This is a genomic window from Enterobacter cloacae subsp. cloacae ATCC 13047, from assembly GCF_000025565.1.
GTDB classification, from domain to species: domain Bacteria; phylum Pseudomonadota; class Gammaproteobacteria; order Enterobacterales; family Enterobacteriaceae; genus Enterobacter; species Enterobacter cloacae.
On sequence record NC_014121.1, the window covers coordinates 4,938,687 to 4,994,361 of the forward strand.

Genomic DNA, 55,675 nt, shown 5'->3' on the forward strand with positions numbered 1-55,675 from the left:
TTTACTTTTCAGATCCTGCAACGCGCCGTGGAAGGCGTAGCGTACCTGTTCATTGAACACGTTGGTTTTGCGGGAGTTTGGCTTCGGCGCGGCTTTCGCCCGCTTCGGCGCATTACGGTTACCGTCACCGCCACCCTGCGGCTTACGGAAACGGTCAAACCGGTTCCCGAACTGCCGAATCTGGTTCATTGCATCACGCTTGTTCACCGTGCCCTCCGTGCAAATGCCCGTCGCTCAGGGTCAGCATGCGGTACGAACGGCGGGAAATGAGCCCGATGTCGTGCGTCGCCATCAATACCGTCACCCCAACGCGGTTGAATTCCTCAAACAGACGCAAAATCCCTTCAGAAAGGGCGTCGTCCAGGTTACCGGTCGGTTCATCCGCCAGCAATACCGCAGGCTTGTTCACCACCGCACGGGCAATGCCCACACGCTGCTGTTCACCGCCGGAGAGCTGGATCGGAAAGTTCTTCGCTTTGTCCAGCAGCCCGACCTTATCCAGCGCCGCAGAGACGCGACGGCGGATATCATCATAGCTGGCACCGGCAATAATCAGCGGGATCGCCACGTTATCGAAAACGGTGCGATCCATCAGCAGGTGGTGATCCTGGAAAATCATCCCGATCTGGCGACGCAGGAACGGCACTTCGCGGTTCTTAAGACGGCTAATTTCATGGCCGCTGAACCAGATTTTCCCGGCGCTTGGCCGTTCAATCCCACAGATAAGCTTGAGCAGGGTACTTTTCCCCGCGCCGGAATGGCCGGTCAGGAATGCCATCTCGCCTGGCTGCAGGTGGAAGGTCACCCCCTGCAGCGCTTGTCTCCCACCGAGATAGGCCTTGCTGACGTGTTCAAAGCGAATCATTGTTAGTCCTCTCGGGCAAATAATGCCTCAATAAAGTCGTCCGCCTTAAACGGACGCAAATCCTCAATACGCTCGCCCACACCGATGTAACGAATAGGAATGCCGAACTGATCGGCCACGGAGAAGATCACCCCGCCTTTCGCGGTGCCGTCCAGTTTGGTCAGCGTGATCCCGGTCAGTCCTACCGCTTCATGGAACAGCTTCGCCTGGCTGACGGCGTTCTGTCCGGTGCTGGCATCGATGGTCAGCATAATTTCATGCGGTGCGTCTTCGTCCAGCTTCTTCATGACGCGAACGATTTTCTTCAACTCTTCCATCAGGTGCGATTTGTTCTGCAAACGCCCTGCGGTATCGGCAATCAGGACATCCACATTTCGCGACTTCGCCGCCTGGATGGCGTCAAAGATCACGGACGCGGAATCCGCACCGGTGTGCTGCGCAATCACCGGAATGTTGTTGCGCTGGCCCCACACCTGCAGCTGTTCAACCGCCGCCGCGCGGAAGGTATCACCCGCCGCCAGCATCACCGATTTACCCTGCTGCTCGAACTGACGAGCCAGTTTGCCGATGGTGGTGGTTTTCCCGACACCGTTAACGCCAACCATCAGAATAACAAATGGCGTTTTGCCTTCAATATTAAGCGGTTCGTCAACTTTTGCGAGAATTTCACCCATCTCGTCTTTCAGCAGGCCGTACAGCGCTTCGGCGTCGCGCAGCTGTTTGCGGCTCGCCCCTTCGGTCAAGTTGGCGATGATCTTACGGGTGGTTTCCACCCCAACGTCCGCAATCAGCAACTGCTCTTCCAGCTCTTCAAACAGATCGTCGTCGATCTTTTTGCCGCGGAACAGACTGATAAATCCGGAACCTAAATTTTCTTTGGTTTTTAACAGGCTGCGTTTCAGGCGGGCAAAGAAACCTTCTTTGGTCGGTTTTTCCTGCTCCTGAACGATCTCCTCTTCGGCCTGTTCTTCCACGGGCACGACGATAACCGCTTCTTCAGCCGCCTGAGCGGCCAGCGCCTGGGCTTCCAGCTCTTCGTCGGTCAGCACCGGCTCATGTGCCGCTTCTTCTTCCACCGCGTCGACAATTTCCACGGTTTCCACTTCGGCCTGCCACTCTTCAGGGGAAACGTCCTCCGCTTTTACCTCTTCCGGCAGCGGCAACTCTTCATGTTCGATAACGGCCTGCGGCGCTTCAGTAACCGCTTCAACAACAGGTTCTGGCTTTTCGCTCTCCTGAACCTGTTCGGTGACCTCAACCACCTCTTCAGCAAAGGCTTCAGTCTCTTCTTTGCTGTGCGCATGCTCTTCCGCTTCGACAACCGCGGCGGTTTCTACAGGCGTTTCAGGCTGAGACTGCTCTTCAACGGCTTGTTGTTCTTCGGTTTTCTGTTCTGTTTCTTGCTCTTTTTCACCGAAACCCAGCCAGGAAAAGAAGCCACGTTTTTTTTGTTTTGCCATCTGCGACTACACTCCTCGCGGCGCTATATACATGGAAGCTAAAAAATGATGAAATAGTCTAACACTTTACTTAATTGACATCACCGCCCGCAATCGCAGGCCAATTGTTAACAGAGCTTTCCTGAGATGAAGAAACCCAACCGCGCCCCAGCCGGTCAAATTCGTATTATCGGTGGCCAGTGGCGAGGCCGGAAACTCCCGGTGCCGGACAGCCCCGGTTTACGCCCAACCACCGACCGCGTGCGTGAAACGCTGTTTAACTGGCTGGCCCCGTCAATGGTAGACGCCCACTGCCTCGACTGCTTTGCGGGCAGCGGCGCATTAGGGCTGGAAGCCCTCTCGCGCTACGCCGCCAGCGCCACGCTGCTGGAGATGGAGCGCGGCGTCGCGCAGACGCTGCAGCAAAATCTGGCGACGCTGAAAGCCACCAACGGCAAAGTGGTGAACACCAATACGCTCAGTTTCCTCGCGCAGCCAGGCACGCCGCACAACGTGGTGTTTGTCGATCCGCCGTTCCGTAAGGGACTGCTGGAAGAGACGTTATCCCTGCTGGAAAGCAACGGCTGGCTGGCGGATGACGCGCTGATTTACGTTGAAAGCGAAGTGGAAAACGGGCTACCGCCAGTGCCGGTTCACTGGGATTTACACCGCGAAAAAGTGGCGGGTCAGGTCGCTTATCGTCTGTATCATCGTCAGGCACAAGGAGAATCCAATGCCAGTACTGATTAATCTGGGACGTTTGCTGATGCTGTGCGTCTGGGCGTTTTTACTGCTCAATCTGGTGCATCCGTTCCCGCGCCCGATGAATATCTTTGTGAACGTGGCGTTTATCTTTACCACCTTCATGCATGCCCTGCAGATGGTGATGCTGAAAAACGGCTTGCCAAAAGACGGCCCGCAGATGACCGGCTGGCAGCAGCTGCGCGTGTTTATTTTCGGCGTGTTTGAACTGCTGGTGTGGATGAAGAAGTTTAAGGCGCAGGTGAAGAAGTAAGGTGCGGTCTGATGCCCTCACCCTAACCCTCTCCCACTGGGAGAGGGGATCGTATTATTCAGCCCTGAACCCTTCAAACCGCGACCCTTTGTAACTCAGCATCCCTTTCTCACCTACCGTCAGCTGATGGTACTGCTGCGCCTCCAGGCGGAAGGTCATCTCCAGGCCGCCCGTTTCCGGCTTAAAGCTCGCTTCATAGCGCATGGTCGTTCCCGCAGGGGTAACCTGTTGCTGGCGCGAGCGCCGGTCATTAAGGGGTTTTTCGCGTTTATTGCTCACCACCACGCGCTTTTGCATCAACGGCGCGGCGTCGTTATCCGCTTTCTCGCGGCGCTGCTGCACAAAACGGAACGAGGCGGCAATGACGATAATCGCCACCACGATAATGAAAAACAGCGGCATCTTGCTCATTCAACAATCCCATAAGATTATGCGGAATTCAGGATACCCTGACTCCCCCGGCATTGCCAAACGCCTGCCCGCATCACTACACTGAAGATGAAACTGATTATTCAGCCTTAACAGATACAGGGAGTTAATATGCTTTGGTCATTTATCGCTGTCTGTTTTTCCGCATGGCTTTATGTCGATGCGTCATACCGCGGTCCGGCCTGGCAGCGCTGGTTGTTTAAACCCGTCACGCTGTTGCTGCTCCTGCTGCTTGCCTGGCAAGCGCCGATGTTTAACGCCATCAGCTACCTGGTCCTCGCCGGGCTGTGTGCTTCTCTGATTGGCGATGCCTTAACCCTGTTGCCGCGTCAGCGTCTGCTGTATGCCGTGGGGGCGTTCTTCCTGTCGCATCTGCTTTACACCATCTACTTTGCCAGCCAGATGACGCTATCCTTCTTCTGGCCGCTCCCGCTGGTGCTGCTGGTGATCGGCGCGCTGCTGATCGCGGTGATCTGGTCACGCCTGGAAGAGATGCGTCTGCCCGTCTGCACGTTTATTGCCATGACGCTGGTGATGGTGTGGCTGGCCGGTGAACTGTGGTTCTTCCGCCCAACCTCACAGGCGATGTCCGCTTTCTTTGGCGCGGCGCTGCTGTTAATCGGCAATATCGTCTGGCTGGGCAGCCACTATCGCCGTCGTTTCCGGGCTGATAACGCGATTGCCTCCGCCTGTTACTTTGCGGGGCACTTCCTGATTGTGCGTTCGCTGTATATCTAAATAAGCCTTGACTCTGGAGTCGACTCCAGAGTGTATGCTGCGGTTAATGAGAAAATTATCATTACCGGAGAGTGCCATGTCGACTCCAGAAACACCTAAAAAAGCCCCACAATTTTCAGCATTTAAGCTCAGCCCGGTGCCAGCGAAAGATGACTGCTGCTGTGACGGGGCATGCGAAACGCAAAACGCGCAGCCGCTGCCTGAAAGCGGAAACCATTACAGCTGGGTGGTTGACGGCATGGATTGCGCGGCCTGCGCCCGCAAAGTCGAAAATGCGGTAAAACAGATCCCCGGCGTCAGCCACGTGCAGGTGCGCTTTGCGACCGAAAAACTGCTGGTCAGCGCCGAGAGTGACGTCAGCGAGCAGGTTGTGTCCGCGGTCAGCCAGGCCGGTTATTCCCTGCGTAGCGAAACGGCCCCCGCCGAAAAAACCGCTCCGCTGCGAGAAAATCTGCCCCTTATCGCGCTCGTGATGATGATGGCCCTGAGCTGGGGTCTGGAGCAGATCAACCAGCCGTTTGGCAATCTGGCGTTTATCGCCACCACGCTTGTCGGGTTGTATCCCATTGCCCGTCAGGCGCTGCGGCTGATGAAAAGCGGCAGCTGGTTCGCCATCGAAACGCTGATGAGCGTGGCGGCTATCGGCGCGCTGTTCATTGGTGCCACAGCGGAAGCGGCCATGGTGCTGCTGCTGTTCTTAATTGGCGAACGTCTTGAAGGCTGGGCGGCAAGCCGGGCGCGTAAAGGGGTCAGCGCCCTGATGGCGCTTAAGCCTGAAACCGCCACACGAGTAGCCGGAAACGAACGCCAGACGGTGGCCATTAACGCGCTGCGTCCGGGCGATGTGATTGAAGTCGCTGCCGGAGGACGCCTGCCTGCGGACGGTACCCTGCTCACCGCCACCGCGAGCTTCGACGAAAGCGCCCTCACCGGGGAGTCAATTCCGGTTGAACGCACGGCCGGTGAAAAAGTACCTGCGGGCGCCACCAGTGTCGACCGTCTGGTCCAGCTCACGGTACTTTCCGAACCCGGTGACAGCGCCATCGACCGTATCCTGAAGCTGATCGAAGAGGCCGAGGAGCGTCGCGCCCCCGTCGAGCGATTTATTGACCGCTTCAGCCGGATTTACACCCCCGCCATCATGCTGGTTGCCCTGCTGGTCACTATCGTTCCGCCGCTGTTCTTTGGCGCGCCGTGGGAAGGCTGGATTTATAAAGGTCTGACCCTGCTGCTGATTGGCTGTCCGTGTGCGCTAGTGATCTCCACCCCGGCGGCCATTACCTCCGGTCTGGCGGCAGCGGCACGTCGTGGCGCCCTGATAAAAGGCGGCGCGGCGCTGGAACAGTTAAGCCAGGTGCAGCAGGTGGCGTTCGATAAAACCGGCACGCTGACCGTCGGCAAGCCGCAGGTCACCGGCGTGTATCCGCAGGATATCGGTGAAGATGAACTGCTTACGCTGGCCGCCGCCGTAGAGCAGGGTTCCACTCACCCGCTGGCGCAGGCGATTGTGCGTGAAGCGCAGTCGCGCGGGCTGGCCATTCCGGCGGCAACGGCGCAGCGGGCGCTGGTCGGGTCCGGGATTGAGGCCGACATCGACGGTAAAAAGGTGCTGATTGTCGCGGCGGGTAAATCTTCTAACTCAGAGGTTGAGGCGTTAGAACAGACCGGACAAACTGTAGTAACCGTCATGCAGGACGGCATCGCCAAAGGCATGCTGGCACTGCGCGATACCCTGCGTGATGATGCGAAAGAGGCCGTCGCGGCGCTCCATCAGTTGGGCGTCCAGGGTGTGATCCTCACCGGCGATAACCCGCGCGCCGCCGCCGCGATTGCCGGAGAGCTGGGGCTGGACTTTAAGGCCGGATTACTGCCTGCGGACAAGGTCAGTGCCGTGACGGAGCTGAACAGCCATGCTCCGCTGGCGATGATCGGCGACGGAATCAACGATGCGCCAGCGATGAAAGCATCCACCATCGGGATTGCCATGGGCAGTGGTACCGACGTGGCGCTGGAAACCGCCGATGCCGCGCTCACCCATAACCGCCTGACCGGGCTGGCGCAGATGATTTCCCTGGCACGCGCCACGCGCGCCAATATTCGCCAGAACATCAGTATCGCCCTGGGGCTGAAAGGGATTTTCCTCGTCACCACCCTGCTCGGCATCACCGGGCTGTGGCTGGCGGTGCTGGCGGATACCGGCGCGACGGTGCTGGTGACGGCCAACGCGCTCCGCTTACTGCGACGCAAATAACACGCAATGCACGCCTGGCCGGGTAAAGCGTAACGGCAACCCGGCCTTCCCTTCTCAAAAATCTAAACCAGCGTTTCAGAAATTCACGCTTTTGTGAGGCGCTTCACCTCCGTTTTCCAGTCCATAGTGTAATTTTTAAACGTACAAAACTAAAACACCGTTTTAACACTTACCTCACTACCCTGGAGTTGACTTGATGAAAACGACCCTCAAGCCGTTACTGGCCGCTCTGTGTCTGTCTGCTTTTGCCTGCTCCGTTTCTGCGCAAACCATTAAAGCCGCCGATGTGCATCCTGAAGGCTACCCGAACGTGGTAGCCGTACAGCACATGGGGGAGAAACTCAAACAACAAACCGACGGCAAGCTGGAGATCAAGGTCTTTCCCGGCGGCGTGCTCGGGGATGAAAAGCAGATGATTGAACAGGCGCAGATGGGGGCGATCGACATGATCCGTGTCTCCATGGCTCCGGTGGCGGCGATCCTGCCCGATATTGAAGTCTTTACCCTGCCCTATGTGTTCCGCGATGAAGACCACATGCACAAAGTCATCGACGGCGATATCGGCAAGCAGATTGGCGACAAACTGACCGCCAACCCCAAATCGCGGCTGGTGTTTCTCGGCTGGATGGATTCCGGCACCCGTAACCTGATCACCAAAACGCCGATCGTCAAACCGGAGGATCTGAAAGGCAAAAAAATCCGCGTTCAGGGAAGCCCGGTGGCGCTGGCGACACTGAAAGACATGGGGGCTAACTCGGTGGCGATGGGGGTCAGTGAGGTCTACAGCGGCATGCAGACCGGCGTAATCGACGGCGCTGAGAATAATCCGCCGACCTTCATCGCCCATAACTATATGCCGATCGCCAAAAACTATACCCTCAGCGGCCACTTCATTACCCCGGAAATGCTGCTCTACTCAAAAGTGAAATGGGACAAGCTCAGCGCAGACGAACAGCAGAAAATCCTGACCCTGGCGCGCGAAGCGCAGTTCGAACAGCGCAAGCTGTGGCAGGCCTATAACGCCGAGGCGCTGGCGAAGATGAAAGCCGGTGGCGTGCAGTTCCACGAGATCGACAAATCGGTATTTATCAAAGCCACAGAGCCGGTGCGCGCGCAGTATGGCGAAAAGCATCAGGACCTGATGAAAGCCATTGCTGACGTTCAGTAAACGGAGAACGTATGTCCGAACTCTACCTGAAGTGGATGGACCGGCTGTATCTGCTCGCCATGGGCGTAGCGGGATGCGCGCTGCTGGTCATGACGGTGGTGATCCCGATTGGCATCTTCTCGCGCTATGTGCTGAATCGCGGTGAATCCTGGCCGGAGCCGATTGCCATCATCTGCATGGTGACCTTTACGTTTATCGGCGCGGCGGTGAGCTACCGTGCCGGGTCACACATCGCGGTGAACATGCTGACCGACCGACTGCCGGACATGCTGAAAACAGCGTGTGCGCGCGTGGTGGATCTGCTGATGCTGCTGATCTCGCTGATTATGTTCTGGTACAGCTACTGGCTGTGTGTCGAGCTCTGGGAGCAGCCGGTCGCCGAGTTTCCGATCCTGACGTCAGGGGAGAGTTATCTGCCGCTGCCGATTGGTTCTGCGGTGCTGATCCTGTTTGTCATTGAACGTCTGCTGTTTGGCTCACAGGAAAACCGTCCTGTGGTGCTGATCGGCAACCACAGTTAAGGGGTGAACAATGGATGCATTCGTTTTGTTATTCACCCTCGCCATTTTGCTGGCGCTGGGTATGCCGGTGGCGTTTGCCGTCGGCTTAAGCGCCGTCGCGGGCGCGTTGTGGATCGAGTTACCGCTCGAAGCGCTGATGATCCAGATCACCAGCGGGGTTAACAAATTTACCCTGCTGGCGATCCCGTTTTTCATCCTGGCGGGGGCGATCATGGCGGAAGGCGGCATCGCCCGACGGCTGGTGAATTTCGCGTATGTCTTTGTCGGTTTTATTCGCGGCGGGCTGTCGCTGGTGAATATCGTGGCCTCCACCTTTTTCGGCGCGATTTCCGGTTCATCGGTGGCGGATACGGCCTCCATCGGCAGCGTGATGATCCCGGAGATGGAGAGAAAGGGGTATCCCCGCGAGTATGCGGCGGCGGTCACCGCCAGCGGGTCGGTGCAGGCGATTTTAATCCCGCCTAGCCACAACTCGGTGATCTACTCGCTGGCCGCAGGCGGTACGGTCTCCATTGCCACGCTGTTTATCGCAGGCGTGCTGCCGGGGCTGCTGCTGGGACTGTGCCTGATGACGCTGTGTCTGTGCTTTGCCCATAAGCGCGGCTATCCAAAAGGCGAAAAGATCCCCTTTAAACAGGCGCTGAAGATTTTGCTGGACGCTCTCTGGGGGCTGATGACGGTGGTAATTATCCTCGGCGGGATCATGTCCGGGATATTTACCGCCACCCAATCCGCGGCGGTCGCCTGTCTGTGGGCATTCTTTGTCACCATGTTTATCTACCGCGACTACACGTGGAGCGAACTGCCGAAGTTGATGTGCCGGACGGTCAAAACGGTCACTATCGTGATGATCTTGATTGGCTTTGCGGCGGCGTTTGGCGCGGTGATGACCTACATGCAGTTGCCTATGCGCATTACGGCGTTCTTCACCTCGCTCTCGGATAACAAGTACGTGATCCTGATGTACCTCAACATCATGCTGCTGCTGATTGGCACCCTGATGGATATGGCGCCGATTATTCTGATCCTGACGCCGGTGCTGTTGCCGGTGACCCAGTCGCTTGGGATCGACCCGGTCCATTTCGGGATGATCATGATGGTGAATCTGGGGATCGGGCTTATCACGCCGCCGGTAGGATCGGTGCTGTTTGTGGCCAGTGCGGTAAGCAAGCAGAAAATCGAACATGTGGTACGCGCGATGCTACCGTTTTACGGCATGCTGCTGCTGGTGCTGGGAATGGTAACGTACATCCCGGCGATTTCGCTGTGGCTGCCGGGATTGTTAGGCATGCAGTAAGGGGGTTACCCCTTGCGGATCAAATACCGGTACGGCAGCGCTTCGGTCTGCTGTGCCACCAGTTCATGCTCCATAAAGGTACAAAAACCGGGGATATCGCGGGTGGTTGCCGGATCGTCAGCGATGATCAGCAGCGTTTCGCCGGTTTGCATATTGCGCACGGTTTTGCGCACCATCATTACCGGCTCAGGGCAGCGGAGGCCCTGCGCATCAAGGGTGTGGTCTGGAGTGGAAAACAGATCGGTCATGGTGTTCTCGGTCAGATAAAAACGGCTGTAGTTTACGCCCCGTAGCCAGCAATGCAAACCAGGTTAACGGTTGCGTAAAAACTAACCATTGCATTGTCCTGCCAAAGCAGTATCATGCTGCGGTTTTTATTGGGTTCCCTCACCCCAACGTATAAAAAGGTCACAATATGACGCCGTTTTCTGAATCGCAGCGCGTAAAAGCGTTGTTCTGGCTTTCGCTTTTTCATCTGCTGGTGATCACCTCCAGTAACTATCTGGTGCAGCTGCCGATCGCCATCTTTGGTTTCCATACCACCTGGGGCGCGTTCAGCTTCCCGTTTATTTTTCTCGCCACCGATCTGACCGTGCGTATTTTTGGCGCACCGCTGGCTCGCCGCATTATTTTTGCGGTCATGCTGCCGGCGCTGTTCGTGTCGTACGTTATTTCCTCCCTGTTTTACATGGGAAGCTGGCAGGGCTTTGAGGCGTTAACCCACTTCAACCTGTTTGTTGCCCGAATCGCTACTGCAAGCTTTATGGCCTATGCGCTGGGGCAGATCCTCGACGTGCACGTATTTAACCGCCTGCGTCAGAATCACCGCTGGTGGATGGCCCCCACCGCCTCGACGCTGTTCGGCAACGTCAGCGATACGCTGGCCTTCTTCTTCATTGCCTTCTGGCACAGCCCGGATGCGTTTATGGCCGAACACTGGATGGAAATTGCGCTGGTGGACTACTGCTTCAAGGTGCTTATCAGCATTGTCTTCTTCCTGCCGATGTACGGCGTGCTGCTGAATATGCTGCTGAAAAGACTGGCAGATAAATCTGAAATCACAGCATTGCAGGCTGGTTAAGGGTTCGCTTTATCAGTTGTGATAAGATGGACAAATGAGCCGTTATGGCCGTTTATCGAAAGGAAGAAGTCAATGCGCAATCTGGTTAAATATGTCGGGATTGGCCTGCTGGTTGTCGGCCTTGCAGCCTGTGATAACAGCGACACGAAAACGCCTGCTCAGGGCGCGTCTGCAGAGAGCAACGCAACCGGTCAGCCGGTGAACCTGCTGGACGGTAAACTCAGCTTCTCTCTGCCAGCGGATATGACTGACCAGAGCGGCAAGCTGGGTACCCAGGCGAACAACATGCACGTCTATTCCGATGCAACCGGGCAGAAAGCGGTGATTGTGATTGTGGGCGACGATACCAGCGAAGACCTGGCCGTGCTGTCCAAACGTCTGGAAGATCAGCAGCGCAGCCGCGACCCGCAGCTGCAGGTGGTGACGAACAAGTCCATCGAACTGAAAGGCCACACGCTGCAGCAGCTGGACAGCATTATCTCTGCAAAAGGTCAGACAGCTTACTCTTCCGTGGTGCTGGGTAAGGTTGATAACAAACTGCTGACCCTGCAGATCACCCTGCCAGCGGAAGATCAGCAGAAAGCGCAGACTGCCGCTGAAAACATCATCAACACCATCGTGATTCAGTAACACGTCAGGATGATGACGTGGCCTCCGGTGCCTGCACCGGAGGCCATTTTTTTAGCCGCCACGTGAGCATCAGGGCCATCACCACCAGACCCGCAGCCGCAAGATAGATAACCGGCACGCCTGCCCAGGCCATGACCAGCCCAGCCAGCGGCCCGGTAATGCCCAACGACATATCCATAAACACCGTGTAGGTTGCCAGCGCCGCCCCCTGATTCTGCGGCGGCACGGCTTTCACCGCCACCACACCCAGCGCCGGGAAGACCAGCGAAAAACCGGCTCCGGCGAATAACACGCCAACTTTTGCCATCCACGGCGCGGTCGCTATACCGGTCAGCAGCAGCCCGACAATCTCAACCGCAAAGCAGATCATCGCCACATTCAGCCCGCCCAGGCGGTTAATACCGTTCGGGAAGAGCAAACGGGCACCCACAAACGCACAGCTGAACAGGGTTAACGCAAAGGCCGCCCCATCCCAGCCTTTGGCGTCATAAAACAGCGTGATAAAGGTGGCGATCACCCCAAAGCCGGTGGTTGCCAGCGCCAGTGCCATACCATACGGCCAGACGCGCCCCAGCACTGCCCGGAACGGCAGCGGTTTACCTTTGCTGGCCTTCACTTTCGGGCGCGGCAGGGCAAACAGGATCGCCACCAGCGCGACCACCATAATGGTGCCCGCCAGCCCGTACAGTCCGCCATACGCATAGCACATCACCCCAAGCGGGGCGCCAAGCGCCATTGCCCCGTAGGTGACAATGCCGTTCCAGGAGATCACCCGGCCAATGTGCGGTGCCCCGACCACGCCTACGCCCCACAGCGTCGAGCCGGTTCCTGCCAGGCTTTGCCCAATACCGAGGATCACCCGGCCCAGGCACAGCAGCACCAGGCTGACCAACGGCCAGTGGCTGGTCGTTGCCGCCAGCAGGTAACTCAGGCCACTGAGAAAACAGCCGCATAATCCTGTGATCACAATGCTCTTCGGCCCGAACAGATCCGCGTAGCGACCCGCATGCGGGCGACTCAACAGCGTGGCGAAGTACTGCAGGCTAATCACCAGCCCCGCCCAGAATGCGCTAAACCCCATCACGTCATGCACATAGCCCGGCAACACCGCCAGCGGCAGGCCAATCGTCAGATAACTGGCAAAGTTAAAAATCACAACGGAGACAATGCGCAGATTAAGGCGTAATCCGCTTAATGCCGGTTCGGCGGCGGGTTCGGGCATGAGGTTTTACCTGGATTTTTGCAACAGTGTTTCACTATTACCACGACGCCAGCAGAAAATCAGCAGCGACTTTCAGATTAACGGTGCCAGACGAAGCGAAACCCGCGCACTACACTTAACGGGCAATCACATTAAGGAACACGAATGACCCCTAACCCGCCCGACAAAGCAGGACTCCACATCCTGTTAAAACTCGCCTCCCTGGTGGTGATCCTCGCCGGTATCCATGCTGCCGCCGATATTATTGTCCAGCTTCTGCTGGCGCTCTTTTTTGCCATTGTGCTTAACCCGCTGGTGACCTGGTTTTTGCGCCGGGGTATCAGCCGCCCGGTGGCCATAACCATTGTGGTTATCGTGATGCTGATTGCCCTCACTGCCCTTTTCGGCGTGCTGGCCGCCTCGCTGAGCGAATTCTCCACGATGCTGCCGCAATACAACAAAGAGCTGACGCGCAAGATCGTGGCGCTTCAGGAGATGATGCCGTTTCTGAATCTGCATATTTCGCCGGAACGGATGTTGCGCCGGATGGATTCCGAAAAAATCATGACCTACGCCACCACGCTGATGACCGGCCTGTCCGGCGCCATGGCCAGCATTTTGCTGCTGGTCATGACGGTGGTGTTTATGCTGTTCGAAGTGCGCCACGTGCCCTATAAGCTGCGTTTCGCGCTGAATAATCCGCAAATTCACATCGCCGGTTTACACCGCGCGTTAAAGGGCGTCTCCAAATATCTGGCCTTAAAAACCCTGTTGAGCGTCTGGACCGGCGTGATTGTCTGGCTGGGGCTGATGCTGATGGGCGTGCAGTTCGCGCTGATGTGGGGAGTGCTGGCGTTTTTGCTGAACTACGTGCCCAACATTGGCGCGGTACTCTCCGCCGTGCCGCCCATGATTCAGGCGTTTCTGTTTAATGGCTTCTATGAGTGCATGCTGGTGGGGGCGCTGTTCCTCGTGGTGCATATGGTGCTGGGGAATATTCTTGAACCACGGATGATGGGCCACCGGCTGGGCATGTCGACGCTGGTGGTGTTCTTATCCTTACTGATTTGGGGATGGCTGCTGGGCCCGGTTGGGATGCTGCTGTCGGTACCGCTCACCAGCGTCTGTAAAATCTGGATGGAGACCACCAAAGGCGGCAGCAAACTGGCGATACTGCTGGGGCCGGGCCGACCCAAGAGTCGGCTTCCCGGTTAATCGTCTGGGGTGAGACGGAACATGACTCTACGGGAAATTTTTAGGAGAAACGTTATTCGCAAGCCTGCGACAACACTGTACGATGTACGCTGTAACATCGCGCTTGCGAAGTAAAAATCACAGAAACAGGTTTATCGCGGACGCGCGTAGATGAAATTTACCCTCACCATTATCGACTGGCAGGCCAGAGCGCCAGGACTCAGCGATGCCGGCGCATGGCAGGCATGGTCGCGCCAGTCTGACGCCATCGATCCCGCCGCGCCGCTTGCAAAACTGACCGATCTGCCGATGATGACCGCCCGCCGCCTCAATTCGGGCAGTAAGCTGGCGGTGGATATTGGTCTTGCGATGCTGCGCAAACATCGTATCGATGCCGTGGTCTACAGCAGCCGCCATGGCGAGCTGGAACGCAACTACCGTATTCTGCAAGCGCTGGCGACGGAGCAACCCGTCTCCCCCACCGATTTTGCAATGTCTGTTCATAACGCCGCGGTCGGCAATCTTACGATCACCGCAGGTCAGCCGATTGTCTCATCCTCGGTCTCCGCCGGGATGGACACCTTCCAGCAAAGTTTGTGCGAAGTGTTGAGTCTGCTTCACGCGGGCTACTCCCGCGTTTTGCTGGTGGATTTTGACGGCGTCCTGCCCGAGTTTTATCACGCCGGGCTCCCGCCGCAGATGCCCGTCTGGCCTTACGCCCTTGCGCTGGTGATTGAAGCCGGGGACGCGCTCTGCTGTGAAACCCATCGCGAAAGCACATGGGAAGAGCCCGCGCTGCCGCAAAGCCTTCAGTTCCTGCGACATTACCTGAGCGACGCGCGGCAATTTGCCCTGGCGGGCGAGCGTTTGCAGTGGCAGTGGACGCGCCAATGAGCCAGATCCTCTCCCGCCTCGATCGGTTATGGCGCATGCTGATGACCGGGTTTTGCTTCGCCCTGTTTGGCCTTGGCGGGCTGCTGCTGTCGCTGGTCTGGTTTAACCTGCTGCTGATTTTTCAGCGCGATCGCACGGCACGCCGCCGACTGGCGCGACGCAGCATCTCCGCCAGTTTTCGGCTGTTCCTGGCGGTCGTTCGCGGAACCGGCGTGCTGGATTACCGCTTTAACAATCTGGACGTTCTGCGCGCCGAGCGCGGCTGCCTGGTGATAGCCAACCATCCTTCGCTGCTGGACTATGTGATCCTCGCCTCGGTGATGAACGAAACCGACTGTCTGGTGAAAAGCGCGCTGCTGCGTAACCCCTTTGTCAGCGGCGTGATCCGTGCAGCCGATTACCTGATCAACAGCGAAGCAGAAACGCTGCTTCGTGCCAGCCAGCAGCGTCTGGCGCAGGGTGACACCCTGCTGATTTTCCCGGAAGGCACCCGCACCCGCGTGGGCGAAGCCATTACCCTGCAGCGGGGAGCGGCGAATATTGCCGTTCGTTGCAACAGCTCTCTGCGCGTGGTGGTGATCCACTGTAGCGAACGCATGCTGGATAAACAGAGTCGCTGGTACAATGTGCCGCCCAAAAAACCCATTTTTACCGTGGATGTTCGCGAACGCATCAACATTCATGATTTTTACGATGCGAGCCAGCACGAACCTGCGCTGGCGGCAAGGCAGTTAAACCGGCATATGCAGCAGCAATTAACATCCGGTCTTCAATCTTTGTCAGGAATGAAAGATGCAAGCGCTCTATCTTGAAATTAAGAATCTCATTATCTCTACGCTGAATCTGGAAGAACTTACCCCAGAGGATATCGACACCGACGCTCCGCTGTTTGGTGACGGACTGGGTCTGGACTCTATTGATGCCCTGGAGCTGGGGCTGGCTGTGAAAAATCAGTACGGCGTAGTGCTTTCTGCCGAGAGCGACGAGATGCGTCAGCACTTCTATTCCGTTGCCACGCTCGCCGCTTTTATTCATCAACAACGCGCCTGAGAATGACCCGCTATGACAGAACAAGAAACCCTTTATCAGGAAGTCTCTGCGCTTCTTATTAAACTTTTTGAACTCGACCCTGAGCTCATTACGCCGCAGGCCCGGCTTTACGAAGACCTGGATCTCGACAGCATTGATGCCGTAGATATGGTGGTTAACCTGCAGAAGAAGACGGGGCATAAAATTAAGCCTGAAACCTTCAAAGCGGTGCGTACCGTTCAGGACATCGTCGAGGTTGTGGAACAACTCCAGCGCGACGCCTGACGTGCCTGCCATTCCGCTCATCCCGATACTGACAGGTCTGATGCTGCTGGCCTGGCCGTTTTTGATTGGCTATGGCCTTGCAAGCCACCATTTGCAATGGATATTGCCCCTGATGGCGCTGGTGTTGCTGCTGCGTGTCTGGCAGACGCGCCAGCAGCGCGGCCCCTTGCGCTACGTTTTCCTGAGCGTGGCGCTGGCCGGGGCAGTGCTGTGCGTGGCGAGCCTTTTTCACGCTCACCTGTGGGTGCTGTTTTATCCGGTGGTCGTTAATCTGGTGATGCTGGTGGTCTTTGGGGGCTCGCTGTGGACATCCATGCCGATGGTGGAACGGCTGGCGCGGATACGGGAGCCCCAGCTGTCTCCTGCCGGGGTTCGTTACACGCGTAAAGTGACGAAAGTCTGGTGCGGCTTTTTTATCGGCAATGGCGCAGTCGCGCTGTTTACCGTGCTGTACGCCGACCTGCGCCTGTGGACGCTGTGGAACGGGATGCTTTCCTACATCCTGATGGGAACGTTAATGGCGGGTGAATGGCTGGTGCGACAACGGGTAATAAAAAACGATGGATAAACCGCTTCCTCTGAGCCAGTGGCTAAACGCCCCGCGTCCTGATGAGACGCCTGTCGCTTGGCTTGACGATCGTATCTGGACGCTGGGCGATCTGCGCCACGATGTTACGCAGCTGGTCGACGCGCTGCGTCAGGAAGAGGGCGAGCGCTGGGCGCTCTGTTTTGAAAACGGCTATCTTTTTATCGTCGCCCTGCTGGCGGCGCTTCATGCGGGTAAAACCCCCGTGCTCCCCGGGCACAGCCGGGGGGCGCAGCTTAACGAACAGCGGGCTATGTTCAGCGGCGTCCTGAGCGACACCACGCTCGAGTTTTCAGGGCGACTGCGGTTGGTCATCGCCACTGCGCCGACAAACACCCCCTTTTCCCCCTTGCCTGCCATTGACGAGACGCGCGTTATCGAGCTCTTTACCTCTGGCTCCACCGGCACGCCGCAGCGGGTGATTAAGCCGGTGATCGGCCTGGATCGGGAAGCCCGTCTGCTCGCCGATCGGTTTGGCGAACGGCTGACAGGCTGTCACGTCGTGGCCTCCGTGGTGTTGCATCATCTGTATGGCCTGACGTTTCGTGTTGTCTTACCCATGGCGCTTGGCCTGCCGCTGCACGCCTCCCTGCTGCAGTATGCAGAACAGCTGTCAGCGCTGCCGCAGGACAAACGGTATCTCTTTATCAGCAGCCCGGCATTCCTCAAGCGGCTCGACACCTCGCTTGTGCCGCCTCCGGTTGCCCTGCTGCTCTCAGCCGGGGGCGAACTGCCCTGGCGCGACATCATTCCTTGTCATGACTGGCTGAACGTCTGGCCTGATGAAATTTACGGCAGCACCGAAACGGGCGTTATAGCCTGGCGTCACCGTCTGGATGAGACAACGCTCTGGCAGCCGTTTCCCGGCGTAACGTTCCACGGCGATCGGGTGATGTCGCCACTGATCCGCGAGGCTGAAGGAGTCGTGCTGGATGATATCCTGCATTTCGCGGCTGACGGGCAGTTCAACATCATCGGACGCCGTGGCCGGGTGGTCAAAATTGAAGACAAACGCATTTCGCTCGATGAGATTGAGCAGCGGTTACTGGCGCTGGACGGCATCTGCGACGCCGCAGCGCTGGCGGTCACTCGCCGTGGTCGTCAGGCCATTGGCGTGCTGCTGGTACTCAGTGACGCGGCGCGCTTGCACAGAGACAACGGGGGTAAAAATGCCCAGGAATCCGCGTGGCGTCGCGCCCTTCGCCCCTGCCTTGAACCGGTTGCCGTGCCCCGCTACTGGCGCATTGTCGATGAAATCCCGGTCAACAGCATGAACAAGCGTGTGACTGCACAGCTACAGGAGTTATTTCATGAAGATTCATGAAATCGAACGCCACCAGACTCACCCGGAGCATCTGGAGATAACGCTTTATCTTGATCCTGACCTGCTCTGGTTTAAGGGACATTTTGCTGTCCAGCCCCTGCTCCCTGGCGTTGCACAACTCGACTGGGTGATGCATTACGCTACCACCCTGATGGCACCGGGCTACCGTTTTCACAGCATTCAGAATGTGAAGTTTGCGGCCCCGCTGTTGCCGGACAACACGGTGACGCTGATCCTTGACTGGCACCCTGCCCGTCAGATGCTCAGCTTCAGCTACCAGCGCCATGCGGGCAGTGAACGCCATACCGCCAGCAGCGGGAAGATTCGCCTATGTCAGTAACGTTCCGCCCCTGCGTGTTGATCCCCTGCTACAACCACGGTGCGATGATGGCCGCGGTGCTCGCACGTCTGGCACCGTTTGACCTCCCGTGCCTGGTGGTTGACGATGGTAGCGAAGAGAGCACGCGCCACACCCTGGCACACTTAGCGGAGCAGCATCCGCAGGTTACGCTGCTGCGTCTGGCGAAAAACAGCGGCAAAGGCGCGGCGGTAATGGCGGGGCTGAAAGCCTGCGCAGAGCGCGGCTTCACTCATGCAATCCAGGTGGATGCCGACGGCCAGCACGCCATTGAAGATCTCCCCCGTTTTCTGGCGGTGGCGCAACGTCACCCCGAGGCGCTGATTTCCGGTCAACCCGTTTACGATGACTCCATACCCCGTTCGCGCCTTTACGGACGCTGGATAACGCACGTCTGGGTCTGGATTGAAACGTTGTCCCTGCAGCTTAAAGACAGCATGTGCGGCTTTCGGGTCTATCCGATCACGCCGGTGATGCAGCTTGCCGCACGTACCCCGCTCGGCAAGCACATGGACTTTGATACTGAAGTGATGGTCCGCCTCTACTGGCAGGGCACGCCCAGCTATTTTCTGCCCACCCGCGTCACCTACCCGGCAAACGGTGTATCCCACTTCGATGCGCTAAAAGACAACGTGCGCATCTCGCTGATGCATACCCGTCTGTTCCTGGGGATGCTGCCGCGCATCCCTTCCCTGCTGATGCGCCGTCGGCCGCAGCACTGGGCGCAACAGCAGGAGGTCAAAGGGCTATGGGGTATGCGCCTGATGTTACGCGTCTGGCAACTGCTTGGGCGCAAGGCCTTCACCCTCCTGCTGTGGCCGGTCACCGCCGTTTACTGGCTTACCGCCCGTTCGGCGCGTCAGGCGTCGCGGCAATGGCTTAGGCGGGTTAAAGAGGTCATGGCACAGCGACAGATCCTACCGCCCCCCCGGCTGAACAGCTTTTTTCACTTCCTGCGTTTTGGTCATGCCATGCTGAACAAGGTGGCCAGCTGGCGCGGCGAGATGAAGCTGCATCGCGATCTGGTGTTTGCACCGGGTGCCCGCGAGGCGCTGGGGCTGGACGATCCACAGGGTAAACTGCTGCTGGCCTCGCATCTTGGCGACGTGGAAGCCTGCCGGGCGCTGGCACAGCGTGAAGGGGGGAAAACCATCAACGCCCTGGTCTTTAGCGATAACGCCCAACGCTTTAAGCAGATTATGGAAGAGATGGCTCCGCAGGCGGGCATTCACCTGATGCCCGTCACTGACATCGGCCCGGAGACCGCTATCCTGATCAAAGAAAAGCTGGATCGCGGCGAATGGGTGGCCATCGTGGGCGATCGTATCGCCGTCACACCGCAGCGCGGCGGCAGCTGGCGAGTGATCTGGAGCGCGTTTATGGGCCAGCCCGCGCCGTTCCCGCAGGGGCCGTTTATCCTGGCCTCCATTCTGCGCTGTCCGGTGGTGCTGATTTTTGCCCTCAGCCAGCAGGGGACGCTGACCCTGCACTGCGAACCGTTCGCCGACCCGCTGCTGTTGCCGCGCGGTGAACGTCAGCAGGCGCTGCAACATACCGTCGATCGCTACGCGCAGCGGCTGGAACATTACGCCTTACTGTCACCGCTCGACTGGTTTAATTTTTTCGATTTCTGGCAGTTGCCCGAAATCAGCGAGAAGGAGTAAAGGGTGCTGACCGATCCCCGCTTTACGACGGAAGTTGAAATCACCGTCCCGTTCCACGACGTCGACATGATGGGCGTGGTCTGGCACGGCAACTATTTCCGCTACTTTGAAATAGCCCGCGAAGCGCTGCTCAATCAGTTCGACTACGGCTATCGCCAGATGAAAGCCTCCGGCTATGTCTGGCCGGTGGTCGATACGCGGGTGAAATACCGCGATGCGGTGACCTTTGAACAACGCATCCGGGTCCGGGCGCAGATTGAAGAGTATGAAAACCGTCTGCGCATTGCCTATCAAATCTTCGACGCGCAGACCGGTAAACGCACCACCACCGGTTACACCATCCAGGTGGCGGTCGACGCAGCCACCCGCGAAATGTGCTTTGTCAGCCCGGAGATCTTGTTTGAACGTATGGGAGTCACGCCATGAAATGGTTGCCTTTGCTGGCACTGATGTTTAGCCCGCTGGTCAGCGCCGTGACGCTGGATGAACTGCAGCAGCGGTTTACGCAACAGCCCGTGGTGCGCGCTCACTTCGAGCAGGTTCGTACGATCAAAGACATGCCGCAGCCGCTGCGTTCGCAGGGCGAGATGGTGATCGCCCGTGACAGCGGCCTGCTGTGGGATCAAAAAGCCCCGTTCCCCATGACGCTGCTGCTGGATGACAAACGGATGGTGCAGACCATCAACGGCCAGCCGCCGCAGACCATTACCGCCGACAATAATCCGCAGATGTTCCAGTTCAACCACCTGCTGCGGGCGTTGTTCCAGGCCGACCGCAAGGTGCTGGAAGAGAATTTCCGCATCGATTTTCAAGACCTGGGGGAAGGCCGCTGGTCGCTGGTGCTCACGCCCACCACGACGCCGCTGAACACCATTTTCACCACCCTCGATTTGGGCGGTGCGACCTTTCTGGAGTCTATTCGTCTTAACGACAAACAGGGCGACCGTACGGATATCACCCTCTCCAGTCACCGACTGACACCCGCCAGCCTGACCGATGACGAACGCCAACGCTTTGCCGCACCGTAAATCGCTGCGCCCGGCGCTGCTTTGGGCCGCGGGATGCCTGATTATGCTGGGCCTGCTGGTGTCGCTGCTGCCCGGCGCGCGCCTGAACAGCAGCGTGCTGGCCATGTTGCCGACACAGACGCTGGGGGCGATCCCTCCGGCGCTCAACGACGGCTTTATGCAGCGGCTCGACCGTCAGCTGGTCTGGCTGGTCAGCCCCGGCAAAAAACCCGATCCGCGCGTGGCGCAGCAGTGGCTGACGCTGCTGCAACGCAGCGGAGCGCTGAGCGAGGTCAAAGGGCCCATGGACGCCGCCGGGCAACAAGCCTGGGGCGAGTTTTTCTGGCAGCACCGCAACGGGATGATTGACCCCGCCACCCGCGCCCGCCTGCAAAACGGCGGTGAAGCGCAGGCGCAGTGGGTTTTATCTCAGCTTTACTCGGCCTTTTCCGGCGTGAGCGGCAAGGAGCTGCAAAACGATCCGCTGATGCTGATGCGCGGCGCGCAGCTCGCGCTGGCGCAAAACGGCCAGAAGCTGCGGCTGATGGACGGCTGGCTGGTGACGCAGGATGACGCCGGAAACTACTGGTATCTGCTGCACGGCGAGCTGGCCGGTTCCTCTTTTGATATGCAGCAAACCCACCGGCTGGTGACCACCCTGAACGCGCTGCAGGCGACGCTGAAAACGCATTACCCACAGGCGCAACTGCTGTCTCGCGGCACGGTGTTTTACAGCGATTACGCCAGCCAGCAGGCCAAACGGGATATCTCCACGCTGGGTGTCGCCACACTTCTGGGCGTACTCCTGCTGATTGTGGCGACATTCCGCTCCCTGCGTCCGCTGCTGCTGTGCGCGATCTCCATTGGCATCGGCGCGCTGGCGGGCACGGTCGCCACCCTGCTGTTCTTTGGCGAGCTGCATCTGATGACGCTGGTGATGAGCATGAGCATCATCGGTATTTCGGCCGATTACACCCTCTACTACCTGACCGAACGGCTGGTGCACGGTGGCGAAAACTCGCCGTGGCAAAGTCTGGATAAAGTGCGTAATGCCCTGCTGCTGGCGCTTCTGACGACCGTCGTGGCGTACCTGATTATGATGCTGGCCCCCTTCCCCGGGATCCGCCAGATGGCGCTATTTGCCGCCGTGGGGCTGAGCGCCTCGTGCCTGACGGTGATATTCTGGCACCCCTGGCTGTGCCGTGGATTGCCGGTACGCCCGGTTCCGGCCAGCAGAGCGATGTCGAGCTGGCTGACCGCCTGGCGACGTAATAAAACACTCGCGGTTGGCCTGCCCGTCACGCTGGCGCTCCTTTCCGCCGCAGGTATTGCCACCCTGAAGGTGGACGACGATATCGCCCAGCTGCAGGCGCTGCCGAAAACGATTCTGGCGCAGGAGAAGACCATTACCGCCCTGACCGGCCAGCGCGTCGATCAGAAATGGTTTGTGGTTTACGGCACGTCAGCCCAGCAGACGCTGGAGCGGCTGGAGGCCTTTACCCCTGCGCTGGCACAGGCGCAAAAAGCGGGTGAGCTGGCAAGCTGGCGAACCCTGCCGCTGAACTCCATGAAGCGTCAAAAAAGCGATCTGGCGCTGCTGCACCACGCTGCGCCTGCGGTAATGAACGTGCTGCACAGCGCCGGACTGAACACCGTCTCACCGGATCTGACGCCAATGCCTGTCAGCGTGGACGCCTGGCTTGCCAGCCCGGCCAGCGAAGGCTGGCGTCTGCTCTGGCTGACCCTGCCGGGCGGCGAAAGCGGCGTGCTCGTCCCGGTGGACGGCGTCAAAAACAGTACGGCGCTAAGTGAACGGGCGGCACAGCATGAAGGGGTCGTCTGGATCGATCGTAAGGCCAGTTTTGACAGCCTGTTTGCCCACTACCGCACCCTGCTGACGGGGCTACTGTGCGTAGCGCTGGCGGCGATTGCCTGCGGCGCCATAATCCGACTTGGCTGGCGTCAGGGGCTTATCAGCCTGGTGCCGTCGGTACTGTCGCTCAGCTGCGGGCTGGCGGCGCTGGCCGTCGCCGGGCATTCCGTCAATCTGTTTTCACTGCTGGCGCTGGTGCTGGTGCTCGGCATTGGCATCAACTACACGCTGTTTTTCAGCAACCCGCGCGGCACGCCGCTGACGTCGATGCTGGCTATCACCCTGGCGATGATGACCACGCTGCTGACGCTGGGCATGCTGGTGTTCAGCGCGACGCAGGCCATCAGCAGCTTTGGAATTGTGCTGGTAAGCGGTATTTTCACCGCCTTCTTGCTGGCCCCGCTGGCGATGCCAGCCAGGAACGAGAGAAAACCATGATGAACGCTTTTTACCGCGTCGCCGCGCTGGCTGCGACGCTGCTGCTGGCAGGCTGCAGCCATTCGACCGATACTGAAGAAACTCGCCCGCAGGCCTGGCTTCAGCCGGGCACGCAGGTGACGCTGCCACCGCCGGGCATTACGCCAGCCATCCGTTCTCAGCAGTTGCTGACCGGCCGATTTAACGGTCAGACTCAGTCGCTGCTGGTTCTGCTGAACGCTGACGGGCAAAAAGTGACGCTTGCCGGGCTCTCGTCGGTGGGGATCCGCCTGTTTCTCGCGACCTATGACAACACCGGGATCCATACCGAGCAGTCGGTCGTTATGCCCCAGCTACCGCCCGCCAGCCAGGTGCTGGCGGATGTGATGCTCAGCCACTGGCCGCTCAGCGCCTGGCAGCCGCAGTTGCCGAAGGGATGGACGCTAAAGGATACTGACACCCGACGCGAACTGCGTAACCCTGACGGCAAGCTGGTCACCGAGATTGTCTACCTGCAACGCAACGGTAAGCGCGAGCCGATCAGCATTGCGCAGCACGTCTTTAAATACCACATCACCATTCAATATCTGGGTGACTGAGATGATTTACATTTCCGCTGTTGGCATGGTCAACGCGCTGGGCAACTCGGCCGATGAGATCGCGGCCAACCTGAACGCCGGGATTGCGCCGGGTATGCGTCATCGCGCCGGATGGCTGCAAGGATTACCTGATGCCATGCTGGGCGGCGTTGAGGGTGAACTGCCGCCGATACCGGATAGCCTGGCAGCACACCGCAGCCGTAATAATCAGCTGTTGCTGGCGGCGCTGGCACAGATTCAGCCTGCCGTTGAGGCAGCCATCGCCCGCGTGGGCCGCGACCGCGTGGCGGTGGTGCTGGGCACCAGCACCTCAGGGCTGGATGAAGGCGATGAGTACGTGCGCCTCTCCCTGAACGGCGAACGCAGCCCGCAATGGCAGTACCCGCAGCAGGAGTTGGGCGACCCCTCCCGCTTCCTCGCCAACTGGCTGCAGCTGGATGGCCCGGCGTATACCATTTCGACTGCCTGCTCCTCCAGCGCCCGGGCGATCATCAGCGGACAGCGTCTGATTGAGGCCGGACTGGTGGATGTCGCCCTTGTAGGCGGGGCAGACAGCTTAAGCCGTATGCCGGTCAATGGTTTTAACAGCCTTGAATCGCTCTCGCCCACGCAGTGCGAGCCGTTTGGCCGAGACCGCCGGGGGATCACCATCGGTGAAGCGGCGGCCCTCATGGTGCTGACGCGCGAACCGGATCAGGTTGCGCTGCTGGGGGCGGGTGAATCGAGCGATGCGTACCATATCTCTGCCCCACATCCCGAGGGAGAAGGCGCCATTCGCGCCATTACCCAGGCGCTGAAGGAGGCAGGCATGACGGCAGATGACGTGGGCTATATTAATTTGCACGGCACCGCCACTCCCCTCAACGATCGGATTGAGGCGCACGTGATTAACGCCCTCTTTGGCGACCGGGTACCGTGTAGCTCCACCAAACACCTCACCGGCCATACGCTTGGCGCGGCCGGGATCACTGAAGCCGCATTAAGCTGGCTGATCCTGACCCGTGACCTGCCATTGCCGCCGCAGGATTTTTCCCGCTACGCGCCGGACGACACGCTGCCGCCCTGCGGCCTGCTGCATCAGCGTGCGCCGCTGACAAAACCGGTGATTTTATCGAACTCATTCGCCTTTGGCGGTAACAACGCCAGCCTTCTGCTGGGGAGAGTGTCATGAGTTATTTATCCCCCGCCGACTACCTGCCTCACGACGCACCGATGATGCTGCTGGAGCGCGTTGAGCGTGTCACCGACAGCAGCGCGGTGTGCAGCGTCACGGTCGACGGGCACGGTGTGCTTGCGCCGTTCCTGAACGTTGACGGCGATCTGCCGGGCTGGTTTGCGCTGGAACTGATGGCCCAGACCGTGGGCGTCTGGTCTGAATGGCACCGTCTGCAAAAAGGCCTGCCCCACAGCCCGCTGGGCATGGTGCTGGGCGCGCGCGAGCTGGTGTGCAGCACGGGCCGCTTTGCTGCAGGCACTACGTTAACCATTACCATTGAGCGCCTGATGCAGGACGAACGCTTTGGCAGCTTTGAATGCACAATCCAGACGGATAACGTCCCCCTTGCCACGGGCCGTGTGAATACGTTCCAGCCCAGCGAGGACGAATTAACCTCACTTTTCTCTCAGGGAGCTTCATCATGACACGTTCCGTACTGGTCACGGGCGCCAGCAAAGGCATTGGCCGCGCCATCGCCTGTCAGCTTGCCGCTGACGGTTTCACCGTAGGCGTGCATTACCATCGCGATGCTGATGGGGCGCATGAGACGCTGGAGGCCATTGTTCAGGCTGGCGGAACGGGTCGTTTACTGACCTTTGACGTGGGCAACCGCGAGCAGTGCCGCGAGGTTCTGGAACAGGAAATCAGCACCTTTGGCGCATGGTATGGCGTGGTCAGCAATGCCGGGATAACCCGCGATGGCGCGTTTCCGGCGCTCAGCGACGAGGACTGGGATAGCGTCATCCACACCAACCTCGACAGTTTTTATAACGTTATTCATCCCTGCATCATGCCGATGATCGCAACCCGCAAGGGCGGGCGGATTATCACCCTGTCGTCCGTGTCAGGCGTGATGGGCAACCGCGGACAGGTGAACTACAGTGCCGCCAAGGCCGGTATTATCGGCGCCACCAAAGCGCTGGCCATTGAACTGGCAAAACGCAAAATTACCGTCAACTGCATCGCGCCCGGGCTGATTGATACCGGCATGATCGAGATGGAAGAGGCCGCGCTGAAAGAGGCCATGTCCATGATCCCGATGCAGCGCATGGGTCAGGCGGACGAGGTGGCCGGTCTGGCGAGTTATCTGATGTCAGACCGGGCAGGCTATGTGACACGCCAGGTGATCTCGATCAACGGGGGGATGTTATGACGCGTCGGGTGGTGATTACGGGAATGGGAGGCGTGACCGCCTTTGGCGAGGACTGGCCGACCATTTCACAGCGGCTGCTCGGCTACGAAAACGCCGTGCGCATCATGACGGAGTGGCAAGAGTATGCCGGTCTGCAAACGCTGCTGGCCGCCCCCATCGAGGATTTCACCCTTCCGGCACACTATACCCGCAAGCGCATTCGCGCCATGGGCCGCGTGTCGCTGCTCTCCACCCGCGCCACCGAACTGGCGCTTGAGCAGGCGGGCCTGATCGATGACCCGGTACTGACGCAGGGGCAAACCGGCATCGCCTATGGGTCGTCCACGGGCAGCACGGGCCCGGTAAGCGACTTTGCCTCCATGTTGATGGAAAAACACACCAATAACATCACCGGCACCACCTATGTGCAGATGATGCCGCACACCACCGCGGTCAATACCGGCCTGTTCTTTGGTCTGCGGGGGCGCGTCATTCCCACGTCGAGTGCCTGTACTTCCGGCAGCCAGGCGATTGGTTACGCCTGGGAAGCCATTCGCCATGGTTATCAGACCGTTATGGTCGCCGGGGGCGCCGAGGAGCTTTGTCCTTCAGAGGCGGCGGTATTTGATACGCTGTTCGCCACCAGCCAGCGCAACGACGCGCCGAAAACCACGCCGTCGCCCTTCGATACCGCGCGCGATGGTCTGGTCATCGGCGAAGGGGCAGGCACGCTGATTCTGGAAGAACTGGAGCACGCCAAAGCACGCGGGGCGACCATCTACGGCGAAATCGTGGGCTTTGCCACCAACTGCGATGCAGCGCATATCACCCAGCCGCAGCGTGAAACCATGCAAATTTGCATGGAGCAATCGCTGGCAATGGCTGGTTTAGGCGCCACGGACATCGGGTATATTTCCGCCCACGGCACCGCCACCGATCGGGGTGATATCGCCGAAAGCCAGGCCACTGCGGCCATCTTTGGCGACAGGGTCCCCCTCTCCTCGCTGAAGAGCTATTTTGGCCATACGTTAGGTGCCTGCGGTGCGCTGGAAGCGTGGATGAGCGTGCAGATGATGCGTGAAGGCTGGTTTGCCCCGACGCTCAATTTAAGACAACCGGATGAGCAATGTGGTGCTTTAGATTATATTATGGGGGAAGCCCGTCAGATTGACTGCGAGTATCTGCAAAGCAATAACTTCGCGTTTGGCGGCATCAATACCTCAATCATTATCAAACGCTGGGCGTAACTATGTACCAGTTTATACTGGGAAAAATCTCCACCCTTTGCGCGGACCCGCTGGCGTCAACGCTCGCAGATATGGCACCTCAGGGTGCGCGAAACCGTTCCTGGCTGGCAGGCAGGACGCTGCTCGCCCGGACATTATCCCCGTCTCCGCTGCCCGACATTGTGTACGGTGAACAGGGGAAACCCGCCTTTGCGAAAGATCACCGGCTCTGGTTTAACCTGAGCCACAGCGGGGACGACATTGCCCTGCTGGTGAGCGATGAAGGTGAAGTAGGCTGCGATATCTAAGTGATACGCCCGCGTGAAAACTGGCAGGCACTGGCGAACGCGGTTTTCAGCGTGGCGGAACATGCAGAGCTGGAACGCGAAGCGCAGGAAGCGAAGCTCCCGGCTTTCTGGGGGATCTGGACGCGTAAAGAGGCGATTGTGAAGCAACGAGGCGGCAGCGCCTGGCAGATTGTCAGCATCGACAGTACCTCTGAGGCCCACTCGGTCAGCCAGCTTCAGTTTGGCTCGCTGAGTCTCGCCGTCTGCACGCCCACTCCGTTCACCCTTACCCCCGGGGCGATTTTTCACCACGAGATGTCCGGGGCAGGAATATCACCAGCACGCCCAGCATAATCAACCCGACACCCGCCAGCCCCTGCCACGAGAACGACTCGCCCCAGCCGGGCAGCAGGATCGCCGCGCCCCACACCAGAATATAACTGAGGCTCAGCAAGGCGTACGCTTTGCTGAGCGCCATGCGATGCAGCGCCAGATACCAGCAGCCCATAGAGGCCACATAGCCCATCAGCCCCAGCAGCAGCGCGCCGGTACCGGACGAAAAATGCCAGAGAGCCCTGAAAAATGCCAGCGCCTCGCCGACGGGCGGAAGCGCCTGCATGGCACTGCGCAGCAGCAACTGCGCGGCACTGACTAACGCCACGCTGCATAACGCCCAGCACGCCCCTTTCACAGGCTTCCTCCCAGCAGAACAATCCCGATCATAATCAACCCTACGCCCAGCCAGTGATGTCGGGCCACCTTCTCATGCCAGAGCCCCTTCGCTGCCAGCGTCACCCAGACAAAATTAAGGCTCAGCATGGGATAGGCGACCCCGACGGGAAGACGCTGCAATACCACCAGCCAGACCAGCATGCCGCAGCCCAGCGCCAGCAAGGCGAGCCCCAGCCACAGCACAATATGCGCGCCACGCCGCCCGGTTTTCGCCGGACGGGTCGCTTGCTTCTGACAGAGCTGTCCCGCGCAGGTCAGCAGACTAGCCAGCACCAGCCAAAGCCAGGTCATCATTGCGGCAGATACTGCAGGTAAGCCAGCCGCCCCTGGATATACAGGTAGTCCGGCTTTGGCAGGTTATCCCGGTTCAGATCGTCGTTCTTCGACAGCAGGATCACCAGCGACACGCTTCCCTGCTGGCGATGCCTCGCCAGCCACTGCGCAAAGTCATCTTTCGTGATAAAGCGGTCTTTCACGTCCGGATAATCCAGCCCGTAACGCAGCTCACCGCTCTGACCAAACATGATGATGTCATTACGTTTAAGCTCCCACGCCAGCCCTGCCGCCACGCCGACGTTATCGGCCAGCACGAACCGGCTCTGCTGGAGCGGGTCGCGCACGGTATCCACCAGCGACTGTGGCTGTTTGGAGTCCACCACCAGGTTGGGAATGGCAAAACCAATCAGCAACGCCAGCCCGGCAGGGCACAGCGCCGCCAGCCACCAGCGCTGCTGGCTCCGTCTGAAGCTAAACCAGCCCACCACGGCCCAGACGAGGAAGGCCACCACCGCGCAGAAGACTTTATACAGCTCGACCGACGTCCAGACCGGGTGCTTAGCCAGCCCCCACGGCGACACGACTAACGCCGCGATGACACCGAGGGTACCGAACGCCAGGTTGATCCCGGCATTGATACGTAACACGCTGGCCCCCTTTTCCGCAGCGAGGCAGGCATAGCGCGCCATCAGGATCGCCAGCGGGGCAAAACACGGCAGGATGTAGGTAGGCAGCTTCCCTTTGGCAATGCTGAAGAATAAAAGCGGCATCACCACCCAACCGAGCAGATAAAGCCCGCCGCCTGCCGGATGTTTTTCACGCCAGCCCAGACGCAGCGCACCGGGCAACAGCGCCAGCCACGGCAGACTGCCCGCGACCAGGAATGGCAGGTAATACCAGAACGGGGCTTTGTGCTGGGCGTCGCTTTGGGCAAAACGCTGAATGTGTTCAACCCAGAAGAAGTAGCGCCAGAAATCGGGTTCACGCTGGGCAATCGCCAGCCCCCAGGGCAGGACAATAAGCACGCAGCTCAGGATCGCAAGCCCGCCAAAAATCAGCACCTCTTTCCAGCGCTTTTGGACAATCACCCACGGCAGGACGCCAAGGACCGGCACCGCCAGAGCGAGAAAGCCTTTGGTCATCACCCCCATGCCGCAGGCCAGCCCCAACACGATGTAGCCCCCCGCTTTGCCAGTCAGGGTCTGCGCCTGCGAGGCCAGCCAGAAACTGCACATCGCCGCCGCCAGCCACAGGGAGATGATGGGGTCGAGCACGGCATAGGTGCCAATGCCATAGACCAGAAACAGCGTCAGGAAGATAAGGCCGGAGAACAGGGCAACGCGTTTATCGCGCCAGAGTTGCCAGGCCATCCAGATAACCAGTAGCGCCGTCAGGCCGGTGGAAAAGATGGCCCCGGCGCGCACGGCAAAGTTTGTATGGCCAAACAGCAGTTGCCCGAGGCTGTTGACCCAGTAGCCAGCAATCGGCTTTTCAAAGTAACGCAGCCCCAGAAAATGCGGCACAATCCAGTTGCCGGAGGCGAGCATTTCACGGCTGATTTCCGCATAGCGCGTTTCATCAGGCTGCCATAACAGACGGATATCAACCGGAATGAGATAGTAAACAATAAACAGGGCGAAAAGCCCTAAGCCATAACGGGCGACTTTCATGGTACCGGACTCACGGTTTGTTGATAGCCAAGCCAGCCTTCCCGGCCAGCCATTTCACTTCGCACAATTTTGCCGACGGGCAGCGTACTGAGATCGTCTGGCAGCAGGTCGATCAACGGGCAGAACTGAATCCCCTCCTGCGCCGCCAGCGTCAACAGCGCATCGAAATCATGCTGATACGCAATCCCTTCCACCTCGGCGTGGATGGTGTAGACCGGCGTGCCGGTGTCGCGATGTATACAGTCCAGAATGTAGCGGTTGAAGCCGTCGGCGGTCACCTCGCGCCCCACCACTTCATCCCAGGTGGGCAGCGTGACCGGGATTTGCACCGTGCCAACGCGGTTTTCACCGAGCTGCGGTAAAAATGGTCCGCTGCCCCGGCAATCGCTGTTGTAGCGAAACGCGAACGGCTCTTTGGCTTTCACGACGCGTTGATCCGCACGCCATCCGGCCACGGCGGAGCAGCGCACCGACTGCCCGATAATGGCCTCCAGCTCCCGCAGACCACGCTCGATTTCCCGGGCCAGGCGAGGAATGTCCCAGACGCCCGCCCAGGCCTGCCAGGCATGGTGATCCCAGGCATGCAGGCCGACCTCATGGTGCTGCGCCGCTTCACGGATGATGGCTTCGTTACCCGCGCCGATACGCCTGCCGGGCCATGCGGTACCGGCCAGCAAAATATCCCAGCCGTAGAGCGATGCTGCGCGCGAGCGCAGCATTTTGAACAGAAATGCCGGTTTAACCAGACGCCATAAATGACGTCCCATGTTGTCTGGCCCCACGCTGAAGAAGATGCTGGCACGCACATCGTGCTTGCTCAGCAGCGTCAGCAGTCCGGGAACGCCGTCACGCGTTCCCCTGAAGGTATCGACATCAATGCGTAAACCGACTTTTTTCATGAGGCCTGTTCCGACAGCTCCACGGTGCGCAGGAAGAAATCGAGCGTCTCATCAATGGTCTGCTCCATCTTCACCGTTGGCGTCCAGTTCAGGCAGCGCTTCGCATTGCGAATGCTCGGCTTGCGGTGCTCAACGTCCTGGTAGCCTTTGCCATAGTAGCTGCTGCTTTCCACTTCGCGGAATCCTGCAAACGGCGGGAACTGGTTACGCAGCGGATGGCGCTCGAAGCTTGCCAGCAGCATTTCGGCCAGTTCACGAATGCTCGCTTCGTTATCCGGGTTGCCGATGTTGATGATCTCCCCGTTGCAGCGGCCATCCTTGTTTTCAATGATGCGGAACAGGGCTTCGATGCCGTCGCTGATGTCGGTGAAGCAGCGTTTTTGTTTACCGCCTTCAATGAGCTTAATGGGCGAGCCTTCCACCAGGTTCAGGATCAGCTGGGTAATGGCGCGGGAGCTACCAATGCGCGCCGCGTTCAGGTTATCCAGACGTGGCCCCATCCAGTTGAACGGCCGGAACAGGGTAAAGCGCAACCCTTCTTTCTCGCCGTAGGCCCAAATTACGCGGTCCAGCAGCTGTTTAGAGACGGAGTAAATCCAGCGCTGCTTGTTGATCGGCCCGACTACCAGGTTAGAGGTATCTTCATCGAAGTTTTTATCGGTACACATGCCGTACACTTCGGAGGTGGACGGGAAGATGATGCGCTTATCGTATTTCACGCAGTCGCGGATAATCTTCAGGTTCTCTTCAAAGTCCAGCTCGAATACGCGCAGCGGATTGCGGGTGTACTCAATCGGCGTGGCAATGGCGACCAGCGGCAGCACCACGTCGCATTTTTTGATGTGGTACTCGATCCACTCGGAGTGGATGCTGATATCCCCTTCCACGAAATGGAAGCGCGGGCAGTCAAGGAAACGGCTGATGGCATCGGAGCCAATGTCGAGGCCATAAATTTCGTAGTTATCGTCTTTCAGCAGACGCTCGGTCAGGTGGTTACCAATAAAACCGTTTACGCCGAGGATCAGTACGCGGGTGCGGCGCTTAATTGCCACCACCGGGGCGCTGGTGATCAAGGCGCCGGGAACCAGCCCCAGAGACTGCGCCAGCTGCGCGCCCTGCACATAAACGCCGTTGTCGGTCTGACCGGTCACGATCTCCAGCGCCTGCTCGCCGCAGCTAACAATCAGCGGAGAGACAGAGACGATAGTGCCCGGTTTCGCTGCCGGGACATCGTCGCGCACGCGGGATTTCCAGACGATGAATTTGCTGACGCCGGCAAAGCTATACGCCCCCGGCCAGGGGTCGGTCACTGCGCGCACCAGGTTGTGCAACTGGCGGGCGGGCTTGTTCCAGTCCAGACGGCCGTCTTCCGGCGTGCGGCGGCCAAAACAACTCGCCTTGCTCTCGTCCTGAGCGGTCTCGCTGAAGGTGCCGTTCAGGATGGTCGGCAGGGCATCACGCAGCAGGCTTTGTGCCACCGAGCAGAGTTTCTGATGAAGCTGCAGCGCCGTCTCATCCGCATCAATGGCAACACGCTGCTGCGCGATGATGGCACCCGCATCCGCGCGGTGCACCATGCGGTGCAGGGTCACGCCGGTTTCAGTTTCGCCATTCACCAGCACCCAGTTCAGCGGCGCGCGGCCACGGTAGGCGGGCAGCAATGAGCCGTGAAGGTTAAATGCCCCTTTCGTCGCCAGACGTAAAATATCGTCGCAAATCAGGTTGCGGTAGTAGAACGAGAAGATGACATCCGGGGCGGTGTCGCGAATGCGATCCACCCACAGCGGGTGGTTGATATCGTCCGGCGCGTAGACCGGAATGCCGCGCTCGGCGGCGATACGCGCCACGGAGCCAAAGAAGTTATTCTCGCCTGCGGCGTCAGGATGCGTGAAGATGGCAGCGATATCATAACCCGCTTCAAGCAGGGCAAGCAGGCCCGCGCACCCCATATCGTGATAGGCAAAGACAACAGCTTTCATGGGTGTTTTTCCTCTTGAGAGACTTTGTGTTCCTGGCGGACAACACGTTGAATAAAGTAGCGCGGACGTGCGCGAACATCGTTATAGATACGGCCAATGTACTCACCGAGCAGGCCCATCCCGACAAACTGGGCGCCGATGAACATGAACAGCACGGCAAAGAGCATGAACACCCCTTCCGCCGCCCACTGGGGGCCAAAGACCAGACGCAGGACGACCAGCAAAACGGAAAGCGTGAACCCGGCCAGCGCGATAATGCTGCCAAAGACGCTCAGCAGGCGCAGCGGCGTGGTGGTCAGGCAGGTGATGAGGTCGTACATCAGGTTGATAAGACGCATAAAGCTATACTTCGACTCCCCGTGCTCACGCTCGGCGTGCAGCACCGGGATCTCCGTCGCCTTACGGGCAAAGGTATTCGCCAGAATCGGAATGAAGGTGCTGCGTTCATGGCAGTGCAGCATGGCGTCGACAATATGGCGGCGATAGGCGCGCAGCATGCAGCCGTAATCGCCCATCGCTTTGCCGGTGGTGCGCTGGATCAGGCGGTTGATGGTGCGGGAAGCCAGCTTGCGGAACAGGCTATCCTGACGATTCTGCCGTACCGTACCTACCACGTCGTACCCTTCGTCGGCTTTGGCGACCAGCCGGGGGATCTCCTCCGGCGGGTTTTGCAGATCGGCATCCAGCGTGATGACCAGATCCCCCGTCACGTGGCTGAACCCGGCCATAATGGCCGAGTGCTGGCCGTAGTTGCGGTTAAGCAGCACCGCGACGATATGGCTGCCTTCGGCCTGCGCAGCCTCGGTCAACATCAGGGCGGAGTTATCGCTGCTGCCGTCATCCACCAGCAGGATTTCGTAGGCTTTGCCCAGCGTCTCGCAGGCGGCGGTGGTGCGGCGGATCAGTTCGGGCAGGCTCTCCTGCTCGTTATAAACGGGGATCACCACAGAAACTTTTTGTACAGGCGGCGCACTGAACATATCAATGTCCTGCAAGCTGATGGAGCGCGGTAATGACGCGGGTTGTGTCGTCATGAGTCATGTCCGGGAAAAGTGGGAGAGAACAAATACGCGCGCTGTTCCATTCAGAATGCGGGAGCGATACATCAGGAAAACGCTCGCGGTAGTATTTTTGGGTGTGTGCCGTGCGGAAATGCAGGCCAGTGCCGATGCCCTTCTCCTTCAGGGCCGCCATCAGGTTATCGCGGGAGATCCCGCAGCGGGCTTCATCCACGCGAATAATAAACAGGTGCCAGGCGTGCACATGCGGCCATGATGGAATAGTGAGCGGCTGGAACGGCGTGTCGGCCAGCTCGCGCAGGTAGCGTTCGGCGATGTCCTGACGGCGTTTATTGGCCTGTTTCAGTTTGCCCAACTGCACCAGCGCCAGCGCGGCGTTGATATCCGCGAGGTTGTATTTAAAGCCGGGCGCGATCACTTCGGCCTGCGGCGCGCGGCCGTGGGTCTGGCGGTCATAGGCATCGACGCCCAGACCGTGGAATTTCAGGCTGCGGATTTTTTGTGCCAGCTGTTCGTCATCCGTCACCACCAGACCGCCCTCGGCGCAGGTCATGTTTTTAATGGCGTGGAAGGAGAAAATTGCCGTGCCCTGCCAGCCCACGTGACGGTCTTTGTAGTACGTGCCCGCGGCGTGTGCCGCATCTTCGATCACCGGAATACCGTGACGTTCCCCCACCGCGCGGATAGCATCGATATCACATGGCGCACCGGCGTAATGCACCGGGATAATCGCTTTGGTACGCGGCGTAATCGCGGCGTCTACCGCGTCCGGGGTGACCATCAGGGTATCTTTGTCCACATCGATCATCACCGGGTTTGCCCCCAGCAGAACGATCATATTCAGCGTGGAGACCCAGGTCAGGGAGGGGGTGATGACGTCATCGCCAGGGCCAATACCCAGCGCCATCAGGGTGACGTGCATCCCGGCCGTTGCCGAACTGACGGCAATGGCGTGGTGATTCCCGGTCTGCTGACAAAATGCCTCTTCAAGCGCCTGATTTTTCGGCCCGGTCGTGATCCAGCCAGAGGTTAATACCTCCTGCAACGCCGCGATTTCCTCATTACCCATTGAGGGGCGGGAAAAAGGCAAAAAATCACTCATCATTAATTTCCTTGCAATAAGAATGGCTGCTTTTGATATTAACCAATTAGCGGACCGTTTATTTCAACGGTTCATAAACTCATATCAAGGTAGCGCTCATTTCTTAGGGAAAAATTAAGAGAGGGAATTAAAATGTTTTCACATGAATATAAATATCTTTAAAAACATAAAGTTATAAAGTTATGAATTATTTATTTTGTGACAGCACTCAATTTTTTCAAAATGTAACGTTTAAACCAAAGCTCAACAAACAAAAAAAATCCCGGTTATTTCTTTAAAAACAGAAATAACCGGGAACTTTTCTTTTTAGTTAATTGTCGCGCTTATTTTAAATTATTTGGGAAGTCAGCGGGCAATTCACTGGCCGCACACGCAATTATGCTGTCATCGTTGGCCCCACAGTCGCGCACGAAGGTAATGGTGGCAAATTCATCAATCACTTCTGTTGGATAGGCCGGACCTGCATCGCGATAGCTGTTCATCAGTGGAATGTGATCGTTCTGGAAGCAGACGGTTTTTTCCGGGTTGTTCATGACCCAACGCGGGAAGAAGATAGTGCTATGGAACAGTTTGTCCCCAAGGTTCACAATCAGGCTAACGTCGGTGCCGGTGGGTTCAGTCCAGGAAATTTTATAAATACTCTCACCTACGCGAACAACATACACCTGCTGATCTTTTACCCAACGATTCCCCACCAGGCCGCTGTGAATACGGTAGTCGATGGTATTTTCATTTTTGATATAAATCTCGTAGTTCCAGCCATTATCGTAGGTATAAACCAGATGTTTGCCGATGAAGCCGCTTAAGTCGTGTTTGTCGAAGGTGCTCATATAATGTCTCCTTTGTTTTGATGAGACGATCCTATCCCTTCAAAAAATGAATGAATAACGCTATGTTTGAATCAAATTTATCCAAATTTTAGATTGATTATGCACAAGACGACGCTCGAACAATGGTCCTTGCTGGAGAAGGTGGTGGATGCGGGCAGTTTTGCCAGAGCCGCGGAAGAGACGCACCGCAGCCAGTCTTCCGTCAGCTATAACCTGGCGCTACTGCAGGAACGGCTGGGGGTGGCGCTTCTGGTGCAGGAAGGCCGTCGGGCGGTGTTGACCCCTGCCGGGGAACTGCTGCTCAACCAGGTCAAACCGCTGCTGAAAGCCTTCGCGTACGTTGAGACACGTGCGCTTACCCTGCGTAACGGAATGCGCACGCGGCTGGATCTGGTGGTGGACAATATCTTCCCCCGCCGTCGTCTGTTCGCCATCCTGCGTCAGTTCCAGCAGCAGTATCCGCAGACTCAGGTCCGTCTCACCGAAGTGCTGGAAAATACCCGCGCCGATGCCATCAATGATGAAGCCGATGTGATGGTCTTAACCCGCCGCCAGGATATGACCGGGCTTGGCGAATGGCTGATGAATATCGACTTTGTTGCCGTGGCCCATCACCAGCATCCGCTCTTTCAGCTCGACGCGCCGCTGAACGACGACATGCTCCGCCCGTGGCCGCTGATTAAAATTGCGGACAACCAGACCGCGGCGCACTCCGCCAGTGGCTCGTGGACCTTTTCCACCATTGACGCGGCCATTGAGGCGGTGATGTCGCAGGTGGGTTACGGCTGGCTGCCGGAGGAGCGCATTCAGACTCAGCTGGAACAAGGGGTACTGAAGATGCTGCCGCTCAGCCATGGCGTGCGGCGAGCCACGCCGCTGCACCTGATTGTGAAGCGCTCGCTTAGCCCGCTGGACGAACAGGTTGAGTCGCTATTGCGCCTTTTTAGCCAGGAGCCGTCATCGTCACCTGCTACGCTTTAAGGTCCGAACGTTAAAACGATAAGGAGCAGATGATGAAAATCGACTTTACGGGGAAAGTGGCGCTGGTCACCGCCTCAACGGGTGGAATTGGCTTCGCCATTGCCAGAGGGCTGGCAGAAAGCGGTGCGGAAGTGATCGTCAATGGCCGCAGTACCGAGTCGGTGAATAAAGGTATTCAGCAGCTGCAGCAGGTGGTGCCGGGCGTGCAGGTGCGTGCCGCGATAGCTGATCTCAGCACGCCGGAAGGGGTCGAGTCGCTGCTGAAGGTGGCGAATAACGTGGACATTCTGGTCAACAATGCCGGGATTTACGGGCCGCAGGATTTCTATGCCACCGACGATGACACCTGGGAACGTTACTGGCAGACCAACGTGATGTCCGGCGTGCGTCTCTCCCGCGCGCTGCTTCCCGGCATGGTGAAGAAAGGCTGGGGCCGCGTGGTATTTATCTCCTCCGAGTCGGCCTGCAATATCCCGGCGGACATGATCCACTACGGCGTGACCAAAACGGCACAGCTCTCGCTGGCACGCGGACTGGCGAAGTTCGTGGCGGGTAGCGGCGTGACGGTCAACAGCGTATTGCCGGGGCCGACGATGTCTGACGGATTCGCAGAGATGATGAAAGACGAGATCGAGAAGACCGGTAAATCGCTGGAACAGCTGGCAAAAAAGTTTGTGATGGCCAACCGCCCCAGCTCGGTGATCCAGCGAGCGGCCACGGTTGAAGAGGTCGCCAATATGGTGGTCTATGTCTGCTCAGCGCAGGCCTCCGCCACGTCTGGCGCGGCGTTGCGCGTCGACGGTGGCGTGGTGGATGACATTATCTGAGTGGCTCAGGCCGCAAGAATGAGAAAAAAAGCGTGAGGTTTAAGGACTGTGGCGCCAAAGCAGGTAAACTAACGAGCAGAATGTGTATTTCAGCTAAGACGTATTTATGACCAATATGATTGCCGACGAGACCGTGGCCAAATCTAACGTGCTCTCTGTCTTCGACTTTGATGGAACGTTAACACACCACGATAGCTTCATCCCTTTCCTGCGTTTTGCCTTCGGGAAACGTTACTTCGCGGGACGACTGGTGCGTATGGCATTGCCGACGCTCCACTGCGTACGCCGCAAGCTAACGCGTGATGAGCTAAAAGAGGTGCTGATCAAAACGTTCCTGACGGGGGTGGATGAACACTGGTTACGTCAGCAGGCGGAAGCGTTTTGCGAAAAATACTGGAACAAGCTGATGCGCCCCGAGGGGGTGCTGGCGGTGGCGGCGGAGGTGAACTCTGGCGCGGAAGTGACCATCTGTTCCGCCTCTCCGGCACTGGTGCTCCAGCCGTGGGCTGACAAGCTTGGCATCAAGCTGATTGGCACACAACTGGAAGTGAAAGACGGTAAGCTGACCGGGCGCATTACCGGCAACAACTGCCGCTGCGCCCAGAAAGTCGCCAGACTGGAAAAGGTGTATGGCAATCTGAACGAGTACCACCTGCGCGCCTGGGGGGATACCCGTGGCGACCACGAACTGCTGGCCGCAGCGCAGGATCCACACTGGCGGCACTTCCACCCACCGCGCAAGCGCCGCAACTCACCGATTAAGGGTTAGGTGCGGTCTGGTGCCCTCACCCCGGCCCTCTCCCACAGGGAGAGGGAGAAGAGCGTTGCATCAGGCCTCACGTTTCCCCGGGAACATCACGCTCGCAATAATCCCCAGCGCCAGCACGCCTAATACCACGAACAGACTGGTCGTCGCGCCAATGCTGTAGCCGTGATGCCAGAAGTGATCTGTTGCATTCAACCCGAGCTTGAACGCCACGAAGAACAGCAGCAGGACCACCGCCTTCTCCAGGTGAACCAGATACTGCTTCAGCGCTTCCAGTACGAAATAGAGCGTACGCAGGCCGAGGATGGCAAACATCATGCCGCTGTAGATAATCAGCGGCTCGCGGCTGACGGCGATAATGGCCGGTACGGAGTCAAACGCGAACATCACATCAGACAGCTCCACGACCGCCACGCAAAGTAATAATGGCGTCGCGTAACGTTTCGCTTTTTTGACGCGCCCAACCATTACGTCCTGGTTTTCTGGTTTTTCCAGCTCCGCATCCACCTCTTTCTGGGTCAGAATAAAGGCGTGGCTGCTGATTTTCGGCCAGACAGGATAGAAGCGTTTCACCAGCCGATAGGCCAGGTGACCGGAGTAATCTTCAACCTCGTCGCTCTCTTCGTTGCGCCTGAGCATCATCACCGCCGTCCAGCCAACGACCAGCGCAAAAATAACCTCCACGTACGGCCCCAGACTCAGCAGGCTGGTCCCAATGGCCACGAAGATACCGCGGAAGACAATCGCCCCCAGCACCCCCCAGTAGAGTACGCGGTGACGGTACTTATCCGGCACGCCGAACCAGGCGAAAATCGCCATCATCACAAACAGGTTATCGACCGAGAGTACCTCTTCCAGCGCGTAGCCGGTGAGGAACAGGCTCGCCATCTCGGCACCGTGGTGAACATACAGGAACCCGGCAAACGCCATCGCCATTGAGAACCAGAAAACGGACCACATTGCGGCACTTTTCAGCGAGACAGGCTTATCGTGACGGTGCATGAAGAGGTCGATAAACATCGCCCCGACAGCCATCACCACAAAGACAACAACGGTTTCCGTCGGGAAACCGAGATGAGCAGTAGACATACACAATCCTTTTGTAGAGGCAAAACACAAAAACCATGCAGACTGGCATATGCCAGCAGAGAAAAAGATGGAACGGTTTTACAACGGTTCCCCCCTTCAAACCGCAGCTCTGTGGCTGCGCAAGGCGTGTACTTTACCTCACAACGTGGGGTGACGCATCTGCCGTTTAGGCGCTTTGCGTAACGCGCCTGATATGTGAGTCACCTCTTATTTACATAATTTAAACCTTCCATTCACTGGATAAAAATAACGCAACGTCGCTATAGTGGTTTTGTTAAATAAAACTGAGTTGTACCTGATAAAACCAAGAACAGACCCTGCGAGGACACAATGACAGAACAAACGCGTTATGGCGCTACCACCAGTGAGGGGATAGAAAAGGAGACGATGCGGAAGGTGATCTGGCGTATCCTCCCGTTTCTCATCGTCAGCTATCTGATCTCCATTATCGATCGCGGGAACATCGGCATGGCATCGCTGCAGATGAATGAGGATCTCGGTCTTAGCAAAGCGGCATTTGGTTTCGCCAGCAGTCTCTACTTTGTGGCCTATTTTTTGTTTGAAGTTCCAAGCAATCTGGCGATGCAAAAAGTCGGCGCACGACTGTGGATCCCGCGCATTATGATCAGCTGGGGCGTCGTTTCAATGTGTATGTCATTGGTTCAGAACACTACGTCGCTCTATATCGTACGTTTTCTGCTCGGCGCTGCTGAAGCGGGCTTTTTCCCGGGCGTCGTGCTTTATCTGACCTGGTGGATCCCTTCCCGCTACCGCGCACGCATTATTGCGTCATTTATGGTTGCCATCCCGCTCGCCAACTTCATCGGCTCCCCACTCTCCGGGCTGATTCTGTCAATGGATGGCTGGTTGGGTCTTCGCGGCTGGCATCTGCTGTTTATTATTGAAGGCTTACCCGCCGTACTGCTGGGCATTGCCGCCTGGTTTATTCTTCGCGATCGTCCTCATCAGGCAAACTGGCTCAGCAGTGAGCAGAAAAAATGGCTGGAAAGCACGCTGGAGAGCGAGCGTAATCAGCAAAAGAACATTGGACATCAAACGACGTGGCAGCTTTTGAAGCATCGCCAAATCTGGCTGATGGCACTCATTTACGCGGGCGCATCGTCTGCAGGCACCACCATCAGCGTCTGGTCTCCTCAACTGCTTAAATCCTTCCACCTCGATAACCTGGAAACAGGCCTGCTCAACGCTATCCCTTACGGTCTGGCATCCGTTCTCATGATTATTTGGGGGCGAAACTCGGATCGTACCAACGAGCGCCGCTGGCACACCGCACTGACACTGTTCATGATTGCCGCAGGCGTGTTCGCTGCATTTGTGAGCGTGTCGCTGCCGGCGACTATCGTGATCCTCAGCATCATGTTGATAGGTGCGTATTCCATGAAAGGGCCTTTCTGGGCGCTGGCATCCAGTTGGATGAGCAGTACTTCAGCGGCTGCAGGGCTGGCTGCGATTGGCGCTATTGCTAACCTGATCGGCGGCGCGGTCATGGTCAATGCATACGGTATTATCAATGAGCGGACGGGCAGCTACACGCTGGCTATGCTTCCGCTGGCCACGCTGTGTGTGGCGGGAGGTATCGCAGTTCTCATTATGGGACGACAGGCCCGTAACGCTCAGCTACACGAAAAACAGGTCACGCATTAGTGATGACAAAAGCGGGACGCGTGTCCCGCTTTTCGTTAACCGTTTTCTTCCGCTGTATCGCTCGTTTCCCCGTAGAACTGCTGACAGAAGGGCTTGCTGGCCCCCATTTTCTGTGACAGGCGGCTGGCGGTATCGTGCATCAACTGACGAATACCTTGCTCCCTGCGATCTTCCGTCAGTCGCGAGATGGGGCCGGTCAATGCCAGCGCCGCAATCAGTTTGTCATGAACGCCGAAGACGGGCATCGCAAACGCCGCGGTATGGGGATCGCGGGCACCTGCCGTGTAGAGCGGAAGCGCAGGCTCACCGCCCGGCAGGGGCTCATTGAGGCCCCAATGGCGTAGAACCTTACTGATAGCAGAATCATCCAGCGGGAACTGAGTGCCGGGGAGATTGCTGTGTCGGAGCCCATGTGAGGCTTCTGCCCGAAACAGGCACAGACGTTGTCCGCCTTCTAATACATACCAGCTGGCGCTCTCCTGGGAAGCCAGGGATAAGGCCTGAAGTTCAGGCTGCACCACCCGGGAAAGATGGAAAGACTGTTCATAAAGCTTACCGAGATAAAGCAGACGAGGACCAAGCGCATAATTGCCGTCATCATGTCTGACGACATAGTTCATCCGTTCAAGAGAGTTCATTAAGCGGTAAACCGTGGTTTTGTGGTAACCCGATAGCTGCGCCAGGGCGGTTAACGTCAGGCTTTCATCGCCAGGACGGAAGCAATCCAGTAAAGCCAGCGCCTTCTCAACCGCTACAACGCCTTCATTCCCCATCATTATCTCCTTTTCAGCCCGGCAGAGAGTGTACCTCAAATTTTGTGAGTCACTTCGTGTTTACATCACAAACCCCTTCTCAGGTCTGGCTAAAAGGAAAGCAACACCGCTATAGTTGTTTTGTATTGTACACCTGCATTGTACACAGTAAAACAATATGGAGAGAGTCATGTCCGTTTCTGAAAAATCATTGATAAACCGCCAGTTCGAACGCGTATCGGCTGAAGAGGTACGCCAGGCCGCCGAATATCAGGCAGCCATACTGGCGGATGTCGCCGGGCGCCGCGGTACGCTGCATGGACGAATCAAACCGTTGGCATCGCACATGTCCGTTGCGGGTCCGGCTGTTACCGTTGAGGTGCGTCCGGGGGATAATCTGGCCATTCATGCCGCGATGGCCGTTGCCCAGCCCGGCGATGTCCTGGTTGTCGATGGAAAAGGCGATCTGAGCTGCGCGCTACTGGGTGAAATCATGGCCACCCAGGCTCAGGCGAGCGGTATTGCAGGGATCATTATCGACGGAGCGGTACGTGACGCCGACACACTGAGTAAGGGTAACTATCCCGTTTTCTCTGCTGGTCTGAATCCCTGCGGCCCGACAAAGTCCATTTCTGGCCGGGTGAACCACCCCATTTCCGTTGCCGGGGCGACAGTGCATGCCGGAGATTTGGTAGTGGCCGATATCGACGGCGTGGTGGTGATCCCACGCGAGGAAGTTAAGCAGATTATCAGTCTGGCAAAAGGGAAGCTGGAGATGGAGACCAAACGTCTTGCTGCTATTCGTGAGGGCGATTTACGCCCACACTGGCTCAATGACGCGCTGCGTAAGGCGGGCATGCTGGCAGACGGGGAGACGCTGTAATGGCAAATAAGAAGGTGGTCCTGGTAACCGGGAGCGACCTGGCAGAGCAGGCCATGGCGATATTGCACGACTTTGAGGTGGTGTTTGCGGGTCGTCAGCCCACGGAGGATGAGCTGATTGCACTGTGTGAACAGCATAATCCGGTGGCAATACTGGTACGTTACGGCAAGATTAGCGCGAAAATCATGGATGCAGCACCAGCCCTGCAGGTTATTTCCAAGCACGGAAGCGGGATTGATGTGATAGACCAGGCGGCAGCGGCTGAGCGTAATATCGCCGTCCGCTCTGCACCGGGAGCTAACGCGGCGGCGGTGGCTGAACACACCTGGGCATTAATTCTCGCCTGCGCCAAATCGGTGGTATCGCTGGATACGCGACTGCGACAGGGGCACTGGGATAAAGCCACGCATAAATCCATCGAACTGGAAGGACTCACGCTGGGACTGATCGGGCTGGGGGCTATTGGCTCACGGGTAGCACAGATCGGTCACGTCTTTAGTATGCGGGTTCTTGCTTACGATCCCTATGCTCAATCAATGCCTTCCATATGCGAGCGTACTGATACTCTGACCGACCTACTTTCCCGTTCCGATGTGATTTCTTTGCATTGTCCGCTCACCGACGATAATCGGGGCATGATCAATACGAAAACGCTCGCATACGTTAAGCCAAACGCTATTCTGGTGAATACGGCACGCGGCGGCTTGATTGACGATGGGTCATTGCTCGCGGCGCTAGAGAATCGAACCTTGCACAGCGCGGGGCTGGACAGCTTTACCAGCGAACCACTGACCGCTCCGCACCTCTGGCAGGGGGTCGAGAACGTCATTATCTCTCCGCATATTGGCGGCGTCAGCGCAGCATCGTATATCAAAATGGGCACCGCGGCGGCCAGCAATATTGTAGACGTTGTAAGTGAAGCTGAAGAAACAACGCTTACCGCGAGCCGCTAATCCAAAATGAACTCCCTCAGGGCTTCTCTGCTGTGTAGAGACATTAAAGTTGTATCCTTTAACCTGAAAAAGACTTTAAAGTTGTAAAGTTTTAAAAAAACACATACAAAACATGATGCTAAGTGTGTATCACACGCTGTTCCAACATTATGCCTTGATGTTCTTGCAGGAACTGCAATTTACAGGAGGAAAAAGGTGTTTTTGTAGTTATCTGGCGTTACGTGACAGTGTTGGTCAGATACTTCCACCTCTTCAGAGTTAAAGTTTGATATATGGGAAAAAAAACGCTCCCGGACGGGAGCGTAAGCCAGTGACTTCGGCGTCAAATGAGGGTCTAACAAGTGGAGCTGCGGGTTAATTCTGGGTGATCTGACTGCGATGCTTATCAGCCTGCTGCTGGTGAACAACGGAAGACTGACCATTATTCGCCTTCTCATGTACAGCTGCGGCCTTCTCATGCTCGCTCATTTCAGAAAATGACTTTGCTGTTTCGTTGGTAGCTCCGGGTTTAGCTTTCATCATTTTTTTATGCATTTCAGCCATGTCCTGGTGGGCAGCAGAATTGCTGTTTTGCATCATGTCATGGGACATTGCGGCCTGATCGTGACTGCTCATATCCATCATTGTCATGCTGTCTCCCTGAATTGCACTTTTTTCAGCAGATGACTGCATCTGGTGGGCAGGTGCCTGTGCATTATTTACCTGGTCATGCATGTTCATTGTCTCTGCAGCCATGGCAGATGAAGCGGCAGCCATAATGGCAACAAATGATACGAGAATCTTTTTCATGGTTGGGTCTCCGGTGTTTACATACCCAAACAATCAATGGCTTATAACAGAGAAAGCAGTTGATCTCAGGGCGGGTTAATCATCACTCCAGGAACCAGGTGATTGTGTTATCACGCTGCTCCTGATTTATGAATAATTATAAAAAACCGCCTCTGTTTATCGCGTGACTGAATGATGACTATTTTGTCACCTTCCAGGTTTCTCCTGAACAACGGGATTAATCCATTAACAGGCGCACTTTGAACACAATTTCACGCCCCTGCTGTTCTGCTGACAGCTCGCCGCCGTGAGCATGAATGATCGACCTTGTAATTGATAATCCCAGCCCCGCGCCTTCCGTGTTGTAGAACCTTGATGAGTCTGCGCGATAGAACCGGTCAAACAAACGTTCCAGATTAGCGGGAACCTGGCCGGACATCGTATTCGTAATCATCACGTTCACACAGTCACTGTCACGCTCAAGGTGTATCGCTGTACAGGTGTTATCGGGAGAATACTTGATTGCATTGGAAAGCAGGTTACTGAAAGCACGTCGGAGCATATCGCTGTCTCCGGCAACAACGCCCTCTCCTTCAACCGTGATTGTCTTTCCTGTTTCGTCTGCCAGGGGCTCGAACAACTCACGTAATTCATTCAGTTCGGCTGCCAGATCCACATCATGTTTATCCAGCCGCAGCAGACCATGCTCTGAACGTGCCAGAAAAAGCATGTCACTGGTCATTCGTGACAACCTTTTCAGTTCTTCCAGGTTAGCGAATAAAATTTCGCGGTAATGCGAAACATCCCTTTCCTTAGCCAGTGCAAACTGCGTCTGCATCATCAGATTACTGACTGGTGTGCGCAGCTCATGCGCGATGTCAGACGAGAAATCTGACAGTTTCCGGAATGCCCCCTCCAGGCGATCAAACATATTATTGAACTCCTGCATGGTCTCAGAGATTTCCGGCGGAGCCAGATCGGGATTTAGACGCTGATCCAGGCTGTGTACGGTCATGGAGGAAGCCAGACTGGTCATTTCCCGTAGCGGTTTCAGACCAATACGTGTGGTCAGCCAGCCCAGAAAAACAGAAATAAAGACCAGACCGATATTGAACCAGAACAGCCAGGTACTGAGTTTGTCCATAAACAGGGTGTGATACCCAGTATCCGTGGCAACCGTAATGATGACATGTTTGCTTTTACCCTGTTCCGGCGTCACGGCAACCCGCCGCGAGATACTGCGGTACACGGTGTTATTTTCTTCCGTCTGGATCATATAGTCGAGAATATCACCCGACTTATTAAGCAGGACCGCTGGAACAACAGAATTTTTGGCATAGAGTTCAACAATTTTTTCATTTTCCATGTTTTTTATAGAAATGAATAAGCCATTGTGCCCCACCATCGCATCGTTTATTTTTTCTGATAATGACTTAATATCCGTTTTGTTCCTGAACGTCTCTGTTTTAAGAAACTCTTCGGTGAGCTGAAGTTTACCTGTCAGAAAATCGCGGTCCTGATTATCGAAATAGCCATTAAGGGTGCTAATCAGGATAAAACTTGATAACCACCATACCGTAAGCATCACCGCAGAAAAAATCAGGCTCAGGCGTGTGGTCAGGGAAATTTTGAACCTCACTCTTCTCTGATCTCCAGGACATATCCGGCACCGCGAACGGTATGGATCAGTTTTGGCTCAAAGTCATCATCAATTTTACTTCTCAGACGTCTCACGGCGACATCAATCACATTCGTATCACTGTCAAAATTCATGTTCCAGACCAGGGACGAGATAAGACTCCTGGGTAACACTTCTCCGGTGCGTTGCAGCAGCAACTCAAGCAGAACGTATTCTTTACCGGTGAGATGGATCTTCTTCCCCGAACGGATCACGGTCCGGCGCACCATATCAACGGTCATATCGGCGATGGTGCAGACTGTTGCGGCCTGCGAGCGTGCCCGGCGCAGTAGGGTTCTTACACGTGCAACCAGCTCCGTAAAATCAAAGGGCTTAATCAGGTAGTCATCTGCGCCAAGCTCCAGTCCTTTCACTTTGTCCCGCACGTTGTCCTTTGCGGTTAAAAACAGGACCGGTTCTTCGTGCCCGGACTCCCTCAGTGCGCTGATGATTTGCCACCCGTCGAGGAAAGGCAGCATCACGTCCAGTATTATCAAATCATACTGTCCCTTCGACGCGGCCCCGAGACCATCGCGGCCATTATTAAAGAGATCGGCCTGATAGCCTTCCTCAACCAGTCCCTGCTGCAGGTAACGACCTGTTTTTTGTTCGTCTTCAACGATTAAAATACGCTGCATGGTCAACTCGCTGATATGAAAGTAAAAATCTCACGCATGAGCTTTGGCTGTCCCCTAGCTGACCTGAGACGGAGCAAGCATTCCGAGCCACGCTACGGCGCCCAGAATGATAATCGCAACAACGAATTCTGTCAGGATGCTGTTTCGCATCAGGGCAACGCTGCGATCATAATTCCCTTCCCTGACCATAACTTCAAGCCGGGGACCCAGGTGAAACCGGTTTGCTGCAGCCAGAAGAAGCATCAGAACAAACAGAGCCGTCTTGGCAAGCAATATCCTCCCCCAGGAACTGTTGAATAAGGGAGTTAAGTTACCCTCAGCAATATACAGATAGTTGACCAGCGCACTCAGGATCAGGGCTACAACAATCACCGTTCCTGCCGTGGCAAATTTTGCCAGGGAGTCAGATATCACAATGACGCTCTGTGCATTATGCTCGTTTCTGCGCATCAGCAGGATAGCAAATGCAACCAGAGCACCTGTCCAGGCACCTGCAGCGCCGAGATGGGTCAGATCGCTCAGTAAATGGAGATAGTAATGCAGACCGTCATGCATAACGGCGTGTCCTCCCCAGGCAAGTGTAGCCAGCGCCACGCCCCCACTCATCGTCATCAGCAGGCAGGACAATACTCTCTTATTAGTGTAAAGGAACAAAGCACCGAGTGTGGTAAACAGGGCACAGAGCCTGACAATCCAGCTAATACCCACATCAGTTTCTTCTATCACCATCTCGATAACATGGATGGATAATTCTCTGAGGTCAGTTACTCCACTCATGGCATTAGATACCAGGAGCATATTAATGCCAGTAAGAATGATGCCTGTAACAACAGCAAAAGTTATAAACGACCTGAAATTAGTCAGGTTATAGGTTTCATGTCTGACACCGCTTATTCCATATATCTGAAAAAATGGCAATCCAAATATTACCATCAAATCCAGATAAAGAAGAAAACGAATAACAATCATAATCAGGTCGTTCATAATATTACTTCACTGTAAAGGTGTAATTACCGGTAATAGGGTGCGTATCTGAAGAAACCGCGCGCCAGTCAACACGATAAGTGCCAGCGGGTAAAGGCTCTCGCGGAATAATGACCATCGATTTAGGGTCAGCGCCTGGCGCCACTTTTGCCGCGACCGGCATCGGAGAATGTGATGACATGCCTTTCATACCCGTCATCGTTAATTTTGCACCTGAGAATTTCACGGTCAGATTTTCCGAGAAATTAAGCTGAATCTTTTCCGGGGCCGCTACGGCTGAATCAGCCTGTGGCACAGAGCTTTTTAATTCCGGATGGGCCATAGCAGAGAAAGCAACGCCCATAACGAGGCCACCTGTAAGAATGGCTTTATTTAAAATCGACATTTTATTTACCTGTTTAGTTGAGTGTTTTATATCAGTGCGTTAAAACCAGATTCTGGCTCCCGCCAGGAATACTACCTGATGGTCTTTCTCACCTTCTCTTTTCGCCATATCGGATGTTTTCCCGTAAAGTTGATTCCAGGAAACGCCTATATAGGGTGCAAACTCACGGCGTATTTCATAGCGCAGCCGGAGCCCCAGCTCTGTGTCAGTCAGTCCCCTGCCGCGACCCCGCGATTCATCATCCTGACTGTAGAAATTCACCTCATAGGATGGCTGGAGTATGAGCCGGTTAGTCAGTAAAACGTCGTATTCTCCTCCCAGACGAAGGGCTGCTTTTCCGCCATTACTGACAAAACCCGTAATTTCAGACTCAAAATTATAGAGTGCCAGCCCCTGAAAACCGACAGCAGCCCAGGTCCGGGCAGAAGCAGGTCTGAAATCCTGCCTGACACCCGCAACCAAATCCCACCATGGGCCAACCGCATGTCCCCAGAGTAACTGCGCTTCAGCCGCCTCCGTTTCCCCATTGCTTCGTTCACCTTCACTCTTTAGCCAAATCCGATCTGTGTCGCCTCCAATCCAGCTGTTAACACTCCAGCTGAAATTGTTGGTGTTATCCGACCGTTGCCATTCCAGTTGATCCAGCAGAACCAGATAATTAATCGCACTGTCGTGAATCGCATGCCCCTGTAAATTGCCGAATGCAGCCTTCCGGTCGGCATCGGTAACAGGCGGAATTGGCGTTCTGCTCTCAGTTACAATGGGCTCCATTGACGTCATCTCAGTGAAATTCTCATCTGCTGGCATCTGCATGGCAGACATGTCGTGCCCGGCGTGGGGATCTGCAGAGACGGAGCCCGCCGCAATAGAAAGCTGTGAGGTAAACAAACCGGCGACCAGAACAGGTATGGCCTTCAAATTTCTCTTCATTCGCATCATTCCTCCACCCGGACTTCACGAAACATTCCCATTTCCATGTGATAGAGCAAATGGCAGTGATACGCCCAGCGGCCAAGCGCATCTGCTGTCACTCTGTAACTGCGTTTTGTACCAGGGGGAACATCTATTGTGTGTTTACGAACCATGAAATTACCGTTTTCATCTTCCAGATCGCTCCACATACCATGCAGGTGAATGGGGTGAGTCATCATGGTATCGTTGATCAGCGTGATCCTGAGCCGCTCACCGTATTTCAGCAGCACCGGTGCGGCATCTGAAAACTTGATTCCGTTAAATGACCAGGCAAACTTTTCCATGTGGCCGGTTAAATGCAGTTCTATGGTACGGCCAGGTTCACGTCCGTCAGGATCCTCAAAGCGGCTTTTCAAATCCGCGTACGTGAGAACCTTTCTTCCGTTATTTCGAAGACCAATACCCGGATCATTTAACTTCGGAGAGACGCTCATCGCCTGCATATCAACCAGTGGGTTATCCGTTTCTGACGCAGGATGACTTTGCATACCCGGCATTCCGGCCATCCGGGAATGATCCATACCGGCCATGCTGCTGTGATCCATGGGCGCGGAGGATGTCCCGCTATCCGGAAGGTCAGCACCGTCCATAGACATCATCTCTCCGCTGTTATCCATGCCTCCCATCTGGCTGTGGTCCATTCCTGCCATATCATGTCCCATTCCCCCCATACCCATATCTTCCATGGTCAACAGAGGACGGGGATCGAGGGGGGGAACGGCAGCACTTAACCCCTCTCTCGTGGCCAGTGTCCCTCGAGCGTAACCGGTCCTGTCCATGGATTGTGCGAAGATGGTATAGGCCTCACCCTGAGGCTCCACAATGACATCATAGGTTTCGGCAACGGCAATCCTGAATTCGTCAACGGTAACCGGGTTTACATACTGGCCATCTGCAGCCACGACCGTCATTTTCAGCCCGGGGATACGGATATCGAAATAGGTCATTGCCGAGCCGTTGATAAACCGTAAGCGTATCTTTTCACCGGGACGGAACAGTCCGGTCCAGTTTTTCAGCGGGGCCTGCCCGTTCATGAGATAGGTGTAGGTGTAGCCACTGACATCCGCGAGGTCAGTCGGATTCATTTTCATTTCAGCCCACATTTTCCGATCGGCAATGGTGGCTGACAGCCCCCTGGTATTCACGTCGCGGAAAAAAGAGCCAACGGTTGGTTTATTGAAATTGTAGTAATCCGACTGTTTTTTTAATTTTTTCAGCAGGCTGTGAGGATTTTCATCGGTCCAGTCAGACAACATGACCACATGCTCACGATCGTAAGTAAACGGTTCTGGCTCCCCGGCATCGATGATAATGGCACCGTATACCCCCTCCTGTTCCTGCAGACCGGAATGGCTGTGGTACCAGTAAGTCCCGTTCTGCTTAACCTTAAAGGTGTAAACGTAGGTATCATCAGGCTCTATGCCCATAAAACTCAGCCCCGGAACACCATCCATATTGGCCGGAAGAATAATGCCGTGCCAGTGAATGGACGTCTGTTCATTAAGACGGTTTTTGACCTTCAGGGTAATGGTGTCACCTTCTTTCCAGCGAAGAACGGGCCCCGGCAGGCCTCCATTGATTGTTTTGGCCTGACGCTCACTGCCCGTGATATTGACGGCCGTTTCACCAATGGTCAGGTCAAACTGAGTACCCTGCAGGGATGCGGCAACTGGCAGGCTCAGACTGGAACGCGCATTGAAACTCCATACGCCAAGACTTCCGGCTACGCCAGAGAGGGTTAACCCCTTCAGGAAAGTTCGTCGAGACGTTTTCAACAGCATGCGCATTCCCTTATTTAAAGTATGGTTACTGACAGAATTCGAGAACCGATTTAAATTAAATTACTGGTTCATCCACTTACAATGAAATGAATCTAGCACACCTTAAGAAACAAATTCATTACAATCGTGTAATGTACATAGCTGTATTACATTTACGTCATCTTCCCCACAGGTTGATTATTTTTATATATGATCATAAGGACATCTTTTATGTACCTCAGAAGGTAATTACACATGAATATATTAATCACGACCACTGCGTTTACAGCTTTATTTTGTGGGGCAGCTTTTGCTCAGTCCAGTGATATTGCCCATGAAGCACATCGATTTGTTAATAATGCCTCAGCCGTCAGTCATGTGAACTCCTCGACGCATGAAAACTTACCGGACAGGGTTAATAAAAACAACACGCCCTCATTCTCTGAAATGAATGAACATGAAAGGGCCATTGTTGCTCATTCATTTATGAACAACAGCGCGTCCTATGCGCATCAGAAAATGATTGAGGAACATAAAAAAATGCTGTCCGGCAGTGATGCAAATTCAAAGACCTCGTCTTCTTCTTTTAACGAACTGAATGCCGGAGAAAAAGCCGCTCTCGTGCATGAGCAGGTCAATAATGCCGGTGCGGAAGCACATCAGACGCAGGCAAGAAAGCTTCGCGGGCTGTATTCGACCAGGTAACTGCAGGCGGGTTAGTGCTTAGCGTCAGGTGCGCAGCAGGGCTTTACTGACGGGTTACGTAGCAGGACATGAGCCCCATATTGCTCTGCTGTAACCTGTTTCAGTCCCGTTAATCATCACCGTCGGGCTGGTCATACAATTCCCAGATCTTCAGGAGCAAACGGGAAACAAGATATGTTACAAAAATGACGACCATCAACGGTGCTCCCGATTAACTGACAGATGACACGCCTCCTGAAAACCCCTAGCATACGCCGCAGTGTTCATGCTAACGGCGAATTCCAGTAAATGTATTCTACCGATGTCGTAAAAGAAAATGCCTACCTTTCAGCCACCCGCTCGGGGCTGGAATCGAACGAGATCGCTACTCTTCAGCGCTCCTTGCCTTCCCGGTTTAATCTGCGGCATTTGAAAAAAAATGAATCATTAAAACTCGTACTGCAAAAGAAAGCGGGAAAATCACGTGTCGTGGCCTATAAATTTACGTCCGGTTCATTTAATTACACGGCGTATCGTATATCAGATAAAAAGTTCTATAACCTTTCCGATACTTCCGGGAAAGGCAGTCTCGATTATCCGTTACCGGCCACAGCAAGACTCAGTTCGCCTTTCAATCCTGCAAGACTTAACCCGGTATCGGGAAAAGTGAGTCCCCATAATGGCATTGATTATTCCATGCCCATGAACACGAAAATAGTCAGCGTCATCGACGGAAAAATCACACGGGCCGAATACAACAGTACCATGGGATATTTTGTTGAAGTAACGGGAAAAGCCGGTGTTAAAACTCGCTATCTCCACCTCAATAAAATACTCGTTACTAAAGGGGCCAGGGTTACACGGGGAGGTGCTATTGCGTTATCCGGTAACAGCGGACGTTCATCCGGTCCTCATCTGCATTACGAGCTGGTCATCAATAACAACCCTGTTAACTCTCTGGCGTTCCGGGCAGCGGCACCCGCTGATAACAAACTCGAACAGCATGCCTTTGCGCATGCCAGAGACTACGAACGATACCTGGACTGATAACGGGACCGCGACGCGGCCCCGTCTGCCGGATTAATTTTTTTTATCGTTTTCACTTCCGTGATGTTGATGATCTCCATGCCCTCCGTGGCCGTGGAAAAGATGCATTAGCGGGCAGACCAGCAATAACAGATATGGCCAGTAACCTGCCACATGTGACCAGTGTTCGCGCAGGAGGGCAAATGCCGCGATCGCGGCGACAGCAATAAGCGCATAGGTGGTACTTTTCATACTGGACTCCTTCTGTTCGTAACTGACCCTTCACTCAGTGTTATTTCCCGAGCCTGACACTTTTCAGACGCAACGCATTCACAATGACGCTGACGGAGGAAAGAGCCATGGCCGCCGCCGCAATAACTGGCGACAGCAGTATTCCATACACAGGATAAAGCAGACCTGCAGCCACAGGCACGCCAAGTGCGTTGTAGATAAATGCAAAAAACAGATTCTGACGGATATTTTTCATGGTGATCTCTGACAGATGACGGGCCCTGTTCAGTATCATCAAGTCGCCTTTGAGAAGGGTGACTCCGGCACTTTCAATTGCCACATCTGTACCCGTTCCCATGGCTATACCCACGTCAGCCGCTGCCAGCGCCGGGGCATCATTCACACCGTCTCCGGCCATCGCAACCACATGGCCAGACTCTTTCAGTCGGGTTATCACTGCTTTTTTGCCATCCGGCAGAATTCCGGCTTCAACCTCATCTATTCCCAGTTTCCGTGCGACTGCTTCAGCAGTAAGCTGGTTATCCCCGGTGAGCATAACGATGCGGATCCCCGCCTGACGCAAAGCTTTAAGCGCATCCGGCGTGGTTGTTTTCACGGGATCCGAGATAGCTATCAGGCCTGCAAGGTCCCCGTCTGTGGCCACATAGATAACGGTAGCGCCTTCCATCCGCAACGTATCCGCAACGGCCTTTTGATTATCAATAACTATACTGTTTTCCTGCATAGCCAGTTCATTACCAATAACAACCCGTTGACCTTCGACATCGCCTGAGACACCTTTACCCGACGGTGCATCGAAATGAGTGACTGCGGGTATTGCGATCCCCTTTTCCTGTGCTGCTTTAACTACTGCCATACCCAGCGGATGCTGCGAGCCTTTTTCCACTGCGGCTGTTACACGCAAAAGAGATGTTTCCCCACCCGGATTGAGACTGATAATCCCTGTCACCGTAGGCGAACCTTCCGTGAGCGTGCCTGTTTTGTCGACAACCAGCGTGTCCACTTTTTCAAGACGCTCAAGGGCTTCGGCATTCCTGATTAACACCCCGGCCTGGGCTCCTTTGCCCACCCCCACCATTATCGACATCGGCGTGGCCAGCCCCAGCGCGCAGGGACAGGCAATAATCAGGACCGACACAGCCGCAATGAGACCGTGCGCCATCCTGGGCTCGGGCCCCCAGACAGACCAGATCACGAAAGCAACAACCGCGATAAGTATCACCAGAGGAACAAACCAGCCTGAAACGCTGTCAGCCATTCTCTGGATGGGGGCACGCGAACGCTGTGCATCAGCGACCATCTGAACAATTCGTGAGAGCATTGTTTCATCACCGACTTTCTCTGCACGGATGATGAGACTCCCTGTCTGATTAATGGTCCCCCCGATGACAGGGTCACCCTCCGTTTTGGTAACCGGCATAGATTCCCCGGTCACCATCGATTCATCAACGGTTGTTTTGCCTTCGATCACGATACCGTCGACCGGAATACTCTCTCCAGGTCTGATGCGGAGCTTATCGCCAGGCAGGACATCTTCCGCATTAATATCCGTTTCATGACCGTCATGATCCAGCCGTCTGGCGGTTTTGGGGGCAAGGTTCAGAAGCGCAGTAATGGCGCCTGAGGTTTGTTCCCGTGCCCGCAGCTCAAGAACCTGTCCCAGCAGAACAAGCACCGTAATAACTGCTGCGGCTTCAAAATAAACGGCCACCAGGCCATCCATGTTTCTGAACGATGCAGGAAACCAGGAGGGGAAGACGGTTGCAATGACGCTGTAAACCCAGGCTACGCCGGTCCCCATTGCAACAAGGGTAAACATATTCAGGGAGCGGTTACGTAACGACATTCCGGCCCGGGCGAAGAATGGCCAGCCACACCACAACACGACAGGGGAGGCCAGAAGCAGCTGCAGCCATGTGTTGTACTGTGGCGGTACTGTATTCCTCAACTCGGGAAACAGATGAGATCCCATTTCGAGTACCAGAACCGGAAACGCCAGCAACAACCCCAGCCAGAAGCGTCTTGTCATGTCGTGAAGTTCATCACTCGGCCCCGTGGATGCCGTAGCTACGAGCGGCTCCAGTGCCATTCCACAGACAGGACAGCTTCCGGGACCACTGCGGCGTATCTCCGGGTGCATCGGACATGTCCACACACCTTCAGAATTCTCTTTTTCCGCCTGGTGGTGAGGCTGTTTTATCTGATCAGGGCTGACTTCGTGATGATCGTGGTGATGGTGATGGGAATGTTCACTGGCATCTTCGGTAAGATAACGATCGGGATGGGCTTTAAATTTACTCTCACAGCTGGCGGAGCAGAAATAAAGTTGATGGTCCTGGTATCGAATGCTGCTGTGCGCCCTGTCGGGCAGGATGGCCA

The 55,675-nt window shown here is 56.3% G+C and carries 58 protein-coding genes and 2 pseudogenes (2 of these 60 only partly in view); 35 read left to right on the top strand and 25 right to left on the bottom strand.

Features of this window, described 5'->3' with window-relative positions; translation table 11 throughout:
• The 3 genes in view from ftsX to ftsY are tightly spaced (at most 2 nt apart) and all read right to left on the bottom strand, a layout consistent with a single transcriptional unit that may run on beyond the window.
• Positions 1-207, bottom strand: partial view of a permease-like cell division protein FtsX gene (gene ftsX / locus ECL_RS24035; RefSeq protein ID WP_013099139.1) — the start only. 849 nt of this gene lie to the left of the window's left edge; the window shows 207 of its 1,056 coding nt (coding positions 1-207); the start codon lies at positions 205-207; the stop codon falls past the left edge of the window.
• Positions 194-865 carry a cell division ATP-binding protein FtsE gene (gene ftsE, locus ECL_RS24040; protein ID WP_013099140.1) on the bottom strand — a complete coding sequence of 224 codons (672 nt, stop codon included), beginning with the start codon at positions 863-865 and terminating at the stop codon, positions 194-196. Before ftsE ends, ftsX begins: the two co-directional genes overlap by 14 nt.
• A 2-nt stretch (positions 866-867) precedes the next feature.
• Positions 868-2,325 carry a signal recognition particle-docking protein FtsY gene (gene ftsY / locus ECL_RS24045; protein ID WP_013099141.1) on the bottom strand — a complete coding sequence of 486 codons (1,458 nt, stop codon included), beginning with the start codon at positions 2,323-2,325 and terminating at the stop codon, positions 868-870.
• Positions 2,326-2,451: 126 nt separating this feature from the next.
• On the opposite strand from ftsY, the gene rsmD reads away from it, so the two are divergent.
• Both rsmD and ECL_RS24055 read left to right on the top strand, forming a co-directional pair.
• On the top strand, positions 2,452-3,054 hold the full coding sequence (gene rsmD / locus ECL_RS24050; RefSeq protein WP_044157738.1) for a 16S rRNA (guanine(966)-N(2))-methyltransferase: 603 nt from the start codon (positions 2,452-2,454) through the stop codon (positions 3,052-3,054).
• Positions 3,038-3,319, top strand: a complete 282-nt coding sequence (locus ECL_RS24055) for a DUF1145 family protein (protein WP_013099143.1) — start codon at positions 3,038-3,040, stop codon at positions 3,317-3,319. Before rsmD ends, ECL_RS24055 begins: the two co-directional genes overlap by 17 nt.
• Positions 3,320-3,373: 54 nt before the next feature.
• On the opposite strand, the gene ECL_RS24060 is transcribed toward ECL_RS24055, so the two are convergent.
• Positions 3,374-3,730 (bottom strand): DUF2500 domain-containing protein, encoded by a 357-nt coding sequence (locus ECL_RS24060; RefSeq protein ID WP_029883607.1) that lies wholly within the window; start codon positions 3,728-3,730, stop codon positions 3,374-3,376.
• 129 nt (positions 3,731-3,859) lie between these two features.
• Here ECL_RS24060 and ECL_RS24065 point away from each other — a divergent pair, with 129 nt between their 5' ends.
• The 5 genes from ECL_RS24065 to ECL_RS24085 all read left to right on the top strand — a co-directional run bounded on the left by ECL_RS24065 (position 3,860) and on the right by ECL_RS24085 (position 9,723).
• Complete coding sequence (locus ECL_RS24065) at positions 3,860-4,486, top strand: lysoplasmalogenase (RefSeq protein ID WP_013099145.1); 627 nt, start codon at positions 3,860-3,862, stop codon at positions 4,484-4,486.
• Between the two features lie 76 nt (positions 4,487-4,562).
• Complete coding sequence (gene zntA / locus ECL_RS24070; protein ID WP_013099146.1) at positions 4,563-6,737, top strand: Zn(II)/Cd(II)/Pb(II) translocating P-type ATPase ZntA; 2,175 nt, start codon at positions 4,563-4,565, stop codon at positions 6,735-6,737.
• Between the two features lie 196 nt (positions 6,738-6,933).
• On the top strand, positions 6,934-7,905 hold the full coding sequence (locus ECL_RS24075; RefSeq protein ID WP_013099147.1) for a TRAP transporter substrate-binding protein: 972 nt from the start codon (positions 6,934-6,936) through the stop codon (positions 7,903-7,905).
• Between the two features lie 11 nt (positions 7,906-7,916).
• Entirely contained in the window at positions 7,917-8,426 is a 510-nt protein-coding gene (locus ECL_RS24080) for a TRAP transporter small permease (protein WP_013099148.1), read from the top strand.
• Positions 8,427-8,436: 10 nt separating this feature from the next.
• Positions 8,437-9,723, top strand: coding sequence for a TRAP transporter large permease (locus ECL_RS24085; RefSeq protein WP_013099149.1), 1,287 nt, complete (start codon positions 8,437-8,439; stop codon positions 9,721-9,723).
• Positions 9,724-9,728: 5 nt separating this feature from the next.
• On the opposite strand, the gene tusA is transcribed toward ECL_RS24085, so the two are convergent.
• Positions 9,729-9,971 (bottom strand): sulfurtransferase TusA, encoded by a 243-nt coding sequence (gene tusA, locus ECL_RS24090; RefSeq protein ID WP_014833603.1) that lies wholly within the window; start codon positions 9,969-9,971, stop codon positions 9,729-9,731.
• 167 nt (positions 9,972-10,138) lie between these two features.
• Here tusA and ECL_RS24095 point away from each other — a divergent pair, with 167 nt between their 5' ends.
• The gene (locus ECL_RS24095) at positions 10,139-10,804 is read left to right on the top strand and encodes a 7-cyano-7-deazaguanine/7-aminomethyl-7-deazaguanine transporter (RefSeq protein WP_013099151.1); all 666 of its coding nucleotides are present in this window, start codon (positions 10,139-10,141) and stop codon (positions 10,802-10,804) included.
• A gap of 72 nt (positions 10,805-10,876) precedes the next feature.
• Positions 10,877-11,434, top strand: coding sequence for a DcrB family lipoprotein (locus ECL_RS24100; protein WP_013099152.1), 558 nt, complete (start codon positions 10,877-10,879; stop codon positions 11,432-11,434).
• A gap of 4 nt (positions 11,435-11,438) precedes the next feature.
• Here ECL_RS24100 and ECL_RS24105 read toward each other — a convergent pair.
• Positions 11,439-12,691 (bottom strand): annotated as a pseudogene (locus ECL_RS24105) (MFS transporter).
• Between the two features lie 109 nt (positions 12,692-12,800).
• Between ECL_RS24105 and ECL_RS24110 the strand changes: the two are divergent.
• From ECL_RS24110 to acpT, 18 genes and pseudogenes are all read left to right on the top strand, one after another.
• Positions 12,801-13,850 carry an AI-2E family transporter gene (locus ECL_RS24110; protein WP_013099154.1) on the top strand — a complete coding sequence of 350 codons (1,050 nt, stop codon included), beginning with the start codon at positions 12,801-12,803 and terminating at the stop codon, positions 13,848-13,850.
• Between the two features lie 150 nt (positions 13,851-14,000).
• On the top strand, positions 14,001-14,723 hold the full coding sequence (locus ECL_RS24115) for a beta-ketoacyl synthase chain length factor (protein ID WP_013099155.1): 723 nt from the start codon (positions 14,001-14,003) through the stop codon (positions 14,721-14,723).
• Positions 14,720-15,535: a lysophospholipid acyltransferase family protein gene (locus ECL_RS24120; protein ID WP_013099156.1), complete on the top strand. Its 816-nt coding sequence runs from the start codon at positions 14,720-14,722 to the stop codon at positions 15,533-15,535. Before ECL_RS24115 ends, ECL_RS24120 begins: the two co-directional genes overlap by 4 nt.
• Positions 15,516-15,773: a phosphopantetheine-binding protein gene (locus ECL_RS24125; protein ID WP_010436544.1), complete on the top strand. Its 258-nt coding sequence runs from the start codon at positions 15,516-15,518 to the stop codon at positions 15,771-15,773. Before ECL_RS24120 ends, ECL_RS24125 begins: the two co-directional genes overlap by 20 nt.
• Positions 15,774-15,785: 12 nt before the next feature.
• Positions 15,786-16,037, top strand: a complete 252-nt coding sequence (locus ECL_RS24130) for an acyl carrier protein (protein WP_013099157.1) — start codon at positions 15,786-15,788, stop codon at positions 16,035-16,037.
• Positions 16,009-16,605 carry a COG4648 family protein gene (locus ECL_RS24135; RefSeq protein ID WP_013099158.1) on the top strand — a complete coding sequence of 199 codons (597 nt, stop codon included), beginning with the start codon at positions 16,009-16,011 and terminating at the stop codon, positions 16,603-16,605. The genes ECL_RS24130 and ECL_RS24135 overlap by 29 nt, the downstream gene beginning before the upstream one ends.
• On the top strand, positions 16,598-17,947 hold the full coding sequence (locus ECL_RS24140; RefSeq protein ID WP_013099159.1) for an AMP-binding protein: 1,350 nt from the start codon (positions 16,598-16,600) through the stop codon (positions 17,945-17,947). Before ECL_RS24135 ends, ECL_RS24140 begins: the two co-directional genes overlap by 8 nt.
• Positions 17,934-18,287, top strand: a complete 354-nt coding sequence (locus tag ECL_RS24145) for an ApeI family dehydratase (RefSeq protein WP_013099160.1) — start codon at positions 17,934-17,936, stop codon at positions 18,285-18,287. The genes ECL_RS24140 and ECL_RS24145 overlap by 14 nt, the downstream gene beginning before the upstream one ends.
• On the top strand, positions 18,278-19,969 hold the full coding sequence (locus tag ECL_RS24150; protein ID WP_013099161.1) for a glycosyltransferase family 2 protein: 1,692 nt from the start codon (positions 18,278-18,280) through the stop codon (positions 19,967-19,969). The genes ECL_RS24145 and ECL_RS24150 overlap by 10 nt, the downstream gene beginning before the upstream one ends.
• Before the next feature lie 3 nt (positions 19,970-19,972).
• Positions 19,973-20,395 (top strand): acyl-CoA thioesterase, encoded by a 423-nt coding sequence (locus ECL_RS24155; protein WP_013099162.1) that lies wholly within the window; start codon positions 19,973-19,975, stop codon positions 20,393-20,395.
• Positions 20,392-20,997: a LolA family protein gene (locus ECL_RS24160; RefSeq protein ID WP_013099163.1), complete on the top strand. Its 606-nt coding sequence runs from the start codon at positions 20,392-20,394 to the stop codon at positions 20,995-20,997. Before ECL_RS24155 ends, ECL_RS24160 begins: the two co-directional genes overlap by 4 nt.
• Entirely contained in the window at positions 20,966-23,287 is a 2,322-nt protein-coding gene (locus ECL_RS24165; RefSeq protein ID WP_044157743.1) for an MMPL family transporter, read from the top strand. The genes ECL_RS24160 and ECL_RS24165 overlap by 32 nt, the downstream gene beginning before the upstream one ends.
• On the top strand, positions 23,287-23,865 hold the full coding sequence (locus ECL_RS24170; RefSeq protein ID WP_032618696.1) for a DUF3261 domain-containing protein: 579 nt from the start codon (positions 23,287-23,289) through the stop codon (positions 23,863-23,865). Before ECL_RS24165 ends, ECL_RS24170 begins: the two co-directional genes overlap by 1 nt.
• A gap of 1 nt (position 23,866) precedes the next feature.
• A complete protein-coding gene (locus ECL_RS24175; protein WP_044157746.1) occupies positions 23,867-25,036 on the top strand; it encodes a beta-ketoacyl-[acyl-carrier-protein] synthase family protein in 1,170 nt (389 codons plus the stop codon).
• Positions 25,033-25,506, top strand: a complete 474-nt coding sequence (locus ECL_RS24180; protein ID WP_013099167.1) for a hotdog family protein — start codon at positions 25,033-25,035, stop codon at positions 25,504-25,506. The genes ECL_RS24175 and ECL_RS24180 overlap by 4 nt, the downstream gene beginning before the upstream one ends.
• Positions 25,503-26,234 carry a 3-ketoacyl-ACP reductase FabG2 gene (locus ECL_RS24185; protein WP_013099168.1) on the top strand — a complete coding sequence of 244 codons (732 nt, stop codon included), beginning with the start codon at positions 25,503-25,505 and terminating at the stop codon, positions 26,232-26,234. Before ECL_RS24180 ends, ECL_RS24185 begins: the two co-directional genes overlap by 4 nt.
• Entirely contained in the window at positions 26,231-27,460 is a 1,230-nt protein-coding gene (locus tag ECL_RS24190; RefSeq protein ID WP_013099169.1) for a beta-ketoacyl-ACP synthase, read from the top strand. The genes ECL_RS24185 and ECL_RS24190 overlap by 4 nt, the downstream gene beginning before the upstream one ends.
• Positions 27,461-27,462: 2 nt before the next feature.
• Positions 27,463-28,080: pseudogene (gene acpT, locus ECL_RS24195) on the top strand (4'-phosphopantetheinyl transferase AcpT).
• On the opposite strand, the gene arnF reads toward acpT, so the two are convergent.
• The 8 genes from arnF to ECL_RS24235 form a co-directional block, all read right to left on the bottom strand.
• A complete protein-coding gene (gene arnF / locus ECL_RS24200) occupies positions 28,013-28,417 on the bottom strand; it encodes a 4-amino-4-deoxy-L-arabinose-phosphoundecaprenol flippase subunit ArnF (RefSeq protein WP_013099171.1) in 405 nt (134 codons plus the stop codon). The pseudogene acpT and the gene arnF sit on opposite strands and share 68 nt — an antisense overlap.
• Positions 28,414-28,752 carry a 4-amino-4-deoxy-L-arabinose-phosphoundecaprenol flippase subunit ArnE gene (arnE, locus tag ECL_RS24205; protein ID WP_013099172.1) on the bottom strand — a complete coding sequence of 113 codons (339 nt, stop codon included), beginning with the start codon at positions 28,750-28,752 and terminating at the stop codon, positions 28,414-28,416. Before arnE ends, arnF begins: the two co-directional genes overlap by 4 nt.
• A complete protein-coding gene (gene arnT, locus ECL_RS24210; RefSeq protein ID WP_013099173.1) occupies positions 28,749-30,404 on the bottom strand; it encodes a lipid IV(A) 4-amino-4-deoxy-L-arabinosyltransferase in 1,656 nt (551 codons plus the stop codon). Before arnT ends, arnE begins: the two co-directional genes overlap by 4 nt.
• Positions 30,401-31,303 carry a 4-deoxy-4-formamido-L-arabinose-phosphoundecaprenol deformylase gene (gene arnD, locus ECL_RS24215; protein WP_013099174.1) on the bottom strand — a complete coding sequence of 301 codons (903 nt, stop codon included), beginning with the start codon at positions 31,301-31,303 and terminating at the stop codon, positions 30,401-30,403. Before arnD ends, arnT begins: the two co-directional genes overlap by 4 nt.
• A complete protein-coding gene (gene arnA / locus ECL_RS24220) occupies positions 31,300-33,282 on the bottom strand; it encodes a bifunctional UDP-4-amino-4-deoxy-L-arabinose formyltransferase/UDP-glucuronic acid oxidase ArnA (protein WP_013099175.1) in 1,983 nt (660 codons plus the stop codon). The genes arnD and arnA overlap by 4 nt, the downstream gene beginning before the upstream one ends.
• A complete protein-coding gene (arnC, locus tag ECL_RS24225; protein WP_013099176.1) occupies positions 33,279-34,262 on the bottom strand; it encodes an undecaprenyl-phosphate 4-deoxy-4-formamido-L-arabinose transferase in 984 nt (327 codons plus the stop codon). The genes arnA and arnC overlap by 4 nt, the downstream gene beginning before the upstream one ends.
• A gap of 1 nt (position 34,263) precedes the next feature.
• Positions 34,264-35,403, bottom strand: coding sequence for a UDP-4-amino-4-deoxy-L-arabinose aminotransferase (gene arnB / locus ECL_RS24230; protein WP_044157755.1), 1,140 nt, complete (start codon positions 35,401-35,403; stop codon positions 34,264-34,266).
• 323 nt (positions 35,404-35,726) lie between these two features.
• On the bottom strand, positions 35,727-36,233 hold the full coding sequence (locus tag ECL_RS24235; protein WP_013099178.1) for a phenolic acid decarboxylase: 507 nt from the start codon (positions 36,231-36,233) through the stop codon (positions 35,727-35,729).
• A 99-nt stretch (positions 36,234-36,332) separates the two neighbouring features.
• On the opposite strand from ECL_RS24235, the gene ECL_RS24240 reads away from it, so the two are divergent.
• The 3 genes from ECL_RS24240 to ECL_RS24250 all read left to right on the top strand — a co-directional run bounded on the left by ECL_RS24240 (position 36,333) and on the right by ECL_RS24250 (position 38,810).
• Positions 36,333-37,214: a LysR family transcriptional regulator gene (locus tag ECL_RS24240; RefSeq protein WP_029883624.1), complete on the top strand. Its 882-nt coding sequence runs from the start codon at positions 36,333-36,335 to the stop codon at positions 37,212-37,214.
• A 32-nt stretch (positions 37,215-37,246) separates the two neighbouring features.
• Positions 37,247-38,041: an SDR family NAD(P)-dependent oxidoreductase gene (locus tag ECL_RS24245; protein WP_013099180.1), complete on the top strand. Its 795-nt coding sequence runs from the start codon at positions 37,247-37,249 to the stop codon at positions 38,039-38,041.
• A gap of 106 nt (positions 38,042-38,147) precedes the next feature.
• A complete protein-coding gene (locus ECL_RS24250; protein ID WP_013099181.1) occupies positions 38,148-38,810 on the top strand; it encodes an HAD family hydrolase in 663 nt (220 codons plus the stop codon).
• Positions 38,811-38,870: 60 nt separating this feature from the next.
• Here ECL_RS24250 and ECL_RS24255 read toward each other — a convergent pair whose 3' ends face one another.
• A complete protein-coding gene (locus ECL_RS24255) occupies positions 38,871-39,896 on the bottom strand; it encodes a TerC/Alx family metal homeostasis membrane protein (RefSeq protein WP_013099182.1) in 1,026 nt (341 codons plus the stop codon).
• Positions 39,897-40,226: 330 nt separating this feature from the next.
• On the opposite strand from ECL_RS24255, the gene ECL_RS24260 reads away from it, so the two are divergent.
• On the top strand, positions 40,227-41,561 hold the full coding sequence (locus ECL_RS24260; protein ID WP_044157757.1) for an MFS transporter: 1,335 nt from the start codon (positions 40,227-40,229) through the stop codon (positions 41,559-41,561).
• Between the two features lie 35 nt (positions 41,562-41,596).
• Here ECL_RS24260 and ECL_RS24265 read toward each other — a convergent pair whose 3' ends face one another.
• Positions 41,597-42,334, bottom strand: a complete 738-nt coding sequence (locus ECL_RS24265) for an IclR family transcriptional regulator (RefSeq protein ID WP_013099184.1) — start codon at positions 42,332-42,334, stop codon at positions 41,597-41,599.
• A 169-nt stretch (positions 42,335-42,503) separates the two neighbouring features.
• On the opposite strand from ECL_RS24265, the gene ECL_RS24270 reads away from it, so the two are divergent.
• Entirely contained in the window at positions 42,504-43,196 is a 693-nt protein-coding gene (locus ECL_RS24270; protein ID WP_013099185.1) for an RraA family protein, read from the top strand.
• On the top strand, positions 43,196-44,149 hold the full coding sequence (locus ECL_RS24275; protein WP_013099186.1) for an NAD(P)-dependent oxidoreductase: 954 nt from the start codon (positions 43,196-43,198) through the stop codon (positions 44,147-44,149). The genes ECL_RS24270 and ECL_RS24275 overlap by 1 nt, the downstream gene beginning before the upstream one ends.
• Positions 44,150-44,503: 354 nt before the next feature.
• Here the strand turns inward: ECL_RS24275 and pcoE are convergent, their stop codons facing one another.
• From pcoE to pcoA, 7 genes are all read right to left on the bottom strand, one after another.
• Positions 44,504-44,938, bottom strand: coding sequence for a copper resistance system metallochaperone PcoE (pcoE, locus tag ECL_RS24280; RefSeq protein WP_000723069.1), 435 nt, complete (start codon positions 44,936-44,938; stop codon positions 44,504-44,506).
• A 217-nt stretch (positions 44,939-45,155) separates the two neighbouring features.
• Positions 45,156-46,556, bottom strand: coding sequence for a copper resistance membrane spanning protein PcoS (pcoS, locus tag ECL_RS24285; RefSeq protein ID WP_001211180.1), 1,401 nt, complete (start codon positions 46,554-46,556; stop codon positions 45,156-45,158).
• A complete protein-coding gene (gene pcoR, locus ECL_RS24290) occupies positions 46,553-47,233 on the bottom strand; it encodes a copper response regulator transcription factor PcoR (RefSeq protein WP_001188930.1) in 681 nt (226 codons plus the stop codon). The genes pcoS and pcoR overlap by 4 nt, the downstream gene beginning before the upstream one ends.
• Before the next feature lie 54 nt (positions 47,234-47,287).
• On the bottom strand, positions 47,288-48,166 hold the full coding sequence (gene pcoD, locus ECL_RS24295) for a copper resistance inner membrane protein PcoD (protein ID WP_229692861.1): 879 nt from the start codon (positions 48,164-48,166) through the stop codon (positions 47,288-47,290).
• Positions 48,167-48,221: 55 nt separating this feature from the next.
• Positions 48,222-48,602, bottom strand: a complete 381-nt coding sequence (gene pcoC, locus ECL_RS24300) for a copper resistance system metallochaperone PcoC (protein WP_000025662.1) — start codon at positions 48,600-48,602, stop codon at positions 48,222-48,224.
• A 39-nt stretch (positions 48,603-48,641) separates the two neighbouring features.
• On the bottom strand, positions 48,642-49,532 hold the full coding sequence (pcoB, locus tag ECL_RS24305) for a copper resistance outer membrane transporter PcoB (RefSeq protein WP_001378118.1): 891 nt from the start codon (positions 49,530-49,532) through the stop codon (positions 48,642-48,644).
• A gap of 5 nt (positions 49,533-49,537) precedes the next feature.
• A complete protein-coding gene (pcoA, locus tag ECL_RS24310; protein WP_000925240.1) occupies positions 49,538-51,355 on the bottom strand; it encodes a multicopper oxidase PcoA in 1,818 nt (605 codons plus the stop codon).
• 234 nt (positions 51,356-51,589) lie between these two features.
• Here pcoA and ECL_RS24315 point away from each other — a divergent pair, with 234 nt between their 5' ends.
• Both ECL_RS24315 and ECL_RS24320 read left to right on the top strand, forming a co-directional pair.
• Positions 51,590-52,039 carry a copper resistance protein gene (locus tag ECL_RS24315; protein WP_001023257.1) on the top strand — a complete coding sequence of 150 codons (450 nt, stop codon included), beginning with the start codon at positions 51,590-51,592 and terminating at the stop codon, positions 52,037-52,039.
• Between the two features lie 288 nt (positions 52,040-52,327).
• A complete protein-coding gene (locus ECL_RS24320) occupies positions 52,328-53,065 on the top strand; it encodes a peptidoglycan DD-metalloendopeptidase family protein (protein WP_000287501.1) in 738 nt (245 codons plus the stop codon).
• 33 nt (positions 53,066-53,098) lie between these two features.
• Here ECL_RS24320 and ECL_RS24325 read toward each other — a convergent pair whose 3' ends face one another.
• On the bottom strand, positions 53,099-53,296 hold the full coding sequence (locus ECL_RS24325) for a DUF2933 domain-containing protein (protein WP_000843494.1): 198 nt from the start codon (positions 53,294-53,296) through the stop codon (positions 53,099-53,101).
• Positions 53,297-53,336: 40 nt separating this feature from the next.
• On the bottom strand, positions 53,337-55,675 hold the 3' portion of the coding sequence (gene silP / locus ECL_RS24330) for an Ag(+)-translocating P-type ATPase SilP (RefSeq protein ID WP_001353604.1). Its footprint extends 109 nt past the window's final position; 2,339 of the gene's 2,448 nt are visible here — the last part of the coding sequence; the start codon falls outside the window, past its right edge; its stop codon occupies positions 53,337-53,339.

Bases quoted from the DNA above. Each gene is read 5' to 3' on its own strand.
- ECL_RS24315 (WP_001023257.1), top strand. From the start codon at position 51,590: ATGAATATATTAATCACGACCACTGCGTTTACAGCTTTATTTTGTGGG.
- zntA (WP_013099146.1), top strand. From the start codon at position 4,563: ATGTCGACTCCAGAAACACCTAAAAAAGCCCCACAATTTTCAGCATTT.
- arnD (WP_013099174.1), bottom strand. From the start codon at position 31,303: ATGAAAAAAGTCGGTTTACGCATTGATGTCGATACCTTCAGGGGAACG.
- rsmD (WP_044157738.1), top strand. From the start codon at position 2,452: ATGAAGAAACCCAACCGCGCCCCAGCCGGTCAAATTCGTATTATCGGT.
- ECL_RS24260 (WP_044157757.1), top strand. From the start codon at position 40,227: ATGACAGAACAAACGCGTTATGGCGCTACCACCAGTGAGGGGATAGAA.
- ECL_RS24320 (WP_000287501.1), top strand. From the start codon at position 52,328: ATGTATTCTACCGATGTCGTAAAAGAAAATGCCTACCTTTCAGCCACC.
- ECL_RS24095 (WP_013099151.1), top strand. From the start codon at position 10,139: ATGACGCCGTTTTCTGAATCGCAGCGCGTAAAAGCGTTGTTCTGGCTT.
- ECL_RS24190 (WP_013099169.1), top strand. From the start codon at position 26,231: ATGACGCGTCGGGTGGTGATTACGGGAATGGGAGGCGTGACCGCCTTT.
- ECL_RS24165 (WP_044157743.1), top strand. From the start codon at position 20,966: ATGACGAACGCCAACGCTTTGCCGCACCGTAAATCGCTGCGCCCGGCG.
- pcoC (WP_000025662.1), bottom strand. From the start codon at position 48,602: ATGTCGATTTTAAATAAAGCCATTCTTACAGGTGGCCTCGTTATGGGC.
- arnT (WP_013099173.1), bottom strand. From the start codon at position 30,404: ATGAAAGTCGCCCGTTATGGCTTAGGGCTTTTCGCCCTGTTTATTGTT.
- arnA (WP_013099175.1), bottom strand. From the start codon at position 33,282: ATGAAAGCTGTTGTCTTTGCCTATCACGATATGGGGTGCGCGGGCCTG.
- pcoE (WP_000723069.1), bottom strand. From the start codon at position 44,938: ATGAAAAAGATTCTCGTATCATTTGTTGCCATTATGGCTGCCGCTTCA.
- ECL_RS24170 (WP_032618696.1), top strand. From the start codon at position 23,287: ATGAACGCTTTTTACCGCGTCGCCGCGCTGGCTGCGACGCTGCTGCTG.
- ECL_RS24245 (WP_013099180.1), top strand. From the start codon at position 37,247: ATGAAAATCGACTTTACGGGGAAAGTGGCGCTGGTCACCGCCTCAACG.
- ECL_RS24120 (WP_013099156.1), top strand. From the start codon at position 14,720: ATGAGCCAGATCCTCTCCCGCCTCGATCGGTTATGGCGCATGCTGATG.
- pcoA (WP_000925240.1), bottom strand. From the start codon at position 51,355: ATGCTGTTGAAAACGTCTCGACGAACTTTCCTGAAGGGGTTAACCCTC.
- ftsE (WP_013099140.1), bottom strand. From the start codon at position 865: ATGATTCGCTTTGAACACGTCAGCAAGGCCTATCTCGGTGGGAGACAA.
- ECL_RS24265 (WP_013099184.1), bottom strand. From the start codon at position 42,334: ATGGGGAATGAAGGCGTTGTAGCGGTTGAGAAGGCGCTGGCTTTACTG.
- ECL_RS24125 (WP_010436544.1), top strand. From the start codon at position 15,516: ATGCAAGCGCTCTATCTTGAAATTAAGAATCTCATTATCTCTACGCTG.
- ECL_RS24110 (WP_013099154.1), top strand. From the start codon at position 12,801: ATGACCCCTAACCCGCCCGACAAAGCAGGACTCCACATCCTGTTAAAA.
- ECL_RS24065 (WP_013099145.1), top strand. From the start codon at position 3,860: ATGCTTTGGTCATTTATCGCTGTCTGTTTTTCCGCATGGCTTTATGTC.
- ECL_RS24325 (WP_000843494.1), bottom strand. From the start codon at position 53,296: ATGAAAAGTACCACCTATGCGCTTATTGCTGTCGCCGCGATCGCGGCA.
- ECL_RS24250 (WP_013099181.1), top strand. From the start codon at position 38,148: ATGACCAATATGATTGCCGACGAGACCGTGGCCAAATCTAACGTGCTC.
- ECL_RS24235 (WP_013099178.1), bottom strand. From the start codon at position 36,233: ATGAGCACCTTCGACAAACACGACTTAAGCGGCTTCATCGGCAAACAT.
- ECL_RS24240 (WP_029883624.1), top strand. From the start codon at position 36,333: ATGCACAAGACGACGCTCGAACAATGGTCCTTGCTGGAGAAGGTGGTG.
- ECL_RS24085 (WP_013099149.1), top strand. From the start codon at position 8,437: ATGGATGCATTCGTTTTGTTATTCACCCTCGCCATTTTGCTGGCGCTG.
- ECL_RS24130 (WP_013099157.1), top strand. From the start codon at position 15,786: ATGACAGAACAAGAAACCCTTTATCAGGAAGTCTCTGCGCTTCTTATT.
- ECL_RS24270 (WP_013099185.1), top strand. From the start codon at position 42,504: ATGTCCGTTTCTGAAAAATCATTGATAAACCGCCAGTTCGAACGCGTA.
- arnB (WP_044157755.1), bottom strand. From the start codon at position 35,403: ATGAGTGATTTTTTGCCTTTTTCCCGCCCCTCAATGGGTAATGAGGAA.
- ECL_RS24140 (WP_013099159.1), top strand. From the start codon at position 16,598: ATGGATAAACCGCTTCCTCTGAGCCAGTGGCTAAACGCCCCGCGTCCT.
- tusA (WP_014833603.1), bottom strand. From the start codon at position 9,971: ATGACCGATCTGTTTTCCACTCCAGACCACACCCTTGATGCGCAGGGC.
- ECL_RS24100 (WP_013099152.1), top strand. From the start codon at position 10,877: ATGCGCAATCTGGTTAAATATGTCGGGATTGGCCTGCTGGTTGTCGGC.
- ECL_RS24175 (WP_044157746.1), top strand. From the start codon at position 23,867: ATGATTTACATTTCCGCTGTTGGCATGGTCAACGCGCTGGGCAACTCG.
- pcoR (WP_001188930.1), bottom strand. From the start codon at position 47,233: ATGCAGCGTATTTTAATCGTTGAAGACGAACAAAAAACAGGTCGTTAC.
- ECL_RS24080 (WP_013099148.1), top strand. From the start codon at position 7,917: ATGTCCGAACTCTACCTGAAGTGGATGGACCGGCTGTATCTGCTCGCC.
- ECL_RS24145 (WP_013099160.1), top strand. From the start codon at position 17,934: ATGAAGATTCATGAAATCGAACGCCACCAGACTCACCCGGAGCATCTG.
- ECL_RS24180 (WP_013099167.1), top strand. From the start codon at position 25,033: ATGAGTTATTTATCCCCCGCCGACTACCTGCCTCACGACGCACCGATG.
- ECL_RS24255 (WP_013099182.1), bottom strand. From the start codon at position 39,896: ATGTCTACTGCTCATCTCGGTTTCCCGACGGAAACCGTTGTTGTCTTT.
- pcoD (WP_229692861.1), bottom strand. From the start codon at position 48,166: ATGGTAATATTTGGATTGCCATTTTTTCAGATATATGGAATAAGCGGT.
- ECL_RS24185 (WP_013099168.1), top strand. From the start codon at position 25,503: ATGACACGTTCCGTACTGGTCACGGGCGCCAGCAAAGGCATTGGCCGC.
- ftsY (WP_013099141.1), bottom strand. From the start codon at position 2,325: ATGGCAAAACAAAAAAAACGTGGCTTCTTTTCCTGGCTGGGTTTCGGT.
- ECL_RS24275 (WP_013099186.1), top strand. From the start codon at position 43,196: ATGGCAAATAAGAAGGTGGTCCTGGTAACCGGGAGCGACCTGGCAGAG.
- ECL_RS24060 (WP_029883607.1), bottom strand. From the start codon at position 3,730: ATGAGCAAGATGCCGCTGTTTTTCATTATCGTGGTGGCGATTATCGTC.
- ECL_RS24160 (WP_013099163.1), top strand. From the start codon at position 20,392: ATGAAATGGTTGCCTTTGCTGGCACTGATGTTTAGCCCGCTGGTCAGC.
- ECL_RS24115 (WP_013099155.1), top strand. From the start codon at position 14,001: ATGAAATTTACCCTCACCATTATCGACTGGCAGGCCAGAGCGCCAGGA.
- ECL_RS24075 (WP_013099147.1), top strand. From the start codon at position 6,934: ATGAAAACGACCCTCAAGCCGTTACTGGCCGCTCTGTGTCTGTCTGCT.
- pcoB (WP_001378118.1), bottom strand. From the start codon at position 49,532: ATGAAGAGAAATTTGAAGGCCATACCTGTTCTGGTCGCCGGTTTGTTT.
- ECL_RS24150 (WP_013099161.1), top strand. From the start codon at position 18,278: ATGTCAGTAACGTTCCGCCCCTGCGTGTTGATCCCCTGCTACAACCAC.
- arnC (WP_013099176.1), bottom strand. From the start codon at position 34,262: ATGTTCAGTGCGCCGCCTGTACAAAAAGTTTCTGTGGTGATCCCCGTT.
- ECL_RS24055 (WP_013099143.1), top strand. From the start codon at position 3,038: ATGCCAGTACTGATTAATCTGGGACGTTTGCTGATGCTGTGCGTCTGG.
- arnE (WP_013099172.1), bottom strand. From the start codon at position 28,752: ATGATGACCTGGCTTTGGCTGGTGCTGGCTAGTCTGCTGACCTGCGCG.